General features: G+C 65.8%; 53 protein-coding genes and 1 pseudogene (2 of these 54 running past the window's edge). 33 read left to right on the top strand and 21 right to left on the bottom strand.

Annotated features, from left to right (window positions below; genetic code table 11):
• Positions 1–556: the 3' portion of a uracil-DNA glycosylase gene (locus tag CAL19_RS04505; RefSeq protein WP_094796126.1), read on the top strand. Its footprint begins 350 nt before the window's first position; only the last 556 of its 906 coding nucleotides appear in the window; its start codon lies off the left edge, out of view; its stop codon occupies positions 554–556.
• Between the two features lie 20 nt (positions 557–576).
• Here CAL19_RS04505 and lplT read toward each other — a convergent pair whose 3' ends face one another.
• Entirely contained in the window at positions 577–1,890 is a 1,314-nt protein-coding gene (gene lplT, locus CAL19_RS04510) for a lysophospholipid transporter LplT (RefSeq protein WP_094796127.1), read from the bottom strand.
• A 262-nt stretch (positions 1,891–2,152) separates the two neighbouring features.
• On the opposite strand from lplT, the gene smc reads away from it, so the two are divergent.
• Genes smc through ligA form a run of 3 tightly spaced genes read left to right on the top strand, consistent with a single transcriptional unit; the run spans position 2,153 to position 8,881 of the window.
• Positions 2,153–5,683, top strand: coding sequence for a chromosome segregation protein SMC (gene smc, locus CAL19_RS04515; RefSeq protein ID WP_026640307.1), 3,531 nt, complete (start codon positions 2,153–2,155; stop codon positions 5,681–5,683).
• Between the two features lie 46 nt (positions 5,684–5,729).
• Positions 5,730–6,782 carry a cell division protein ZipA C-terminal FtsZ-binding domain-containing protein gene (locus tag CAL19_RS04520; RefSeq protein ID WP_094796128.1) on the top strand — a complete coding sequence of 351 codons (1,053 nt, stop codon included), beginning with the start codon at positions 5,730–5,732 and terminating at the stop codon, positions 6,780–6,782.
• Positions 6,782–8,881, top strand: coding sequence for an NAD-dependent DNA ligase LigA (gene ligA / locus CAL19_RS04525; protein WP_094796129.1), 2,100 nt, complete (start codon positions 6,782–6,784; stop codon positions 8,879–8,881). Before CAL19_RS04520 ends, ligA begins: the two co-directional genes overlap by 1 nt.
• 107 nt (positions 8,882–8,988) lie before the next feature.
• On the opposite strand, the gene CAL19_RS04530 is transcribed toward ligA, so the two are convergent.
• Genes CAL19_RS04530 through msrB form a run of 4 tightly spaced genes read right to left on the bottom strand, consistent with a single transcriptional unit; the run spans position 8,989 to position 11,048 of the window.
• A complete protein-coding gene (locus tag CAL19_RS04530) occupies positions 8,989–9,765 on the bottom strand; it encodes a peptidylprolyl isomerase (protein ID WP_026640310.1) in 777 nt (258 codons plus the stop codon).
• Positions 9,766–9,774: 9 nt separating this feature from the next.
• Entirely contained in the window at positions 9,775–10,053 is a 279-nt protein-coding gene (locus tag CAL19_RS04535) for a BolA family protein (RefSeq protein WP_026640311.1), read from the bottom strand.
• Positions 10,054–10,074: 21 nt separating this feature from the next.
• The gene (locus CAL19_RS04540; protein ID WP_026640312.1) at positions 10,075–10,650 is read right to left on the bottom strand and encodes a septation protein A; all 576 of its coding nucleotides are present in this window, start codon (positions 10,648–10,650) and stop codon (positions 10,075–10,077) included.
• The gene (gene msrB / locus CAL19_RS04545; protein ID WP_026640313.1) at positions 10,647–11,048 is read right to left on the bottom strand and encodes a peptide-methionine (R)-S-oxide reductase MsrB; all 402 of its coding nucleotides are present in this window, start codon (positions 11,046–11,048) and stop codon (positions 10,647–10,649) included. The genes CAL19_RS04540 and msrB overlap by 4 nt, the downstream gene beginning before the upstream one ends.
• A 52-nt stretch (positions 11,049–11,100) precedes the next feature.
• On the opposite strand from msrB, the gene CAL19_RS04550 reads away from it, so the two are divergent.
• The 8 genes from CAL19_RS04550 (at position 11,101) to CAL19_RS04585 (ending at position 19,616) form a co-directional block, all read left to right on the top strand.
• Positions 11,101–11,778: an energy-coupling factor ABC transporter ATP-binding protein gene (locus CAL19_RS04550; RefSeq protein ID WP_094796130.1), complete on the top strand. Its 678-nt coding sequence runs from the start codon at positions 11,101–11,103 to the stop codon at positions 11,776–11,778.
• Positions 11,778–12,371, top strand: a complete 594-nt coding sequence (locus tag CAL19_RS04555; protein ID WP_094796398.1) for an energy-coupling factor transporter transmembrane component T — start codon at positions 11,778–11,780, stop codon at positions 12,369–12,371. The genes CAL19_RS04550 and CAL19_RS04555 overlap by 1 nt, the downstream gene beginning before the upstream one ends.
• 31 nt (positions 12,372–12,402) lie before the next feature.
• Complete coding sequence (locus CAL19_RS04560; RefSeq protein ID WP_026640316.1) at positions 12,403–12,963, top strand: biotin transporter BioY; 561 nt, start codon at positions 12,403–12,405, stop codon at positions 12,961–12,963.
• 205 nt (positions 12,964–13,168) lie between these two features.
• Positions 13,169–14,335, top strand: coding sequence for an ABC transporter substrate-binding protein (locus tag CAL19_RS04565; RefSeq protein ID WP_094796131.1), 1,167 nt, complete (start codon positions 13,169–13,171; stop codon positions 14,333–14,335).
• 132 nt (positions 14,336–14,467) lie between these two features.
• Positions 14,468–15,505: a branched-chain amino acid ABC transporter permease gene (locus CAL19_RS04570; RefSeq protein WP_026640318.1), complete on the top strand. Its 1,038-nt coding sequence runs from the start codon at positions 14,468–14,470 to the stop codon at positions 15,503–15,505.
• A 5-nt stretch (positions 15,506–15,510) separates the two neighbouring features.
• Entirely contained in the window at positions 15,511–17,343 is a 1,833-nt protein-coding gene (locus tag CAL19_RS04575) for a branched-chain amino acid ABC transporter ATP-binding protein/permease (RefSeq protein WP_094796132.1), read from the top strand.
• On the top strand, positions 17,340–18,086 hold the full coding sequence (locus tag CAL19_RS04580) for an ABC transporter ATP-binding protein (protein ID WP_026640319.1): 747 nt from the start codon (positions 17,340–17,342) through the stop codon (positions 18,084–18,086). The genes CAL19_RS04575 and CAL19_RS04580 overlap by 4 nt, the downstream gene beginning before the upstream one ends.
• Before the next feature lie 187 nt (positions 18,087–18,273).
• Positions 18,274–19,616 (top strand): IS3 family transposase gene (locus CAL19_RS04585; RefSeq protein ID WP_094795990.1). Its coding sequence is split into 2 segments (ribosomal slippage): positions 18,274–18,715 and positions 18,715–19,616, totalling 1,344 coding nucleotides; the frame shifts between segments, so codons are not numbered across the junction.
• Between the two features lie 64 nt (positions 19,617–19,680).
• Here CAL19_RS04585 and CAL19_RS04590 read toward each other — a convergent pair.
• A complete protein-coding gene (locus CAL19_RS04590; RefSeq protein WP_094796133.1) occupies positions 19,681–20,520 on the bottom strand; it encodes a branched-chain amino acid aminotransferase in 840 nt (279 codons plus the stop codon).
• A gap of 69 nt (positions 20,521–20,589) precedes the next feature.
• Positions 20,590–21,603, bottom strand: coding sequence for an ABC transporter substrate-binding protein (locus tag CAL19_RS04595; protein ID WP_094796134.1), 1,014 nt, complete (start codon positions 21,601–21,603; stop codon positions 20,590–20,592).
• Between the two features lie 86 nt (positions 21,604–21,689).
• Between CAL19_RS04595 and CAL19_RS04600 the strand changes: the two genes are divergently transcribed.
• Positions 21,690–22,850 carry an FUSC family protein gene (locus CAL19_RS04600; protein ID WP_094796135.1) on the top strand — a complete coding sequence of 387 codons (1,161 nt, stop codon included), beginning with the start codon at positions 21,690–21,692 and terminating at the stop codon, positions 22,848–22,850.
• On the opposite strand, the gene CAL19_RS04605 is transcribed toward CAL19_RS04600, so the two are convergent.
• The 10 genes and pseudogenes from CAL19_RS04605 to fdxA form a co-directional block, all read right to left on the bottom strand.
• Complete coding sequence (locus CAL19_RS04605; protein WP_026640323.1) at positions 22,847–23,842, bottom strand: branched-chain amino acid ABC transporter permease; 996 nt, start codon at positions 23,840–23,842, stop codon at positions 22,847–22,849. The genes CAL19_RS04600 and CAL19_RS04605 overlap by 4 nt on opposite strands.
• On the bottom strand, positions 23,839–24,726 hold the full coding sequence (locus CAL19_RS04610; protein ID WP_026640324.1) for a branched-chain amino acid ABC transporter permease: 888 nt from the start codon (positions 24,724–24,726) through the stop codon (positions 23,839–23,841). The genes CAL19_RS04605 and CAL19_RS04610 overlap by 4 nt, the downstream gene beginning before the upstream one ends.
• A 93-nt stretch (positions 24,727–24,819) precedes the next feature.
• On the bottom strand, positions 24,820–26,034 hold the full coding sequence (locus CAL19_RS04615; RefSeq protein WP_094796136.1) for an ABC transporter substrate-binding protein: 1,215 nt from the start codon (positions 26,032–26,034) through the stop codon (positions 24,820–24,822).
• A 59-nt stretch (positions 26,035–26,093) separates the two neighbouring features.
• Positions 26,094–26,807 carry an ABC transporter ATP-binding protein gene (locus tag CAL19_RS04620; protein ID WP_026640326.1) on the bottom strand — a complete coding sequence of 238 codons (714 nt, stop codon included), beginning with the start codon at positions 26,805–26,807 and terminating at the stop codon, positions 26,094–26,096.
• The gene (locus CAL19_RS04625; protein WP_026640327.1) at positions 26,804–27,577 is read right to left on the bottom strand and encodes an ABC transporter ATP-binding protein; all 774 of its coding nucleotides are present in this window, start codon (positions 27,575–27,577) and stop codon (positions 26,804–26,806) included. The genes CAL19_RS04620 and CAL19_RS04625 overlap by 4 nt, the downstream gene beginning before the upstream one ends.
• A gap of 143 nt (positions 27,578–27,720) precedes the next feature.
• Positions 27,721–28,359, bottom strand: coding sequence for an endonuclease III (gene nth / locus CAL19_RS04630; RefSeq protein ID WP_026640328.1), 639 nt, complete (start codon positions 28,357–28,359; stop codon positions 27,721–27,723).
• Positions 28,356–29,000, bottom strand: a pseudogene (rsxB, locus tag CAL19_RS04635) (electron transport complex subunit RsxB); the annotation flags it as partial. The gene nth and the pseudogene rsxB, both read right to left, overlap by 4 nt.
• Before the next feature lie 39 nt (positions 29,001–29,039).
• On the bottom strand, positions 29,040–30,254 hold the full coding sequence (locus tag CAL19_RS04640; protein WP_094796138.1) for a polyhydroxyalkanoate depolymerase: 1,215 nt from the start codon (positions 30,252–30,254) through the stop codon (positions 29,040–29,042).
• 136 nt (positions 30,255–30,390) lie between these two features.
• Entirely contained in the window at positions 30,391–31,188 is a 798-nt protein-coding gene (locus CAL19_RS04645; protein WP_026640331.1) for a ferredoxin--NADP reductase, read from the bottom strand.
• Positions 31,189–31,222: 34 nt separating this feature from the next.
• Positions 31,223–31,546 carry a ferredoxin FdxA gene (gene fdxA / locus CAL19_RS04650; protein WP_026640332.1) on the bottom strand — a complete coding sequence of 108 codons (324 nt, stop codon included), beginning with the start codon at positions 31,544–31,546 and terminating at the stop codon, positions 31,223–31,225.
• 175 nt (positions 31,547–31,721) lie between these two features.
• On the opposite strand from fdxA, the gene pncB reads away from it, so the two are divergent.
• From pncB to CAL19_RS04665, 3 genes are all read left to right on the top strand, one after another.
• On the top strand, positions 31,722–32,897 hold the full coding sequence (gene pncB / locus CAL19_RS04655; protein WP_038852463.1) for a nicotinate phosphoribosyltransferase: 1,176 nt from the start codon (positions 31,722–31,724) through the stop codon (positions 32,895–32,897).
• A 50-nt stretch (positions 32,898–32,947) separates the two neighbouring features.
• Positions 32,948–33,301, top strand: coding sequence for a RidA family protein (locus tag CAL19_RS04660; protein WP_094796139.1), 354 nt, complete (start codon positions 32,948–32,950; stop codon positions 33,299–33,301).
• A 143-nt stretch (positions 33,302–33,444) separates the two neighbouring features.
• On the top strand, positions 33,445–33,597 hold the full coding sequence (locus CAL19_RS04665) for a DUF3309 domain-containing protein (protein WP_038852464.1): 153 nt from the start codon (positions 33,445–33,447) through the stop codon (positions 33,595–33,597).
• An 18-nt stretch (positions 33,598–33,615) separates the two neighbouring features.
• On the opposite strand, the gene CAL19_RS04670 is transcribed toward CAL19_RS04665, so the two are convergent.
• Positions 33,616–34,128, bottom strand: coding sequence for a flavodoxin family protein (locus CAL19_RS04670; protein ID WP_094796140.1), 513 nt, complete (start codon positions 34,126–34,128; stop codon positions 33,616–33,618).
• The gene (locus tag CAL19_RS04675; protein WP_094796141.1) at positions 34,125–34,982 is read right to left on the bottom strand and encodes a zinc-dependent peptidase; all 858 of its coding nucleotides are present in this window, start codon (positions 34,980–34,982) and stop codon (positions 34,125–34,127) included. The genes CAL19_RS04670 and CAL19_RS04675 overlap by 4 nt, the downstream gene beginning before the upstream one ends.
• A gap of 102 nt (positions 34,983–35,084) precedes the next feature.
• Here CAL19_RS04675 and CAL19_RS04680 point away from each other — a divergent pair, with 102 nt between their 5' ends.
• From CAL19_RS04680 to CAL19_RS04755, 16 genes are all read left to right on the top strand, one after another.
• Entirely contained in the window at positions 35,085–37,310 is a 2,226-nt protein-coding gene (locus tag CAL19_RS04680) for a RelA/SpoT family protein (protein WP_094796142.1), read from the top strand.
• A 282-nt stretch (positions 37,311–37,592) separates the two neighbouring features.
• Positions 37,593–38,747 carry an acetylornithine deacetylase gene (gene argE, locus CAL19_RS04685; RefSeq protein WP_026640338.1) on the top strand — a complete coding sequence of 385 codons (1,155 nt, stop codon included), beginning with the start codon at positions 37,593–37,595 and terminating at the stop codon, positions 38,745–38,747.
• A 110-nt stretch (positions 38,748–38,857) separates the two neighbouring features.
• Positions 38,858–40,057, top strand: a complete 1,200-nt coding sequence (gene trpB, locus CAL19_RS04690) for a tryptophan synthase subunit beta (protein WP_026640339.1) — start codon at positions 38,858–38,860, stop codon at positions 40,055–40,057.
• A 4-nt stretch (positions 40,058–40,061) separates the two neighbouring features.
• Positions 40,062–40,922 carry a tryptophan synthase subunit alpha gene (trpA, locus tag CAL19_RS04695; RefSeq protein WP_094796143.1) on the top strand — a complete coding sequence of 287 codons (861 nt, stop codon included), beginning with the start codon at positions 40,062–40,064 and terminating at the stop codon, positions 40,920–40,922.
• A gap of 35 nt (positions 40,923–40,957) precedes the next feature.
• Positions 40,958–41,833 (top strand): acetyl-CoA carboxylase, carboxyltransferase subunit beta, encoded by an 876-nt coding sequence (gene accD / locus CAL19_RS04700; protein WP_026640341.1) that lies wholly within the window; start codon positions 40,958–40,960, stop codon positions 41,831–41,833.
• A 61-nt stretch (positions 41,834–41,894) separates the two neighbouring features.
• Positions 41,895–42,440 carry an acyloxyacyl hydrolase gene (locus CAL19_RS04705; protein ID WP_026640342.1) on the top strand — a complete coding sequence of 182 codons (546 nt, stop codon included), beginning with the start codon at positions 41,895–41,897 and terminating at the stop codon, positions 42,438–42,440.
• A gap of 1 nt (position 42,441) precedes the next feature.
• Complete coding sequence (locus CAL19_RS04710) at positions 42,442–43,323, top strand: LysR family transcriptional regulator (RefSeq protein ID WP_026640343.1); 882 nt, start codon at positions 42,442–42,444, stop codon at positions 43,321–43,323.
• A 340-nt stretch (positions 43,324–43,663) separates the two neighbouring features.
• Positions 43,664–44,668 carry a TRAP transporter substrate-binding protein gene (locus CAL19_RS04715; RefSeq protein ID WP_026640344.1) on the top strand — a complete coding sequence of 335 codons (1,005 nt, stop codon included), beginning with the start codon at positions 43,664–43,666 and terminating at the stop codon, positions 44,666–44,668.
• 67 nt (positions 44,669–44,735) lie between these two features.
• Positions 44,736–45,215 carry a TRAP transporter small permease gene (locus CAL19_RS04720; protein ID WP_026640345.1) on the top strand — a complete coding sequence of 160 codons (480 nt, stop codon included), beginning with the start codon at positions 44,736–44,738 and terminating at the stop codon, positions 45,213–45,215.
• Positions 45,208–46,485 (top strand): TRAP transporter large permease, encoded by a 1,278-nt coding sequence (locus CAL19_RS04725; RefSeq protein WP_094796144.1) that lies wholly within the window; start codon positions 45,208–45,210, stop codon positions 46,483–46,485. The genes CAL19_RS04720 and CAL19_RS04725 overlap by 8 nt, the downstream gene beginning before the upstream one ends.
• A gap of 10 nt (positions 46,486–46,495) precedes the next feature.
• Positions 46,496–47,338, top strand: coding sequence for an N-acyl homoserine lactonase family protein (locus tag CAL19_RS04730; RefSeq protein ID WP_432759159.1), 843 nt, complete (start codon positions 46,496–46,498; stop codon positions 47,336–47,338).
• A 65-nt stretch (positions 47,339–47,403) separates the two neighbouring features.
• Positions 47,404–47,823 carry a carboxymuconolactone decarboxylase family protein gene (locus CAL19_RS04735; protein ID WP_026640348.1) on the top strand — a complete coding sequence of 140 codons (420 nt, stop codon included), beginning with the start codon at positions 47,404–47,406 and terminating at the stop codon, positions 47,821–47,823.
• Positions 47,820–48,734 carry an NAD(P)-dependent oxidoreductase gene (locus CAL19_RS04740; protein WP_038852465.1) on the top strand — a complete coding sequence of 305 codons (915 nt, stop codon included), beginning with the start codon at positions 47,820–47,822 and terminating at the stop codon, positions 48,732–48,734. The genes CAL19_RS04735 and CAL19_RS04740 overlap by 4 nt, the downstream gene beginning before the upstream one ends.
• Complete coding sequence (locus CAL19_RS04745) at positions 48,727–49,479, top strand: cyclase family protein (protein WP_094796145.1); 753 nt, start codon at positions 48,727–48,729, stop codon at positions 49,477–49,479. The genes CAL19_RS04740 and CAL19_RS04745 overlap by 8 nt, the downstream gene beginning before the upstream one ends.
• 32 nt (positions 49,480–49,511) lie before the next feature.
• Positions 49,512–50,396, top strand: a complete 885-nt coding sequence (locus tag CAL19_RS04750) for an NAD(P)-dependent oxidoreductase (RefSeq protein WP_094796146.1) — start codon at positions 49,512–49,514, stop codon at positions 50,394–50,396.
• A 35-nt stretch (positions 50,397–50,431) separates the two neighbouring features.
• Positions 50,432–51,397, top strand: coding sequence for a Bug family tripartite tricarboxylate transporter substrate binding protein (locus CAL19_RS04755; protein ID WP_051423824.1), 966 nt, complete (start codon positions 50,432–50,434; stop codon positions 51,395–51,397).
• Positions 51,398–51,438: 41 nt separating this feature from the next.
• Here the strand turns inward: CAL19_RS04755 and CAL19_RS04760 are convergent, their stop codons facing one another.
• Positions 51,439–51,882, bottom strand: a complete 444-nt coding sequence (locus CAL19_RS04760; protein ID WP_026640352.1) for an acyl-CoA thioesterase — start codon at positions 51,880–51,882, stop codon at positions 51,439–51,441.
• A 143-nt stretch (positions 51,883–52,025) separates the two neighbouring features.
• Positions 52,026–55,208 carry an Rne/Rng family ribonuclease gene (locus tag CAL19_RS04765; protein WP_094796147.1) on the bottom strand — a complete coding sequence of 1,061 codons (3,183 nt, stop codon included), beginning with the start codon at positions 55,206–55,208 and terminating at the stop codon, positions 52,026–52,028.
• 520 nt (positions 55,209–55,728) lie between these two features.
• Here CAL19_RS04765 and CAL19_RS04770 point away from each other — a divergent pair.
• On the top strand, positions 55,729–56,184 hold the start of the coding sequence (locus tag CAL19_RS04770; protein ID WP_094796148.1) for an RluA family pseudouridine synthase. 513 nt of this gene lie beyond the right edge of the window; 456 of the gene's 969 nt are visible here — the first part of the coding sequence; it begins with the start codon at positions 55,729–55,731; the stop codon falls past the right edge of the window.

Consider the following 56,184-nt stretch of genomic DNA (forward strand, 5'->3'; position numbering starts at 1 on the left):
GGATTTCGAGGCGCTGCGAGGGCAGGTCATCCAGTGCACGGCCTGCGGCCTGTGCAGCGGCCGGCGCCATGCCGTGTTCGGCATGGGCGCGCGCCCGGCGCGCTGGATGGTGGTGGGCGAGGCGCCCGGCGAGCAGGAAGACCGCCAGGGCCTGCCGTTTGTGGGCCGTTCCGGGCAACTGCTCGACGCCATGCTGGCTTCGGTGGGGCTGAGCCGCGAGAAAGACGTTTTTATCGCCAACGTGATCAAGTGCCGCCCGCCGGGCAACCGCAATCCCAGGCCGGAAGAGGTCGCCGCCTGCAGCCCGTACCTGATGCGGCAGATCGAATTGCTCAAGCCCGAGCGCATCCTGGTGCTGGGTCGCTTCGCCGCGCAAACCCTGCTTGGCACTGATGCCACCATAGGCAACCTGCGCGGCCGCGGCCATGTATTCAAGACAGACGACGGGCGCAGCATCCCGATGGTGGTGAGCTACCACCCTGCCTACCTGTTGCGCAGCCCCGCCGAGAAAGCGCGCGCCTGGCAGGATCTGCGGCTGGCCGCGGCGCTGGCCTGAGGCGCCGCGCCGGCGCCGGGCTAGTGCGGGGTTTTCAGGGCCTGGCCATGGCCTTCCTGGCCGATCAGGTCATGCAGCGCGGGGTCGGCGGCCAGGTTACGCCGGCTCCAGCGAATGAAGATCAGCATCAGCACGGTGACCAGCAGGCCGAACAGCACGATGATCATGTTGATGGGCATATCCAGCCATAGCAGGATCGTGTAGATGGCCACCATCAACAGGATATTGAACTGTTCATTGAAGTTCTGCACCGCGATCGAATGCCCGGCCGACAACAGCACGTGGCCGCGGTGCTGCAGCAGGGCATTCATGGGCACCACGAAAAATCCGGCCAGCGCGCCCGTAAGCAACAACAGGGCATAGACGCTCCAGGTGGAGTGCACCAGCGGCATGAGCAGCACCACGAGCCCCATTGCCGCCCCGACCGGCAGCACTGACAGGGCCTTGCGCAGCGGAATGCGGCCAGCCAGGATGGAGCCGACCACGGTGCCCAGGGCGGCCACGCCCATCAGTATCGATGCTTCGTCGAGCCGGTAGCCCAGATGGCGGCGGCCCCATTCGATGACGATGAGCTGCAGCACGGCGCCCGCGCCCCAGAACAGGGTGGTGACGGCCAGCGAGATCTGCCCGAGCTTGTCGCGCCACAGCACCCGCACGTAGCTCGCGAAAGTGATGGTCAGGCGCACGGGGTTCTTCTGCTGGGGCGGGTAGCGCACGTTGGTACCGGGAATCAGCAGGTTGCACAGCGCGGCAAGCAGGTAGACAAAGGCGATGACCAGAATCGCGGCCTCGGCGGGCGTGTGCACCAGGCGGCCCACGACGGGATGCTTGAGCAGCAATTCGGAAGCGGTGGGGGAAATCAGTACGCCGCCCAGAACGGTGCCCAGGATGATGGAAATGACGGTCAGGCCCTCGATCCAGCTGTTGCCCTTGACCAGCATTTCGGGGGGCAGCATTTCGGTGACGATGCCATACTTGGCCGGCGAATACGCGGCCGCGCCTATCCCCACCAGGCCATAGGCCACGCAAACCAGGTAGGTCTGGTGGGCGTGGGGCAGGCCCACGTTGGCATACATGAACATCAACAGACAGCCGCACACTTTCAGCGCATTGGTGGCGAACATGACCCGCCCTTTGGGGAACGAGTCGGCCAGCGCGCCCACGAACGCCGCCAATACGACATAGGCCAGCGCGAACGACCACTTCATGACCGGAGCCATCCAGTCGGGGCCTTGCAGTTCGAGTATCAAGGCTATGGCCGCGATAAATAGCGCATTGTCCGCCAGGGAAGAAAAGCCCTGCGCTGCCATGACCAGATAGAACCCGCGTTTCAAAAGTGCATCCTCGGTGGCGGCCGACCAGAGTCGGCGAGGTGGAAAACGTGTTTCGTATGGAAAAAAGTGTCAGCGAGTATAGCGTCCGACACTCCAGGCGCGGGTTATTAAATACGCTGCCCCGCGCCGCCCGCCCAAGGGGCAGGGGCCTGCCTGGGGTATCATACGATCCGCATCCATGGCCCCGCGGGGCCGTCTGAAGAACCGTGCGGCAGGTCCGTTCAACGCCTTTCGTTCAACCCCACCAGTCCGTCATCGTACTGTGCGCCTCACTCAACTAAAACTCGCCGGCTTCAAATCGTTCGTCGATCCCACCGTGATTCCCGTTCCCAGCCAGCTGGTGGGCGTGGTGGGGCCGAACGGCTGCGGCAAGTCGAATATTATCGACGCCGTACGGTGGGTGCTGGGCGAGGCCAAGGCGTCCGAATTGCGCGGCGAGTCCATGCAGGACGTCATTTTCAACGGCTCCGGAAACCGCAAGCCTGCGGCGCGCGCGTCGGTCGAAATGGTTTTCGACAACAGCGAAGGCCGGGCGGCCGGCCAATGGAGCGCCTATTCCGAAGTCTCGGTGCGCCGCGTACTGACGCGCGACGGCACCAGCAGCTATTACATCAACAATCAGCAGGTGCGGCGCCGGGATATCCACGATATTTTCCTGGGCACCGGCCTGGGCGCCAGGGGTTACGCCATTATCGGGCAGGGCATGATCAACCGCCTGATCGAGGCGCGCCCCGAAGAACTGCGCGTGTTCCTGGAAGAGGCCGCCGGCGTGTCGCGATATAAAGAGCGCCGCCGCGAAACCGAGAACCGCCTGGCCGACACGCGCGAGAACCTCACCCGCGTCGAGGACATCCTGCGCGAGCTGGGCAGCCAGCTGGAAAAGCTCGAGGCGCAGGCCGAAGTGGCGCGGCAGTACCGCGAACTGCAGGCCGATGGCGAGAAAAAGCAATTTGCCCTGTGGCTGCTGAAAGAAACCGGCGCGCGCGAAGAGCGCCAGCGTAAAAACCAGGAAATCGCCCAGGCCCAGAACAATCTGGAAGCCGCGATCGCCAGCCTGCGTTCCGGCGAGGCCGAGCTCGAATCGCGCAGGCAGGCGCACTACGCCGCCAGCGATGCCGTGCACGCCGCGCAGGGCAAGCTGTACGAGGCCAATGCCCAGGTCAGCCGCCTGGAAGCCGAGATCCGCCACGTCGTCGAATCGCGCAACCGCCTGCAGGCGCGCCGCGACCAGCTGCAGCAGCAGATCGCCGAATGGGATTCCCAGCAGACCCATTGCGTGGAACAAATCGCCCAGGCCGAAGACGACCTGGCCGCCGGCGCCGCCCGCACCGAAGAAGCGCGCGCCATGGCCGAAGAGGCGCAGGCCGCCTTGCCCGCCATCGAGGCCCGGGTGCGGGATGCCGCCGCGGGCCGCGACGACATGCGCAGCGCATTGGCGCGTGTCGAACAGAACCTGGCGCTGGTGGCGCAGTCCCAGCGCGATGCCGACCGCCAGTTGCAGAACCTGGAACAGCGTCGCGAGCGTCTGCAGCAAGAGCTGCGCGAATTGCAGGCCCCCGATCCGGCGCGGCTGGAACAGCTGGCGGGCGACCGCGCCCAGGGCGAAGACCAGCTCGAGCAAGCGCAGCGCGAACTCGCCACCCTGGAAGCGCGGGTGCCCGAGGCCGACGCCGAGCGCAGCCGCGCCCAGGCCGCCGCCCACCAGGAAGCGCAGAACCTGGCGCGCCTGGAAGCCCGGCTGGCCGCGCTGGTCAAGCTGCAGGAAGATGTGCAGAAACAGGGGGCGCTGGAGCCTTGGCTGGCCAAGCACGAACTCGCCGGACTCGGCCGCCTGTGGCAGAAGCTGCATATCGAGCCCGGCTGGGAAAACGCCCTGGAGTCCGCGCTGCGCGAACGCATGGCGGCGCTCGAAGTCCGCAGCCTCGACTGGGCGCGCGCCTTCGCGGACGACGCGCCGCCCGCGCGCCTGGCCTTCTACCAGATGCCGGCGGCAGCGCCGGCGCCGGCCGCGCCGCCCGGGCTGACACCGCTGGCCAGCCTGCTGCGCATCACCGATCCCGACCTGCGTACGCTGCTCAACAACTGGCTGGGCAACATCTATACCGCCGCCGACGTGGGCCAGGCCCTGGCGGCGCGCGACACCTTGCCGCCCGGGGCGTCGTATGTGGTCAAGGCCGGCCATCTGGTCGACGCGCACAGCGTGCGCTTCTATGCGCCCGATTCAGAGCAGGCCGGCATGCTGGCCCGCCAACAGGAAATCGAGAACCTTCAGCGCGAGGTCAAGGCGCAGCAACTGATCGCCGACCAGGCCCGCGCCGCAGTGGCGCGTGCCGAGGCAGCCTGGCAGCAGATATCGCAGGCGGTGGCGCCCGCCCGCCAGCGGGTGGCCGAAGTAACCCGCCGGGTGCACGACATCCAGCTCGACTATTCGCGCCTGCAGCAGCAGGCCGAGCAGTCCGGCGAGCGCGCTTCCCGCCTGCGCCAGGATCTTGACGAAATCGCCGCGCACGAAGAAGACCTGCGGGCAACCCGTGAAGAGGCCGAAGCGCGTTTCGAGGCCCTGGACGCCGAACTCGCCGAGCACCAGTCGCGCTTTGCCGACGCCGAGATCGCCGGCGAAGACCTGGCGGCCCAGGCCGAGGGCGCGCGGGCGCGGCTGCGCGAACTCGAGCGCGCCGCCCAGGAAGCCGAGTTTGCCGAGCGCGCCACGCAGTCGCGCATCGCCGATCTGCAGCGCAACCGCCAATTGGCCGCCGACCAGAGCCAGCGCGCCGCGGCCGAGCTTGAGCAACTGCAGGCAGACCTGGCCGAACTCGACGCATCGGCGTCGCAGGCAGGCCTGCAGGACGCCCTGGAGGCGCGCGCCGAGCGCGAAGAAGACCTGTCGCGGGCGCGCCAGGAACTCGACAACCTGTCGGCGCTGCTGCGCGGCGCCGACGAAGAGCGCATGCAGCAAGAGCGGGCGCTCGAGCCGCTGCGCGCGCGCATCACCGAATTGCAACTGCAAGAGCAGGCGGCGCGCCTGGCCGAAGAGCAGTTTACCGAGCAGCTCAATGCGCGCGAGGTCGACCGCCAGGCGCTGGCCCAGGAGCTCGCGTCGATGCCGGACGAATGGCGTCGCGCCAATTGGCTGCAGTCTGAAGTCAGCCGCATTTCGCGCCAGATCGATTCGCTGGGCTCTGTGAACCTGGCCGCGCTCGACGAGCTCAATGCCTCGCGCGAGCGCAAGGAATTCCTTGATTCGCAGCAGCAAGACCTGCTCACGGCGATCGATACGCTGGAAGACGCCATACGCAAGATCGACCGTGAAACGCGCGAGCTCCTGCAGGCCACCTTCGATACGGTAAACCAGCATTTCGGCGAGCTGTTCCCCAAGCTTTTCGGGGGCGGGGAAGCCAAGCTGATGATGACCGGCGACGAAATCCTCGATGCGGGCGTGCAGGTCATGGCGCAGCCGCCGGGCAAGCGCAACAGCACCATCCACCTGCTGTCCGGCGGAGAAAAAGCCCTGACGGCCACTGCGCTGGTGTTCGCGCTGTTCAAGTTGAACCCCGCGCCGTTCTGCCTGCTCGACGAAGTGGATGCGCCGCTCGACGACGCCAATACCGAGCGCTACGCCAATCTGGTAAGCAGCATGAGCGAGCAGACCCAATTCCTGTTCATCTCGCATAACAAGATCGCTATGCAGATGGCAAAGCAATTGATCGGCGTTACGATGCAAGAGCAGGGGGTGTCGCGTATCGTCGCCGTAGATATTGATTCGGCCGTGCAGATGGCCGCCGAAGCCGCATAAACCAACTATGAGATGGCGCTGCCTTGCCAGCGTACAGGGTTAACACATGAGCGACTTGCAGATCGGGCTGATTGCCCTGGGTGTGCTGCTGATTTTGCTGGTACTGGGTTTCAACTGGTGGCAGGACCGCCGGGCGCGCAACCGGATGCAGGTGCATTTCCCCGCCACCGAGCAGGATCCGCTGCTTGGCGTGCAGGACGCGCGCGCGGGCGGCCCCGATACGTCGCGCCGCGAGCCGGGCATCAACCTGACTGCGACGGCGGCGCCCCCGGTCGAGCCGGGCACGGATGCCGACGACGCCGACGAGCCCGATGCCGGGTGTGAGATCGTTATTGAAGTCAGCTTTGGCGAGCCGGTGCGCGGCGCCGACCTGCTGCCGCACGTGCAAGGGTTGCGCCAGGCCGGTCGCAAGCCGGTGCGCGTGTTTGCCACCACCGAGGCCGGACGTCACCGCGCGCGCGTGCATCCGGGCGAATCGTATGCATCCCTGCAGCTGGCCGTGCTGCTGGCCAACCGCAGCGGCCCGCTGACCGCCATCGAATGGTCGCAAGCCTGGGCGCGAGCCCAGGACCTGGCCGACCGTTTCGACGCCACGATCGAAGGGCCCGACCAGCAGCTGGTGCTGGAGCGGGCGGCCAAGCTGGACGACATGTGCGCTGCGCTCGATACCCAGGTGGGCCTGACTCTGCTGCTGGGTGCGCCGCGTTCGGCCGCCGAAGTGGTGGGCGTGGCGCGCGAACTCGGCTTTGCGCCGCATGGCCCCCGCCTTGCCTGGCTGGCCGATAACGGCGTGCCGCGCTTTACGCTTTCGCGCGGCGATGGCGCGGCTTTCGATGACGGCATGGCGCCGGTCGAGCAGCTGTTGATGCTGCTGGATGTGCCATGTTCGCCCGCCGATCCGCGCGCGTTCGGCCGCATGGTCGATGTGGGCCGCGATCTGGCCGCCCGGCTGCAGGCCGAACTGGTGGACGACCAGGGCAAGCCGCTGGTCGATGGCGCCGAGACGGTCATCGATGAGCGTCTGCAGGTCTTGTTCGGGCAGCTTGACCAGGCCGGCCTGCCTGCGGGCAGCCCCCGCGCGCAGAAGGTGTTTGCCTGATGGCGGCAAGGATCGATGCCGAACAGGCAGCAAGGCGCGCCGCCGAGCTGCGTGCCGAGATCGAGCAGCACAACGAGCGGTATTATGTCCACGACGCGCCGACGATTTCCGATGCCGAGTACGACGCGCTGATGCGCGAACTGGCGCAGCTGGAAGCTGATTTTCCCGAACTGGTCACGCCCGAGTCGCCCACCCAGCGGGTGGGCGCGGCGCCCCTGTCGGCCTTCGGCAGCGTCAGCCACGCAGTGCCCATGCTGTCGCTGGGCAATGCGTTCGACGCAGAAGAGGTCCAGGCCTTTGACCGCCGCGTGGCCGACACCTTGCGCGGCGCCGGCCTGCTCGGGCCCGACGAATCGCCCGAATACTTCTGCGAACAGAAGCTGGACGGGCTGGCCATCAGCCTGCGCTACGAAGCGGGAAAGCTGGTGCAGGCCGCCACGCGCGGCGATGGGCAGACCGGCGAGGACGTAACGTCGAACGTACGCACGATTCGCGCCGTGCCGCTGCACCTGAAGGGCGAACCGCCGCGCGTGCTCGAGGTGCGCGGCGAGGTCCTGATGAACCGGGCCGACTTCGAAAGCCTGAACCGCAGCCAGGCGGCCCGCGGCGAAAAAGTGTTTGTGAACCCCCGCAACGCTGCCGCGGGCAGCCTGCGGCAGCTCGATCCGCGCATCACCGCCAAGCGGCCGCTGCGTTTCTTTGCCTACAGCTGGGGCGAAGTGCATGGCTTGCCGGGGCGCCAGGCCGAATTATTTTCCGAGCCCGCGCCGGGCGCCCGCCAGCAGTCCACCCTGCCGCATGAGCGCCACAGTGCGATGCTGGACTGGTTGGCCGAGCTGGGCCTGCCCGTGAACAAGCGGCATAACCGTCGCGCCAGCGGGGCGGCGGGTCTGCTGGAATATTACGAACAGGTAGGCGGCGAGCGTGCGAACCTGCCCTACGACATCGACGGCGTGGTCTACAAGGTGGACTCGCTGCCGGCCCAGAAGGTGCTGGGGTTCGTGGCGCGGGCCCCGCGCTTTGCGCTGGCCCACAAGTTTCCCGCCGAAGAGGCCAGCACGCGCCTGGTAGACATCGAGGTGCAGGTGGGCCGTACCGGCGCCATTACGCCGGTCGCGCGCTTGCAGCCGGTTTTCGTGGGCGGGGTGACGGTGACGAACGCCACCCTGCACAATGAAGATGAAATCCGCCGCAAGGATGTGCGCATCGGCGACACCGTTATTGTGCGCCGCGCGGGCGACGTGATTCCGGAAGTCGTCGGGCCCGTGCCCGACAAGCGCCCGGCCGATGCGCGCGAATTCGTCATGCCCAAGTCATGTCCCGTGTGCGGCTCGGCCATCGAGCGCACCGAGGATGAAGCCATTGCCCGCTGCACGGGCGGCTTGTTCTGCGCGGCGCAGCGCAAGCAGACGCTGCTGCACGCGGCCGGCCGCAAGGCGCTCGACATAGACGGCCTGGGCGAAAAACTGGTCGACCAGCTGGTTGAAAGCGGGCGGGTCAAATCGCTGGCAGACCTTTACAGCCTGACCGCGTTCGAACTGGCGGCGCTGGACCGCATGGGCAAGAAGTCGGCCGAGAACCTGGTGGCGGCCATCGACAAGGCCCGCACACCCACTTTGGGGCGGCTGCTGTTCGCCCTGGGCATCCGGCACGTGGGCGAAACGACCGCCCGCGACGTGGCGCGCCACTTCGGCAGTATCGAGAGCATCATGCAGGCCGACGAAGAGGCGCTGGCCAGCGCGCCGGACGTCGGGCCGGTGGTGGCGGGCTCGATCAGGCGCTTCTTCGCCGAGCCGCACAATCGCGAAATCATCGAGCTGCTCAAGGCCCAAGGCGTGCATCCGGTGGCCGAGGCCGGTCCGCAGGGCGACACCCTGTCGGGCAAGACCTTCGTGCTGACGGGCACCATGCCGAATTGGACGCGCGATGACGCCACGCGCCACATCCTGGCTGCCGGAGGCAAGGTCAGCGGATCGGTATCCAAGAAAACGGCCTATGTGGTGGCCGGCGAAGATGCAGGCAGCAAGCTGCTAAAAGCGCAGGAGCTGGGCGTGCCCGTACTGGACGAAGACGGCTTGAAGGCACTGCTGGGCATGTAGTCGCCGGTGTGCGCAGGCGCTGCTGGACGGTGGCGCGACGCGTATCGACACCCCGAAAACAAAACACCCCCGCGCAAGCGGGGGTGTTTTGCCTGGCGCGGCGCGCCTTACTTGATGGTGGCTTTTTCGCGCAGTTCTTTCTGGTAGTCGGCCAGCTTTTGCTGGCGCAGCATTTCTTCGAGCTGCGGGCGCACCTGGTCCAGCGGCGGGAATTCCACCGGGCGGGTGTCTTCGACGTCGATGATGTGCCAGCCGAACTGGGTCTGTACCGGCTTGTCGGCCAATTGGCCTTTCTTCAGGCTGTTTACCGTATCGGCGAACGGCTTGACATAGTTGGTGGGCGAGGCCCAGCCCAGATCGCCACCGTTGGCGGCGCTGCCCGGGTCTTTCGAGTTTTTCTTGGCCAGGTCGGCGAACTTGGATTTGTCGCGCTTGATCTGGGCGAGCAGGTCGTTGGCGGCCTTTTCGTCTTCAACCAGGATGTGGCGGACCTTGTATTCCATCTGGCTGGATTGCTGTTGCTTGATCTTGTCGTATTCGGCCTGCACTTGCTGGTCGGTGACGGGGTGCTTCTGCAGGTATTCGGCCATCAGGGCGCGCACCAGGATGCCCTGGCGGGCCAGCTCGATTTCGGTCTGCACATCGGGCTGCTTGGCAATGCCGTCTTTTTCGGCGGCCTGCACGAAGATCTGGCGGTTGATCATTTCTTGCTTGACCTGCTCGCGCAGCTGCGGCGTGTCGGTGGCGCCCTGGCTGACCAACAGTTTCACGAATTGATCCAGGCTTTGCTGCGTAATGGCCTTGCCATTGACGGTGGCGGCGTTCTGCGCAAAGGCCGGTACGGCGACCGCGCAAGCCGCGGCCAGCATCACGATGCGTTTCATGGGTTTCCTTTAGGGGTTGGACTTGGGGGCTTGGGCATCGAGCGCAAGCGCATGGATGGGGTGGGGGATCAGATCGCGCAAAAGATCATACACCAGGCGATGGCGCGCAACGGGTGACAAACCGGCGAACCTGGCCGACACAATATGCACGTGGTAATGGCCCGCGCCGCCTTGCGCGCCGGCGTGTCCGGCATGCAGGTGCGAGTCGTCGCGGATGTCGAGCGCGAGGGGGTCGAGCCCGGCGAGACGGCTGCGTATGAGGTCGATGCGTTCGGTGGATGCAGACATGGAAAAACGCCCGGGTGAGGGTCAGTCTTGGCCGGCGTCGGAGCCGCTGCCGGGCTGGCGCGGCTGTTGCATGTGGCGGCCCAGCCAGAGCGACTGGCCGATGACGAAGACCAGCAGCAGCCCCATCAGTCCGAAGACCTTGAAGTTGACCCATTGGGATTCGGTGAAGTGGCCGGAAAACGCGACGTATAGATTGATGGCGCCGGCCGCCAGGAAAAACAGCGCCCAGCTGAGGTTGAGTTTTTCCCATGCGGGCGCGGGCAGTTCGATTTGCTTGCCCAGCAGCCGCTGCATCAGGTTGCGCCCGAACAGCAGGCGCGCGCCCAGCAAGGCGCCGCCGAACAGCCAGTACAGCACCGTGGGCTTCCATTTGATGAAGACGTCGCTTTGCAGCCACAGCGTGGCCCCGCCGAAAATGACGATGACCGACAGGTTGATCCAGTGCGTGGCTTCGATTTGCTTGCCGGTGGCGCGCAGCCAGATGAACTGCGCCACGGATGCGGCGATGGCCACCGCGGTGGCGGCATAGATGTCGGCGAACCGGTACGCGATGAAGAACAGGATCAGCGGAAACAGGTCGAACAGGAATTTCTTCATTCAGTCTCGAGCGGTTCGAATTTGAGCGACAGCGAATTGATGCAGTAGCGCAGGCCGGTGGGCGGGGGGCCGTCCGGGAAAACGTGACCCAGGTGGGCGTCGCAGATGTTGCACAGCACTTCGGTGCGGACCATGCCGTGCGACGTGTCGGTTTCTTCGCGCACGCGCGCTGGGTCCAGCGGCTCGAAGTAGCTGGGCCAGCCACAGCCTGCGTCGAATTTGGTGTCGGAGGCGAACAGCGCGGTGCCGCAGCCCACGCAGCGATAAATGCCGTGGTCGGTGGTGTTCCAGTAGCGGCCCGTGAATGGCCTTTCGGTGCCCTTGCGGCGCACCACGGCGTATTCTTCGGGCGTAAGCTGGGCCTGCCATTCGGCTTCGGATTTTCGTACTTTGTCCATATGCGTTCTTGGAGTCCCGTTCCGCGAAATGGTTCGGGCATAATCCCGCTCCATGTTAATCGAGTTTGACCGGGCTGTTGTGGCCACGCCGCAGTCGCAGGCGCTGAAGGGGGTCACCCTGACCCTGCAGCAGCGCCGCATCGGCGTGGTCGGCCCCAACGGGGCGGGCAAGAGCACCCTGGCCAAACTGCTGAACGGGCTGGTGCTGCCCACCTCCGGGCGCGTGCTGGTCGATGGCCTGGATACCCGGCGCGAGGTGAAAGCCGTGCGCCGCAAGGTGGGGTTTGTATTCCAGAACCCCGAAAACCAGATCGTCTATCCCATCGTGCGCGAAGACCTGGCCTTCGGCCTGAAGACGCTGCGCCTGGATGCCGCCGAATGCGGGCGCCGCATCGAAGCCTGCCTGCACGCACTGGGCATCGCACATCTGGCCGACCGCGCCAGCCACACCCTGTCCGGTGGAGAATGCCAGCTTGTGGCGCTGGCGTCTGTGCTGGTCATGGAGCCGTCATTGGTGGTGTTCGATGAGCCCACCACTCAGCTCGACCTGCGCAATCGCAACCGCGTGGCGCAGGCCATCGGCGCGCTGGATCGTCCGGCACTGGTGGTCAGCCACGACCTGGACCTGCTGCGCGATTTCGACCGTGTGCTGGTGGTGGTGGACGGCCAGGTCGCCGCCGACGATGCGCCCGGCCCGGCGCTGCACTGGTATCGCGAGCACTGCGCATGATGCTCGAACCCTTGTACGTCAATCGCGTCAGCCTGCTGCACCGGCTGCCGGCGGCGCTGAAGCTCGCCGTGCTGCTGGCGGCCGGGCTGGCATTGTTCGCTGTGCACGACCTGCGCTGGCTGGGCGGCGCGGCGGGGCTGGCGGCGCTGCTGGCCGCGTCTACCGGGGTGCGCGTCGCGGCGCTGTGGCGCCAGGTGCGCGCACTGGTATGGATATTGGCAGCCATCGGCGCGTTCGCCGCCTGGTTCCAGGGCTGGCTGGCCGCCGCCGAGATCCTGTTGCGCCTGTGCGCGCTGGTGGGGCTGGCGCTGGCGGTGACGTTCTCGACCCGCACGTCCGAGCTGGTGGCGGTATGCGAGAAAGCGCTGCTGCCCCTGGAACGCCGCGGGCTGCTCGACGCCGGCAAAGTGGCCCTGGCGCTCGCGCTGGCCCTGCGCTTTGTGCCCGAGATCTGGCGGCATTATCTGGAAATTCGCGAAGCCCAGGCGGCGCGCGGCCTGGACCGGCATCCGCTGGCCTTGCTCGTGCCGCTGATCGTGCGTACGCTCAAGCGCGCCGACCAGGTGGCGCAGGCCATTGACGCGCGCGGCTAGCCGCGCTTTTTTTATCTTGCCAGGGATTCCCATGAAAACCCGAGACCTCGTGCTGATCGCCCTGTTTGCGGCGCTGATCGTGGTGCTGAGCCTGATGCCGCCTATTCCGCTGCCGGCGATTCCGGTGCCCGTCACGCTGCAGACACTGGGCACCATGCTGGCCGGCGCCATGCTCGGGCCGGTGCGCGGCGGCCTGGCCTGCCTGCTGTATCTGGCGCTTGCCGCCATCGGCCTGCCTGTGCTGCCCGGCGGCCGGGGCGGGCTGGGCGTCTTCCTGGGGCCCACGGGCGGCTTTCTGGTCGGCATGGCGGCGGGAGCCTGCGTGACCGGCTGGCTGGCCAGTCATGCCGTGCGGGCGGGGCGCCCCGCGGCCGCGGTGGCGGGCTACTTTCTTGCCTGCGTGGCGGGCGGTATTGCGGTGGTCTACGCGGTGGGCGTGCCATGGCTGGCGGCCGTGACACAGATGCCATTGAACAAGGCGGCGCTGGCCGTGGTTGCGTTCGTGCCGGGCGACCTGCTCAAGGCGGCCGTCGCTTCCTGGGTGGCGTGGCGGGTGGAAAGGGTGTGGCCGGTGCTTCGGGAATCCCCTTAATGACGCTCCTGATCAAGTTCGGCAAGATTTGTTATTGTCGAATGCATTTGATTTTTGCGCGACAAACTAGGGAAGTTACGGGGTTTTATTTAGGGTGTATTTGATACACTTCAACGCCTAATATCCGATTTTCTGTATGACGTTCAACCGGGCTCGACCCTCCCGCCGGGGGGGCACAACAAGAGTCCACACAGGAGACAACACTATGACGCGCAAGCATTTCGGCTTGTCCATGGCCGCTGCGGCCGTTGCCCTGAGCCTGCCGCTGCTGGCCAGCGCGCAAGTAAAGGTGGGGATCACCATTGCCAGCACCGGCCCCGCCGCTTCGCTGGGCATTCCCGAGCGCAACACCGTCGCCCTGCTTCCTTCCGAAGCGGCCAGCCAGAAAATCGAATGGATCGTGCTCGATGACGCCACGGATACCACCCAGGCGGTGAAGAACTCGCGCAAGCTGGTCACCGAAGACAAGGTCGACGTGCTGGTAGGCACCTCTATCACGCCCGGGTCTCTTGCCATGGTGGACGTCGCGGCCGAAGCCAAAGTGCCGATGATCAGCGTGGCGGCCAGCGCCAAGATCGTGGAGCCCGTCGACGACAAGCGCCGCTGGGTGTTCAAGACCCCGCAGAATGATGCGCTGATGGCCAGCGCGCTGGCCGACGCCATGGCCAAGGCCAAGGTCAAGACGCTGGGTTTCATCGGGTTTGCCGACGCGTACGGCGACAGCTGGCTGGCCGTCATGCGCGATGCCGTCAAGGGCAAGGGCATCGAGATCACCGCGGTGGAAAAATACGGCCGCACGGACACCAGCGTGACCGGGCAAGTGCTCAAGCTGGTAAGCGCCAAGCCCGACGCGATTCTGATCGCCGGCGCCGGCACGCCGTCGGCCCTGCCGCAGAAAGAACTGCGGGCCCGCAATTACCAGGGCACCATCTACCAGACCCACGGTGCGGCCAATAACGACGTGCTGCGTGTTTGCGGCAAGGACTGCGAAGGTATGCTGCTGCCGGCCGGGCCGCTGCTGGTTGCCGCCCAGCTGCCCGACAGCAACCCGGTGAAGCAGTCCGCGCTGCAATACACCAAGGCCTACGAGGCCAAGCACGGAGACGGCTCCACCAACACCTTCGGCGGCCACATGTGGGATGCCGGCCAGTTGATCGTTGCCGCCGTGCCCGTGGCGCTCAAGACGGGCGCCAAGCCCGGCACGCCGGAATTCCGCGCGGCCATGCGCGACGCGATCGAAGGCGTCAAGGACCTGGCCGCATCGCAAGGCGTATTCAACATGAGCGCCACCGACCACGCCGGCCTGGACGAACGTTCGCGCGTCATGGTCAAGGTCGAAAATGGCAAGTGGGTGTATCAGCCCGAGCTGTAATTCAAACTGCCGGCGCGGCTGTGCAGCCCGCCGGTTTCTCCACGCACCGGCCGCCTGGCCGGTGTGTCGCATTCGCAGGACAGCCGGCCGCGCCCACCGGCGATGCCCAGGCCTCCTTAAGGTAGTGGTTCGATGGATTTCACGATAGCGCTCATCCTGCTGCAGGACGGCATCGTCAACGGCGCCATCTATGCCCTGTTGGGCATGGCCCTGGTGTTGGTATTTACCGTTACCCGCGTCATCTTCATTCCGCAGGGCGAATTTGTCGCGTTCGGAGCGCTGACGCTTGCCATGCTGGTCAATGGCCGCATGCCGGGCACTGCGTACTTGCTGCCCCTGATGGGCGGCATCGTGTTGCTGCTGGAGCTGGTGCGTGCGGTGCGCACGGGGTCGTGGGCCGCGCTGCCCAAGGTGCTGCTCAGTTGCGTGGCCCTGCCGCTGGCGCTGTTGTGGCTGACTTCGGCTTACGTTGCCGAGGGCAATTCGTTGTGGCTGAACATGCTGCTGACCCTGGCGCTCATTATCCCGATGGGGCCGATGGTGTATCGCATTGTGTACCAGCCCCTGGCCGAGGCGACGGTGCTGGTGCTGCTGATCGTTTCGGTGGCCGTGCACTTCGCGCTGACCGGCCTTGCGCTGGTGTTCTTCGGCGCGGAGGGCTGGCGCACGCCGGCCTTCGTCAGCGGCCAGTTCAACCTGGGGCCCGCAACCTGGTCGGCGCAGAGCCTGTTCGTGGTGGGCACCTGCGTGCTGCTGATCCTGGCGCTGTGGCTGTTTTTCGACAAGACGCTGTACGGACGGGCGTTGCGCGCCACCGCCGTCAACCGGCGCGGCGCGCGCCTGATGGGCATCAGCACCAGCATGTCCGGCAGCCTGACCTTTACCCTGGCCGTCGGCATAGGCGCGATGTCGGGCATGTTGATCGCGCCCATTACCACCGTTTATTACGACACCGGCTTTCTCATCGGCCTGAAGGGGTTCGTGGGCGCCATCATCGGTGGGCTGGCGAGCTACCCGGTGGCCGCGCTGGGAGCCGTGCTGGTTGGCGTGCTGGAAGCCTTTTCGTCTTTCTGGGCCAGCGCCTACAAGGAAGTGATCGTGTTTACGCTGATCATCCCGGTTCTCGTGTGGCGTTCATTCGGCAGCCATCATTCGGATGACGAGGAATAAGCGTCATGAACCGTATTCTGCTTGTTGCATTCGTCGTCCTGCTGGCCGCGCTGCCGATGTTTCCGGCCACGCCCGAGTTCTGGATCACGCAGCTCAACTACATCGGCCTGGCCGCGCTCGTGGCGCTGGGCCTGGTATTGCTGACCGGCGTGGGCGGCCTGACTTCGTTCGGCCAGGCGGCGTTCGTGGGCCTGGGCGCCTACACCACCGCGGTGCTCACCAGCCACTACGACACATCGCCCTGGCTGGCGCTGCCGGTGGGGCTGCTGCTGACGGCCGTCGTGGCCTACCTGCTGGGCGTCATCACGCTGCGCCTGTCGGGGCACTATCTGCCGCTGGGCACCATTGCCTGGGGGCTGTCGCTGTATTTCCTGTTCGGCAACCTGGACTGGCTGGGCAAGCACGACGGCATTGCCGGCCTGGAGCCGATCAGCGTGTTCGGTTATTCGCTGGCCAGCGGGCGCAACATCTATTACCTGATCTGGATATGCCTGCTCCTGGCGCTCTGGGCCACCAGCAACCTGCTCAATTCGCGTCCGGGCCGCGCCATCCGCGCGCTCAAGAGCGGGGCCGGCATGGCCGAGTCGATGGGCGTGAACACTGCCACCTATAAAGTCGTGATCTTCGTATGGGCGGCGCTGCTGGCATGCCTGTCGGGCTGGATCTATGCGCACATGCAGCGCGCCGTCAGCCCCAGCCCGTTCGGCCTGAACTACGGCATCGAGTACCTGTTCATGGCAGTGGTGGGCGGCGCCGGCCACGTGTGGGGCGCCGTGGTGGGGGCGGCCGTGATCCTGGGCCTGAAAGACCAATTGCAGAGTCTGCTGCCCGCGTTGCTGAACACCAATGCGAACTTCGAGCTGATCGTGTTCGGCGTGCTGCTTATTTTGATGTTGCAGTACGCCGCCAATGGCCTGTGGCCCATGCTGTCGGCCGGCTGGGCCCGCCTGACCGGAGGCGCGGCCTCGCGTCGCAACCTGGCGCCGCCCCCGGCCGCGCCCGTGCTGCCGCAGCGCGAACGACCGCAAGCAGGCGCGTTAGTGCTGGAGGTCGACAGCATCCGCAAAGAGTTTGGCGGACTGGTGGCGGTGAACGATATTTCGTTCAAGGTGCGCGCGGGCGAGATAGTCGGCCTGATCGGCCCCAACGGCGCCGGCAAGAGCACCACGTTCAACCTGATCAGCGGCGTGCTGCCGGCCACGCGCGGCCAGGTGCGCTTTCTGGGCGAACGCATCGACGGCCTGGCTGCGCGCGAGATCGCCCGTCGCGGGGTGGGCCGCACCTTCCAGCACGTGCAGCTGCTGCCCGGCATGTCGGTGCTGGAAAACGTAGCGCTGGGGGCGCACATGCGCGCGGAAGTGGGCGTGATGGCCGGCGCCCTGCACAGCGAACGCGCCCACGAGGCCCGGCTGCTGCACGAGGCCGCGACGCAGCTCAAGCGCGTGGGCCTGGGTGATTATCTGTACGAGCAGGCGGGCAACCTGGCCCTGGGCCAGCAGCGCATTCTGGAAATCGCGCGCGCGCTGGCCAGCGATCCGGTGTTGCTGCTGCTGGACGAACCGGCGGCAGGCTTGCGGTACAAAGAAAAGCAGGAGCTCGGGCAGGTGCTGCAGCAGTTGCGCGACGAGGGCATGAGCATTCTGCTGGTGGAGCACGATATGGACTTTGTAATGCGGCTTACCAACCATCTGGTGGTGATGGATTTCGGCACCAAGCTCGCCGAGGGCGTGCCGGCCGAGGTACAGCAGAACCCGGCCGTGCTGGAGGCCTACCTGGGCGGCATCGACGACGACCTGCCCGAAGTCGCCGCGGCCTCGACCAGCGAGGGGGCGCAATGACAGCAGACCCCATTCTCGATGTGCGCGGCCTGTGCGCCCGTTATGGCAAAGTCGGTGCGTTGAGCGAGGCCACGCTTGCCGTGGCCCCCGGCAGTATCGTGACCGTGATCGGCGCCAATGGCGCGGGCAAGTCCACCATGTTGAACGCGGTAATGGGTTCGTTGCCGAGCAGCGGGCATACCACCGGCGCTGTACAGTACGCGGGCACTGATGTGTCGGGCTGGAGCGTAGAGCGGCGCGTGGCCGCCGGCATGTCGCTGGTGCCGGAACGGCGCGAGTTGTTCGGCAGTATGTCGGTGGAAGACAACCTGCTGCTGGGCGGTTTTCGCCGCTACCGAGCCCGCGAAGCCGGCTGGCGCGATACGCTGGATGAAGTGTTCGAGCTGTTTCCGCGCCTGCGCGAGCGACGCCGCCAGGAGGCCGGTACGCTGTCTGGCGGCGAGCGGCAGATGCTGGCGGTGGGGCGGGCCCTGATGGCCAAGCCGCGCCTGTTGATGCTGGACGAACCCAGCCTGGGGCTGGCGCCGCGCATCGTGCGCGAGATCTTCCATATCATCGCGCGGTTGCGTGAAACAGGCGTCGCGATCCTGCTCGTGGAGCAGAACGCCCGCGCCGCGCTGCAGGTGGCCGATTACGGGTACGTACTGGAAACCGGCGAAGTCATCCTGCACGGCTCCGCCCGCGATCTCGCCGGCAACCCGCGCGTGATCGAAAGCTATTTGGGGCTGGGGAAGGGGGCGTAGCGGTATGCGGCCAGGGTGTCTGGTGCGCCGGGGGGCCTTGTCGCAAGCTGTAGGGGTGTCTGACACCTCCGGAGTCAGACACCTGGCGGCTGGTGCGTCGGGGGGGCTTGTCAGGCAAGGTGCAGCGGTGTCTGACTCCGAAGTGAAGTGACCCCCAAAAGTTGGATATCAACTTTGGGGTTATTTCATGGAGAAGTACAGTGAATCGGTCAAACTGGCGTCGGCTCAGGAGTATTGCGAGGGCAATGCCGGGATTGCGGCGGTAGCGCAACGTCATGGTGTGAGTCGACATGCGCTGCGCCGCTGGGTGGCGGCCTATCGGATCCATGGTGTGGCCGGCCTCCGTACCAAGCGTGTCCGCTATGACGAGGCGTTCAAATGGAAGGTTCTGCTGCACATGAAGCAGCATGAGCTGTCGTACCGCCAGACGGCGGCGTGGTTCGACATCCGTAACTTCAATATCATCGCTCGCTGGGAGCGCCAGTATGATGTACAGGGTTCAGCCCGAACATATACAGGAGGGCCTCCCAGGATGGTTTTACCCAAGAAGCCGGCGCTGCCTGACGCCGCACGCACCCGCGAAGACCTGCTCAAGGAGCTGCAGTTCTTGCGCACGGAGAACGCGTACCTAAAAAAGCTCGATGCCTTGGTTCAAGCCAAACAGAAATCGGCGCAGCAGAAAAAGCGCAAATAGTGCTTGAACTAAGGCAACACTTTCCCCTGGCCGACCTGTTGTCGGTGGCAGGCCTGCCGCGCAGCACCTTTTATTACCAGTGGCGGGCCGGGCAAGCCGGTGACAAGTATGCGTCGTTGAAGGCCCGGATTTGCGCCATTTTTGAACAGCACCAAGGACGCTATGGCTATCGGCGCATCACCGAAGTCGTGCGCCAGCAAGGCTGGCCGGTTAATCACAAGACCGTGCAGCGCTTGATGGGCTTGCTGCGGTTGAAGTCTTGCGTGCGGGTCAAGAAATATCGCTCTTATCGTGGCGCACTCAACCAGCTTGCCCCCAATGTGCTGCAACGCCAATTCCAGGCCGCGCAGCCGAACAAGAAGTGGGCCACCGATGTGACCGAGTTCAAAGTCGGCGCGCAGAAGCTGTATCTCTCGCCGGTGATGGACCTTTGTAACGGCGAGATCCTTGCCTACGAAATGGCCACCCGGCCAAGCTTTGCCATGGTTGCCAACATGCTCAAACAGGCTTGCACGCGGCTGGGCCCGTCCGAGCGTCCCATCCTGCACTCGGATCAGGGCTGGCAGTACCAGATGCCCGCCTACCGCGAACTGTTGGCGCAACACGGCGTGACCCCTAGCATGTCACGACGAGGCAACTGCCTGGACAATGCGGCCATCGAGAGCTTCTTCGGCACTCTCAAGGCCGAGTTCTACCACCTGAGCACCTTCCAGACCATTGAGCAGCTAAAGGACGGAATCGCCCGATATATCCATTACTACAATCACGAGCGCATCAAGCTTAAACTCAACGGGCTGAGCCCCGTGCAATACAGAACTCAGCTCCTGGCCACATAACGGTCAAAACCGTCCAACTTTGTGGGGTCACTTCACGAAGGTGTCAGACACCTGGGCGGTGCGCCTACTTTCCTCCGCGCGCGAATTCCATGTACAGCCGGTGCGCCCGCCGGGCCATCGGGCCATACCGCAATTCGCGGTCTTCCACGCGGTTTACGTGCACTACCTTGCCATAGTTGCCGGTCGAAAAGACTTCGTCGGCTTGTTCGACGTCGGCGCGCGTCAGCGCACGTTCTTGCACGTTCACTCCGTCTGCGCGCAGCAGTTGCAGCACGCGCTGGCGGGTAATGCCGTTCAGGAAGGTGCCGTTGTCGGCAGGAGTGGACACGACGCCGTCCCTGGCGATCCAGAGATTGGCGGTGGCGAACTCGGCGATATGTCCGTCGCCGTCCAGCATGATGGCGTTGTCGTACCCCTTGGCTGCGGCCTCGCGGATGGCGCGCTGACCGTTGGGGTACAGGCACGACGCCTTGGCGTCGGTGGGGGCCATGTTCGACCAGGCGCGGGCAAAGCTGGAGAAGCACGCCGAGAACCCCTGGTCGCCGGGCATGGGTACCTTGAACACGTGCAGCACGAATTGCGTTTTCTCGGCATCGGGCAGCAGGAAGCCGTCGGCGCAGAAGAACATCGGCTTGATGTACAGCGCCTCGCCAGCCGGAAAGCGCGCCACCGCCTGCAGGCACAGGTCGTAGATCGTTTCCCAGCCCAGTTGCGGCTGCATCAGCATCTTCTGCGCCGAGCGCACGACGCGCTGGCAGTGCAGATCGAGGTCGGGGGTCAGGCCGTCGAAGGCGCGCGCACCATCGAACACCATGTTGGCCATCCAGAACGCGTGGTCGGCCGGCCCCAGCAGCTTGGGGTTTTCCGTGGTCCAGTGGCCGTCGTACCAGTAGAGTGCATCCATGTAGAAATTCCTTGAGTCTGTACGGGCGCCGGCGGGCGCGCTTGCCGCCCGAGCATACACCCGGCCGGCTTACAACTTGGCCTGCACCCGCTCGGCGACATCGGTGGGCACCCATTTCTGCCACACATCGGGATACTTGCGCAGAAAGTACAGGGCCGCGTCCTCGGGCTCGGCGCCCTGGTTTTCCAGCCATCCCAGTGTGTCGTCGATGGCGGCGTCCGGCACGCTGAGTTTTTCGAAGAAGGCGTGCAGCCGCGGGGCCCGTTTGGCGAAATCGGCGTTCAGGCCCGTGACCACCTTATTGGACTTGAATTCGGTAGGCACCGGGTTCGCGCATTGCGGGTCGGTCATGCACCGGTACGCCGCCGCGTCGTAGGGCGGCAGTTCGAGCTTGACCAGATCCAGCGAGCCCACCAGCGCGGTGGGGGTCCAGTAATAAAAAACGATGTCGCGCTTGCGTTTGTAGGCCGACACGATGGCAGCCTTCTGCGCGGCGCCCGAGCCGGGGGCGAACATGGTGTATTCGCCTTCCAGCTGCAGCGCTTTCAGCAGGTTGGCATTGAGGGTGCCGCACGCCCATCCGGCCGGACACCCATAGATGCGACCGCGCGCGGGATCTTCAGGGTCGGCGAATGTTCTCGCGTAGCGCTTCAGGTCGGCGGCGGTTTTCAGGTCGGGGTGGCGCTCGGCCGTGTAGCGGGGGATATACCAGCCTTCTCCCGCGTCGAATACATGCCCGGCCGCGAGGACCTTGCCCGATTTCAAGGCTTTTTCCCAGGCCACTTCGATCTGCCCCGGCCAGACCTCGGGCGTGACTTCCATGTCGCCCCGTTGCAGCGCCGCCAGCATGGCGAGCGTTTCGCCGATTTCGACGGAGGTGTCGCAGCCGTACCCATGCTCGACGATGAAGCGCTCGATGCCGGCCAGTACCAGGTTGGATTCCCAGTTCAGGCCGCTGAAGCGTACCGGGGTGTCGACTTCGCATTGCGCGGCGGCGGCCGCGCCGGCGGGCGACATGCACCACAGCGCAGTGGCGGCGACCAGGGCCGACAGGACTCGCAAGAGGGGTTGCTTCTTATGCATCGGCAGTCTCCGTAACAGTGGAAGGGGCGGGCCAGGGCGCCGCGAGCCATCCAGTATCATAAAGACAAAGCCCCCATTTTTTTCCCATGCCCCGCAGATTGTTTCCACAGGCGAGCAGGACGCGGCCGCGTCGCCGCGCCGGGCGAAGCGCCGCGCGGCTGACCTCGCGCCGCGCGTCAGCGCGCCACCTGCTGCATGCCGGCCAGCTGCGCGACAGCCTGGCGCTGACCGCGCCGCCATCGCCGCGCACGGCCGTCATTGCCGGCATGCAGGCCGCCGTGGCCGTGCTGCTGGCGCTCGCCACCACGCACCTGTCGCCCTGGCCGCATCTGGTGGGCTTTCCGGCGCTGGGCGCGCTGGCGGCGCTGTTCGGGCGCTACGCCACACTGCATCGCCGCCGCCGGATTGTGCTGGTGTGCGGAACGTTGCTGACGGCGTGCGTGCTGCTGCCCTCGCTGGCCTCGCTGGCCGGCGCGACGCCTGAGCAGTTGATCCTGGTGCTTGCCATAATGGCCGGAGCCGTATCGCTGGCCGTGTCGCGCTGGGCGCTCGGCGGCCCGGGCGCCGTCATCTTCGTATTCGCCATCGGCGCTGTGCTGGCGCCGGCAGGCAGCTGGCAGGAGGTGGGGGCGCGCACGCTGGGCGCCGCCTGGGGCGCGTTGCTGGCCTGGATGGTGTGCGCGCTGACCGACAGGTTGCGGCCCGGCGACGCAGACGGCGCGCCGCCTACCGCCGCCGCGCCGCTGGCATACGAGCTGGCCGCGGCGGGGCGCATCACCATCGGGGCGGGCGCCGCGGCGTTTGTTGCCCATGCGGCCGGGTGGAACTACCCCGCGTGGGCTGCCATAGGCGCCGTCGCAGTCATGCAGGGCGGCCACCTGCACATCACCATGAACCGCGCGCTGCAGCGCATGGCCGGCACGGTGGTGGGCGCCTGCATCGTATGGGCGATTCTGGCGCAGCAGCCGCCGTTCTGGGCGGTGGTGCTGGCCATTGTGGTGTTCCAGTTCGTCACCGAGGTCATCATCGGCTTCAACTATGCGCTGGGGCAGATCACGGTGACGCCGATGGCATTGTTGATGACTCACCTGGCCTCGCCGGTGGCGCATGCCGACATGCCTGTGGAGCGCGTGCTGGACACGATGGTGGGCGCCGTGCTGGGCATCGCTCTGGCGCTGGTGTTTTCGTCGCTGGATGAACGCCGCCAACTTGCGCGTTGGCGGCGTCGGCGAGCGCGGCGCCGCTAGGCCGCGCCGGCCTGCGGCCTGGCGCGGCGCCGCGCCAGATATGCCTGCCACTCGCCCACGATGCCGCGGCGGAAAGCCAGCACGCAGATGATGAAGATCAGGCCGATGACGATGGTGACCGATTCTCCCAGGCGCAGGAACCAGCTGTTGCCGGTAAGTTCGGCCATGAAGCGGCCGAAATCGCCCACTTTGTTTTCAAGCAGCACCACAATGAACGCGCCGAGTATCGGGCCCACCAGCGTTCCCATGCCGCCGATCAGGGTCATCAGGATCACCAGGCCGGACATCTGCCAGGTGGCGTCCGACAGCGTGGCCGACACGAACACCAGCGTCTTGGCCGAGCCCGCCAGCCCCGCGATGGCAGCCGACAGCACGAAAGCCATCAGCTTGAAGCGGTCGACGTCGTAACCCAGCGACAGGGCGCGGGGTTCGTTCTCGCGCAACGCCTTCAATACCTGGCCGAACGGCGAATTCACCGTGCGCCAGATAATGAAGAAGCCGATGGCAAACAGCGCCATGACCAGGTAGTACAGATTCAGGTCGTCGCGCAGATCGATGACGCCGAACAGGGTGCCGCGCGGCACGCGCTGCAGGCCATCTTCGCCGCCGGTGAAGGGCGCCTGCAGGAAAAAGAAAAACACCATCTGCGCCAGCGCCAGCGTGATCATGGCGAAGTAGATGCCGCTGCGGCGTATGGCCAGCAGCCCCATCACGAAGCCCAGCGCGGCGGCGACCGCGGCGCCGAACAGCAGGCCCAGCTCGGTGGGAAACCCCCATATCTTGAGCGCGTGGCCGGTGGCGTAGGCGGCGCTGCCCAGGAACGCCGCGTGCCCGAACGACAGCAGGCCGGTAAAGCCCAGCAGCAGGTTGAAGGCGCACGCAAAAAGGGCGTAGCACATGACCTTCATGGCGAAGATGGGGTACACGCCCAAGTACGGCAGCAGGGCCACGATAATGGCCGCCGCCGTGTAGCCGAGCAGTTGTCGATTCATTTCACTTTCCCGAAGAGTCCGGCGGGGCGCAGCAACAGCACGATGGCCATGATGATGAAGACGACGGTGCTGGACGCCTCTGGCCAGAACACCTTGGTCAGCCCTTCAATGACGCCCAAGCCCAGGCCGGTCAGGATGGCCCCCAGGATCGACCCCATGCCGCCGATCACCACCACGGCAAACACCACGATGATCAGGTTCGAGCCCATCAGCGGCGAAATCTGCAGAACGGGCGCGGCAAGCACGCCGGCAAAGCCGGCCAGCGCCACCCCGAAGCCATAGGTCAGGGTCACCATGCGAGGAACGTTCACGCCGAAGGCTTCGACCAGCCGCGGGTTTTCGGTGCCCGCCCGCAGCAGGGCGCCCAGGCGCGTGCGCTCGATGATGAACCAGGTGGCCAGGCACACGGTGATGGAAGCCACCACCACCCAGGCGCGGTAGTTGGGCAGGATCATGAAGCCCAGGTTGGTTGCGCCGCGCAGTGCGTCGGGGGTGGGATACGGTTGCCCCGATACGCCATACACGCTGCGGAACAGGCCCTCGATCAGCAGCGTCAGCCCGAAGGTCAGCAGCAGGCCGTATAAATGGTCGAGCTTGTACAGGTGCCGCAGCAGCAGCTTCTCGATGATGATGCCGAACAGGCCCACCACCAGTGGAGCCAGGATCAGCATCACCCAATAGTTCAGTCCCAGGTACGACAGCCCCATCCAGGCCACGAACGCGCCCAGCATGTACAACGAGCCATGGGCGAAATTGATGACGTTCAGCAGTCCGAAGATAACCGCCAGACCCAGCGAAAGCATGGCGTAGAACGACCCATTGACCAGCCCGAGCAGCAGCTGCCCGAGCAAGGCCTGTATGGGTATGCCAAATAAGAGAGTCATGTTGAAAGAATCCTGCGCGTTCGGGTAGAGGCGTGTCTCTCGCGGCGGCGCCCGGCCTGATGGGCCCGGGCGCGCCGCAGGTCGTGAAGCGGATTACTTCTTGATGAGCTTGCAGGTGGACTCTTCCGGCTGGGTGAACACGTCTTCGCCCGGCAGCTTGGCCACGACCTTGTAGTAGTCCCAGGGGCCCTTGGACTCCTGCGGAGTCTTCACCTGCATCAGGTACATTTCATGCACCATGCGGCCATCGGGGCGGATGTAGCCGTCTTTGGCGTAGAAGTCGTTGATCTTGTTCGACTTCATCCATTTCATGAGCGCATCGCCATCGTCGGTGCCGGTAGCCTTCACGCCGTTCAGGTAGAACGCCACGGCAGAATAGTCGGCAGCCTGCAGGCTGGACGGCTTGCGCTTGACTTTGGCTTCGAATTTTTCGCTCCAGGCGCGCGCTTCCGGGCTCTGGTTCCAGTACCAGCTGTCGGTCAGGTACATGTTCTGCGTAGCCTGCAGGCCCAGCGAATGGATGTCGTTGATGAAGATGAGCAGCCCGGCCATCTTCATGGTCTGCGTGACGCCGAATTCGTTGGCGGCCTTGATGGAGTTGATCGTGTCGCCGCCGGCGTTGGCCAGGCCCAGGATCTGCGCGCCGGAGGCCTGCGCCTGCAGCAGGAACGACGAAAAATCGGACGTCGCCAGCGGCGCGCGCACCGTACCCTTGACTTCCCCGCCGGCTTTCTTGACCACGGCGATGGTGTCCCGCTCCAGCGCGTGGCCGAAGGCGTAGTCGGCCGTCAGGAAGAACCAGGTCTTGCCGCCGTCTTTCACCACCGCCGAGCCGGTGCCGCGCGCCAGCGCCACGGTGTCATAGGCATAGTGCACCGTGTAGGGCGTGCATTGGGCATTGGTCAGGTCCGACGCGCCCGCGCCGATGGAGATGAAGGGTCTTTTCTTTTCGGCCGCGACCGCCGCCATGGCGAGGTTGGTGGCCGAGTTGGTGCCGCCCACCAGCAGGTCCAGGCCTTCCTGGTCGAACCATTCGCGGGCACGGCTGGAAGCAATGTCGGCCTTGTTCTGGTGGTCGGCGGTGACAAGCTCGATCTTCTTGCCATTGATTTCGCCGCCCGCATCGGCTATTGCCATGCGGATCGCTTCCACTCCGGCAGGCCCGTCGATATCGGAATACACGCCGGACATGTCTGTAATGAAACCGATGCGGATGACATCGCCGGAGATGCCTTGCGCCTGGGCGGGTAGCCCTGCAAATCCCAGGCCGGCCAGGGCCAGTGCGGCAGGAATGTGATGCAGCTTCATGGGATGACTCCTTTGCTTCTCTCTTTGGGGGGCCGCGAAGGCGGCGGATGACAGGCTTTCTAGACGCCCAACAGTTCGTTGAGCGTGTCCTGTTTCTGTTGAAGCTCGTCGGCCTTGAAGTGCTCGACGATCTGGCCGTGTTCCATGACGTAGAAGCGGTCAGACAATGGCGCGGCGAAGCGGAAGTTCTGCTCGACCATGACGATGGTATAGCCGCGCTGTTTCAGTGTTGTGATCATGCGCGCCAGCGCCTGCACGATGACTGGCGCCAGGCCTTCGGATATTTCGTCCAGCAGCAACAGGTTGGCGCCGGTGCGCAGGATGCGCGCCACCGCCAGCATCTGCTGTTCGCCGCCCGACAGGCGTGTGCCGGGCGAGTTGCGGCGTTCGTGCAGGTTGGGGAACATGTCGTAGATTTCGGCCAGCGACATGCCGCCACCCAGTGCTCCGCCCACGGCCGGCGGCAGCAGCAGGTTTTCTTCGCACGACAGGCTCGCGAAAATGCCGCGTTCTTCGGGGCAATAGCCCACGCCCAGATGCGCGATTCTGAAGGTGGGCAGGCCGATCGCCTCGGTGCCATGGATGCGCACCGAGCCCTTGCGCGTGCCGGTCAGGCCCAGCACGGCGCGCAACGTGGTGGTGCGCCCCGCGCCGTTACGGCCGAGCAGCGTGACGACCTCGCCCTGGCTGACGGTCATGTCCACGCCGTGCAGGATATGCGATTCTCCGTACCAGGCCTGCAGGCCCGAAATTTCGAGGGCGGGAGTGCTCATGCGTGCGCTCCTTCCAGTTCCCCTTCAGTCGTGCCCATGTAGGCCTGCATGACGGCAGGATGGCGCGACACTTCGGCATAAGTGCCTTCCGCCAGCACCGCGCCGCGCGCCAGCACGGTGATGGTATCGGCGATAGACGACACGACATTCATATTGTGTTCAACCATCAGGATGGTGCGGCCCTGGCTGACGCGCTTGATCAACTGCGTGACGCGATCGACGTCTTCGTGGCCCATGCCCTGCGTGGGTTCGTCGAGCAGCATCAGCTCGGGTTCCATGGCCAGCGTCGTGGCGATTTCAAGGGCGCGCTTGCGCCCGTACGGAAGGTTGATGGTGACCTCGTCGGCAAAGCCGCCCAGGTCGACCAGTTCCAGCAGTTCCAGCGCTTTGGGGTTGAGCCTGGACAGGCCTTTTTCGCTGCGCCAGAAGTGGAACGACTGGCCTGTCTTGCGCTGCAGGCCGATGCGTACATTTTCCAGTACGGTCAGGTGCGGGAACACCGCCGAGATCTGGAACGAGCGGATGATGCCGCGCCGCGCGATCTGCGCAGGACGTTCGCGGGTGATGTCGTGGCCGTTGAAGAAGATCTGGCCCGACGTGGGCGCCAGGAACTTCGTGAGCAAGTTGAAACACGTGGTCTTGCCGGCGCCGTTGGGGCCGATCAGCGCGTGAATCTGGCCGCGCCTGACGCGTAGATTGACATCATTGACGGCGACAAAGCCGAGAAATTCCTTGGTAAGGCCTTTTGTCTCCAGGATAACGTCATCCATTTTCACGGCACCGGCGCTGGTTTTTTATAGGGTTGCCGGCGAGTATGAGGAGGTATCCCCCAAAATTCCATGAGGGTTTCTCATAAGTCATTCGCACTATGTGCCCAGATTGTCGGTCAGCCGACATTGTGGGCCATGAACCCTTATGCCGACAGGGTTTTCGCCTTGTACTCGCACAAGTCGGCAATGCCGCACTGCGGGCATTTGGGCTTGCGCGCCACGCAGATGTAGCGGCCGTGCAGGATCAGCCAGTGGTGCGCGTCCTGGCGGTATTCGGGCGGCACGAGTTTCTCGAGCCTGAGCTCGACTTCGAGCACATTCTTGCCGGGCGCGATGCCCGTGCGGTTGGACACGCGGAAGATGTGCGTATCGACTGCCATCGTGGGTTGTCCGAAGGCGGTGTTGAGCACGACGTTCGCCGTCTTGCGTCCCACGCCGGGCAGGGCTTCGAGTTCTTCGCGCGTCTGCGGCACCTGGCCGCCGTGGCGCTCGATAAGCAGCCGGCAGGTCGCAATGGCGTTCTTGGCCTTGGTGCGATACAGGCCGATGGTCTTGATGTATTCGGCCAGCCCTTCTTCGCCCAGCGCCAGCATGCCTTCAGGCGTGCCGTGGGCGGGAAAGAACTTGCGCGTCGCCAGGTTCACTGACTTGTCGGTGGCCTGCGCCGACAACAGCACCGCAATCAACAGTTGAAAGGGGGTGTCGTATTCGAGTTCGGTGGTGGGGCTGGGGTTGGCCGCCTGCAGGCGGGCGAAGATGGCGCGTCGTTTGGCGGCGTTCATGGACTCGATGCGTTGCGTCGGGCCCGGGCGCGTGCCAGGGCGGATTCAATGGCGGCCCGCTTGCGGGCGTCATCTTGCGTGGACGCCGATGGCCGGGGCTCGACAGGCGTGTCGGCGCTGGCGGCCATCAGGCGGGCGTTGTCTGCAGTTTCGCGCGCCAGCCGCGCCTGACGCGCCTCGTGCCGCTGGCGGCTGGCCGCGGCGTCGGCCGGCGTCCACTCGCGCCGGGCAGGCACCATCTCGATACAGTCGACCGGGCAGGGTGCAACGCACAGATCGCAACCGGTGCACCAGTCGGCCAGCACGGTATGCATGCGCTTGTTCGCGCCGACGATGGCGTCTACCGGACAGGCGCGGATGCAAAGCGTGCAGCCGATGCAGTGCGCCTCGTCGATGCGCGCAACCATGAGCGGACCGGGCGCGCCGCGTGCGGTGTCCAGCGGCAGCGCGGCGGTATCGAGCAGCGCCGCCAGCGCGGCGATGCCGGCGTCACCGCCGGGCGGGCAGCGGTTGATCGGGGCGGAGCCATCGGCGATGGCGTGCGCGTAAGGCCGGCAGCCGTCGTATCCGCACTTGGTGCACTGGGTCTGGGGCAGCAGTGCATCGATGCGGTCGGCTAGGGAAGAACAGGACATGGCGGAAAAGACAGCAGCGGGGCCGCAAGGGCCCGCGCGCCAGCACTAGCACTGGCGAATGAATTCCGCGATTTTAGGACAGATCATCTCGCGCCAGCGCCGGCCCGCAAAAATGCCGTAGTGGCCGCAGCCGGGCGCCGTGTAGTGCTGCTTGCGCGCCGCGGGAATGCCGCGGCACAGATCGATGGCCGCGCGCGTCTGGCCCTGACCGGAGATATCGTCGAGCTCGCCTTCGATGGTGAACAAGGCCACCTTCTTGATGTCGGCCGGTCGCACGGGCCGGCCATCTACGCGCCAGGTGCCGTTGGGCAGCTGGAATTCCTGGAACACCACGCGGATGGTGTCCAGGTAGAACTCGGCGGGCATGTCCAGCACCGCGTTGTATTCATCGTAGAACCGCCGGTGCGCTTGCGCGTCGCTGTCGTCGCCGCGCAGCAGGTCCAGGTAGAAGTCGTAATGCGAGCGCAGGTGGCGGTCGGGGTTCATGGCGACGAACCCCGCGTGCTGCAGGAACCCCGGATACACGCGCCGGCCCGCGCCCGGGTAGCGCGCCGGCACCGTGTCGATCAGCTGCGACTCGAACCACGAGTGCGGCTTGGTGGTGGCCAGGCGGTTGACCTGCGTGGGCGACTGGCGGGGATCGATAGGGCCGCCCATCATCACCATGCTGCGGGGCTGGTGCGGATCGTTTTCCGACGCCATCAGCGCGATGGCCGCCAGAACGGGCACGGTGGGCTGGCAGACCGAGATCACATGCACGTCGGGCCCCAGGTAGCGGATGAACTCCTGGATGTAGCGCACGTAGTCGTCCAGGTGGAACCGGCCTTGCGATACAGGCACCATGCGCGCATCGAGCCAGTCGGTCACGTAGACGTCGTGCGCCGGCAGCAGGGCCCGCACCGTATCGCGCAACAGGGTGGCGTGGTGGCCCGACAGGGGCGCCACCAGCAGCACGCGCGGGTCGGTGCGGCGTGCGGCGCGTTCGAAGTGCAGCAGGCGGCAGAAAGGCTTTTCGATGGCCGCCGTTTCCGTCACACGTACCGTGCGGTTATCGATGCGGGTAGTGGGAAGGTTCCAGGCCGGCTTCTGGTATTCCTTTCCCAACCGGTGCATCAGCTCACAGCTGGCAGCCAGTTGCCGCGACAGCGGCGTGTACGCCAGTGGGCTGAACGGGCTCGAAAACAACTGCGAGCTGGCGTCGGTGAAAGCCGCCAGCGGGGTCAGGAAGGCGCGCTGTAGTTCGTGCAGGTGATACAGCATAGGGGCAGGATCCCGGACTGGAAGGGTCGGTTTATTACGGACGCGTGTAAGGATATATCCAAACTGTCTTGGAAACCGGTGCCAATCGGGCCGATTGTGTTGCGAAAATGCGACCCGCCGGCCGATGCCGGCAGGCCTACCAGTAGTTTTCGACGGCCAGATTGCCGGGGATGCCGCGGCGGCCGGGCTTGAAACCGCGCTCGCCCAGCAGCTTGCGTGCGTCGGCCAGCATCGCGGGGTTGCCGCAGAGCATGACCTTGGCGCGCTCGGGGTCGAGCGCGGCGCCCGCCGCTTGTTCGAGCCGGCCATCGGCAATGAGCGTGGTCAGGCGCGCCTGCGGCGCGCCAGGCAATGCCTCGCGCGTGGCGATGGGCAGGTACACCAGTTTGCGGGGATCCTGCTGGAAAAAAGGGGCGAAACCGGGCCGGCCCTGCCATGCCAGGATCTCGTCGCGGTAGGCCAGTTCGGCCGCCGTGCGCACCCCGTGGACCAGAATGATGCGCTCGAACGAATGCCAGGTAGCCGGGTCGCGCAGAATGGACAGGTAGGCCGACAGGCCGGTGCCCGTGGCCAGCAGCCAGAGGTCGCCGCCGGGGGGAAAGCGGTCGATGGTCAGGAACCCGAACGGGTTCTTTTCGATATAGAGCGGGTCGCCCACCTGCAGGCGCGCCATGCGCGGGCTGAACAGGCCTTCGGGCACGACGATGGAATAGAACTCCAGTCCCGGTTCGTGCGGAGCCGACACCATGGAATAGGCGCGCCACAGGGTGGGCGCGGCATCGGGCGTGTCGGCTTCGGGCAGGCCCACGCGGGCGAATTGCCCGGCCTTGAAGTCGAAGGACGGATCGCGCGTGACACGCACCGAGAACAGCTTGTCCGGAACCCAGGTGTGGACGTGGGTGACGGTTTGGCGCGTGTATTTGGTATCGGTCATCAAGGGCAGGGCGGTCGCGCTGCAGCCGCAGCCGCTAGCGCTCCAGGTGTTGCAGTTTGTCCGGCACGCCGTTCCAGTCGTCGGCTTCGGGCAGCGGTTTCTTGGCGCGGCTGATGGGCGCGAATTCCGGGGTCAGTTCGGCGTTGAGCGCGATGAACTGCACCTGGTCGGCCGGCACGTCTTCTTCGGCGTAAATGGCGTTGGCCGGGCATTCGGGGATGCACACGGCGCAATCGATGCATTCGTCAGGGTCGATGACCAGGAAGTTCGGACCTTCGCGGAAACAGTCCACGGGGCACACGTCGACACAATCGGTGTACTTGCATTTGATACAGTTTTCGGTAACGACGTGGGTCATTCAGGACTCCGGCAAGCGACAGCTTTGACTTTTTCAGGATTTTACCCAATGCGGGGGGCTGGGGCGACCATAACCCTGGGAACGGTAGTGGCGGCAGCGGCACGGACTGACGCGCTGCTTGTGCTATGGTGTGACGAAACGTGTGGCGCCGGAGCGGCGCCCGTATCGCGCCATCATGATAATCACTTCGCTGCTCGACACTGACCTGTACAAGTTCTCAATGATGCAAGTGGTATTGCATCATTTTCCCGCTGCCCAGGTCGAGTACCGGTACAAGTGCCGTACCCCAGGCATCAACTTGCGACCCTATCTCGACGAGATCCGGGACGAAGTGCACGCATTGTGCCAGTTGCGCTTCACAGACGAAGAATTGCAGTACCTGGGAAATTTGCGCTTTATCAAAAGCGACTTCGTTGATTTCCTGCGCCTGTTCCATCTGCCCGAACGATGCATACACATCGGCGAGGGCGAGTCGCCCGGCGAAATCTCCATCACCGTCCAGGGGCCGTGGCTGCATACGATCCTGTTCGAGATCCCGGTGCTGGCCATCGTCAATGAGGTCTATTTCCGCAACACGCGCCGCGATCCGAACTGGGCAGAAGGGCGCCATCGCCTGCAGTCCAAGATGAACCTGGTGCTCGACGATCCGGCCCTGGCGGATTTCCGCGTTGCCGAGTACGGCACCCGCCGCCGGTTCTCGAAGATATGGCACGAAGAAATCGTGTCCACCATGAAGGCCCGCATGGGCCAGCACTTTGCCGGCACCAGCAATGTGCTGCTGGCCATGAAGCACAACGTGCTGCCCCTGGGCACCATGGGACACGAATACCTGCAGGCCTGCCAGGCGCTCGGCCCGCGGCTGCGCGATTCGCAGGTGTTCGCGCTGGAAGTGTGGGCCAAGGAATATCGCGGCGACCTGGGCATTGCACTGTCCGACGTGTACGGCATGGACGCCTTCCTGCGCGATTTCGATATGTACTTCTGCAAGCTGTTCGACGGCGCGCGGCACGATTCGGGCGACCCCTTCGTGTGGGGCGAACGGCTGCTGGACCACTACCGCAAAAACCGCGTCGACCCGCGCGCCAAGACGCTGGTGTTTTCGGATTCGCTGACCTTTCCGCGCGCGATCGAACTGGCCAGGCAGTTTGCCGGCCGCTGCAAAGTGTCGTTCGGCATAGGCACCAACCTGACCAACGACCTGGGCCACGAGCCGCTGCAGATCGTGATGAAGATGGTGCGGTGCAACGGCCAGCCCGTGGCCAAGGTGTCCGACGCACCCGAGAAAACCATGTGCGACGATCCCGCCTATCTGGCCTACCTGCGACAGGTCTTCCAGCTGCCGCCGGCCTGATGCGGCCCGGCGGCGCAATTTTCAACAACGTCTCTATTCAGGGGATTTCAATGAGCAGTATCCGACGCGTCAACGTGGAAAAACGGTTGTCCGACATGGCTGTGTATAACGGTGTGGCGTACCTGGCCGGCCAGGTGCCCGACGACGCCACGCTGGACATGGCGGGCCAGACCCGCCAGGTGCTGGCGACCATCGATCGCCTGCTGGCCGAGGCCGGCACCGACAAGACCAAGATCCTGATGGCGCAGATTTTCGTGGCCAATATGAAAGAGTTCGACGCCATGAACCAGGCCTGGGACGAGTGGGTGGCGGCGGGCAATTCGCCTCCGCGCGCGACGGTGGAAGCCCGGCTGGCCAACCCCGACTACAAAGTCGAGATCGTGGTGACCGCGGCGGTGAACTGACGTCCCGCCCACCAGCGCTGCGAAAACCCCGGCACGGCCGGGGTTTTTTATGGGCGGTCGGGCCAGGCAAAGGTCGGGCACGGCGCTTGCAGAGGGGCGGCGGGCGGCGACCGGGCCGCTATGACAACCACAAGGAGCACGCTATGGGCACTATTTTGCTGATCCTCCTGATCCTGCTGCTGATCGGCGCCTTTCCTGCCTGGCCGTACAGCCGGGGCTGGGGCTACTATCCCAGCGGCCTGCTGGGCATCGTCGTGATCGTGTTGATCGTCATGCTGCTTACCGGCCGGCTATAGCATCGGGTTGCTATAGCATCAGGTTTCGCCCGCAAGCAGGGTGGCGGCCAGCAGCCCGCCCAGCTCTGCGCTGCGGGCGAGCGCCGCTTCCGGCACGACCTTGGGGGCCAGGATGGCTTGCGGCGTCTGCGCACCGTTACGTTCGATGAGCGGGGGACAGGCTGCACGCAGCCTCCAGCCGGTGCAGATGCGATCGGTTTGCCGGGCCGCTGCGGCGCCATCGGTGCCGGCGCTGATGGCCAGCCCGTACGGGCGTCCGGCTATCCGGTCGATCACGGGGTAGTAGCAGCGGTCGAAGAATTCTTTCATTTCGCCGCTGAGCCCGCCCAGGTTTTCGGGTGCGCAGAACAGCAAGCCGTCGGCCTGCAGCACATGGGTGGGCTCCACATTGCGAGCGCGCCGCAAACTGACCTGCAGGCGGTCGCGCAATCCCAGCTCGCGGGCCGCCGCGCGTGCGCCGCTGGCCATGCTTGCCGCCATCTGCCGCGCCGCGCCGGTGCGCGAGTGCCAGACGATCAGCAGCCGTTTCATGGCAGCCCCGCCGGGGCAACGTGCGCCAGGCGCGCCAGGGGGTCCTGGCGATAGTAGGCGCGCAGCAGCTCGAACCATTCGGGCAAGGCGCGGGCCAGCGGCTCGGGGTCCACAAAAAAATGTTCCGAACTGACCGCAAAAAACTCGGCTTCGTCCGTGGCCGCGTACGGGTCCAGCGGCAACTGGCCATACCAGGGGTCGGCGTCGGGGCTCTCGGGGTCGATATGGCCGGGAATCGCGGACTCGATGGCATCCAGCGCCTCGGTGAAGCGGTCCAGCGATGTTTCCAGAATGTGCTGCCAGGTGCGCGGCGACAGGTCCGGGTGGGCCGCAAGCGACGGCATGCCGTCGGCCTGCCCCGACGCCAGGTCGAGCTTGTGCGCGAACTCGTGGATGACGACATTAAAGGCGCCTTCGCGAGGCAGGGCGTCGGCCCACGAAAGAATCACCGGCCCGCCGTCCCAGGCTTCGCCCGCCGCGGCTTCATCGTATTCGTGCACCACCCCCGCATCGTCCTGGTGTACGCGCCGTATGGAAAAACCTTCGGGATATACGATGATCTCGTCCCATCCTTCGTACAGGGTGGGCGACAGATTCAGGATGGGCAGCGCGGCCTGGGCGCCGATCGACAGGCGCATGAAGTCGTCGGGCTCCAGCCCCCGCGCGCCGTTGAGGTTCTTGCTTGCCAGCAGCCAGGCGGCGCGCGCCAGCAGCTGTTCGCGCTCGTCCGCGTCCAGCGCGGCCAGGAAAGGATGCGCCTGCAATACCCGGCTCCACAGCCCGGGCTCAATGCGGTCGCGCACCTGCGCAACCTCCGAGGCAGAGGCGCCGCGGCCCTTCAGCCATCGCAACATAACTATGGGTTCCTTCATCATGCCGGCCGCGCGCGTCGCGGCCTTTGCGCTTAGTGTAGAGTGTAGGAAAATCCCGCTATTTTCCGGCCAGCTTCGTGCGCGATGTCCGTAACTACTCATACCGATACGTTCTCGCCGTTCGACGATTCCTGGCGTGAGATGGCCGGCGCCGGGCTCGAGCCCGATGCGCTGCAGCAGATCGACAGCGCGGTAGCCTGGGCCACGCCGCAGTTCGCAGGCCAGTTCACCCCCACCGGCGAGCCCGTGGCATGCCACGCGGCCGGCGCGGTGCGCATCCTGGCGGGCCTGCAGACCGACGCGGCCACGCGCGTGGCCGCGTTGCTGGCCACCTTGCCGGTCGACCTCGCGCAGCCGGCCCCGCCGTTGCGCAACGACCCCATCGCCGCCGAATTCGGTAGCGAGATCGCACGCCTGGTGCAGGGCGCACGCGCGCTGCTGCGCCTGGGCATGGTGGCGCGGCATGCCAGCGACAGCGAGGCCGACAGCGTCGACCAGAAAGAAATGCAGCGCAAGATGCTGCTGGCCATGGCGGCCGACCTGCGCATTGTGCTGATGCGCCTGGCCTCGCGCCTGCAGACGCTGCGCTGGCATGCCGAGTCCAGAAAACCCTGCGCGCCGGCCTTCGCCCAGGAAACCCTCGACCTGTATACCCCACTGGCCAACCGCCTGGGCATCTGGCAGATCAAGTGGGAAATGGAAGACCTGGCGTTCCGCTTCCTGGAGCCCGACCGGTATAAGCAGATTGCGCGGCTGCTCGAAGAAAAGCGGGTGGAACGCGAAGCCTTTATCGCCAACGCCATCGAGCAGGTGCAGGCGGCGCTGGCCAAAGCGGGCATCGCCGCCGAGGTCAGCGGGCGGCCCAAGCACATCTACAGCATCTGGAACAAGATGCGCCTGAAGGGCCTGGAATTCGCGCAGCTTTATGACCTGCGCGCGCTGCGCATCATCGTCGACGATGTGCGGGCCTGCTATACAGCGCTGGGCCTGGTGCACGATATGTGGACGCCACTGGCCGACGAATTCGACGACTATATATCCCGCCCCAAGCCCAACGGCTACCGGTCGCTGCATACGGTGGTGACCGATGCGGACGGCCGGCCTTTCGAAGTGCAGATCCGCACGCGCGGCATGCACGAGTTTGCCGAGTACGGCATGGCGGCGCACTGGCGCTACAAAGAAGCGGGCGCCAAGGGCGGGCAGGTGGCCGCATCCAGCGACTACGATCGCCAGCTGTCCTGGATGCGCCAGCTGCTGGCCTGGAATGCCGACGTGGAAACGGGGGGCAAACAGCCCGTGCCCAGCCGTGCGCCGCGCGACGAGCGCATCTACGTCCTGACGCCGCAGGCGCGTGTCATCGAGCTGCCTGCCGGCGCCACGCCGGTGGACTTCGCCTATCACCTGCACACCGACCTGGGCCACCGCTGCCGCGGCGCACGCGTAGATGGCCAGATGGTCCCGCTGCAGACACAGCTGGCTACGGGCCAGACCGTCGAAATCATTGCCGCCAAGTCCGGCGGGCCGTCGCGCGACTGGCTCAACCCCCAGCTCGGCTTTCTGGCCAGCCCCCGGGCGCGCGCCAAAGTCCGCATGTGGTTCAACGCCATCGAGCTGCAGCAGCGGATCACCGCCGGGCAGGCGCTGGTTGAAAAAGAACTGCAGCGGCTGGGCAAGACGGCGGTCAACCTCGAACAATTGGCCCAGAGCCTGGGCTTTGCGCGCGCGGATGACCTGTACGTGGCTGCCGCCAAAGACGAGTTCAGCCTGCGGCAGATCGACGCCGTGTTCCAGCAGCCGGCGCCCGCACCCGAACCCGACGCGGCCGACCTGGCCAATGCGCACAGCGCCGACAGCGCGGCCCGCAGCGGCAAGAGCGGCGTGCTGGTGGTGGGCGTGGATTCGCTGTTGACGCAGCTGGCGCGCTGCTGCCGCCCGGCGCCGCCGGACGAAATCGCCGGCTTCGTGACGCGTGGCAGGGGGGTTTCCATTCATCGCACAGGCTGCCGCAGCTACCAGGCGCTGGCGGCGCGCGAACCGGAACGGGTCATCGACGTAGCGTGGGGCGAAACCTCCGAAACCTTTTATCCGGTCGACATCAGTGTGCGGGCGCATGACCGCTCGGGGCTGCTGCGCGACCTGTCGGAAGTGTTCGCCCGGCTCAGGCTGAATGTCGTCGGCGTCAACACCCAGAGCCGCCAGTCGCTGGCGCACATGATCTTCACGGTGGAAGTGCGCGGCGGCGAGTCGCTGGGCAAAGCCATGGCGGCGCTGTCGGAAGTGCAGGGCGTGATCTCGGCGGCCCGGAACTAGGCTATCGGGTTTGTCTCGATGGACGGTGTCTGACACCCTGCGGGAGTCAGACACCACGGCGAGCCACCTTGTATCTTGATCAGACCTCGCCGGCGCCAGGCACATTCCGCTGGTGTCTGACTCCCGTAGGGTGTCAGACACCTTGTATCTTTGTCAGACCTCGCCGACGCCAGGCACATTCCGCTGGTGTCTGACTCCCGCAGGGTGTCAGACACCTTCACCCCTGGAGGGCGGGCGACATTCTGTCCTACACTCAGCGTTTTACCCGTGGGGATTCATGACATGGATACGCGTACGTGGCTGCAAACCCTGGTCGGTATTGACACCACCAGCCGGAATTCCAACCTGGGCCTGATCGAGACCGTGCGCGACAGCTTGAAATCCCAGGGGGTGACAGCGTGGCTGGCCCACAATCCCGATGGCAGCAAGGCCAACCTGTTTGCCACCCTGCCGGCCAGCGACGGCGGCGAACAGGGCGGCATCGTCCTGTCGGGCCATACCGACGTGGTGCCCGTCGACGGGCAGGACTGGTCCACCGACCCGTTCAGCCTGGCCGAGGCAGATGGTCGCCTGTACGGGCGCGGCGCGTGCGACATGAAGGGGTTCATCGCCGCATCCCTGGCGCTGGTGCCCGAATTCCTGGCCATGCCGCGCAAAAAGCCCATCCACCTGGCGTTTTCCTATGACGAAGAGGTGGGCTGCGTGGGCGCGCCGGTCATGCTGGCAGAGCTGCGCGACCGGGGCATCCGGCCCGACGGCTGCGTGGTGGGCGAGCCCACCGGCATGCAGGTGGTGGTGGCGCACAAGGGTATCAACCTGTTCAATTGCTGCGTCCAGGGCAGGGCGGCGCATTCGTCGCTGACCCCCCGCGGCTGCAACGCCATCGAGTATGCGGCCCGCCTGATCTGCCGCATCCGCGAACTGGCCGACGCTTTCAAGGCGCAAGGGCCCTACGACGAGTTCTACGACGTGCCGTATTCCACCCTGACCACCAACCTGATCCAGGGCGGCATCGCGGTCAATACCATTCCCGAGCATTGCGAATTCACCTACGAGTTCCGCAACCTGCCGGGCATGCCCGCCGACTCCATACAGGCCGAAGTCGAGCGCTATGTGCAGGAAACGCTGTTGCCGGCCATGCGCGCCGAGTACGAAGGCGCACGCATAGATATCACGACCGGCGCCATGGCGCCCGGCATGGACGCCTCGGAAGAGGCTGCCATTACCCAATTGGTGCGCGCCCTGACCAACGACCGCGCCACCCGCAAAGTGGCGTACGGAACCGAGGCCGGCCTGTTCCACAACCTGGGCGTGCCCACGGTGGTGTGCGGCCCGGGCCATATCGAGCAGGCGCACAAGGCCGACGAATATGTCGCCCTGGACCAGCTGGCCGACTGCGAGAAGTTCCTGCGCCGCCTGGGCCAGTCGCTGGCGTAGCGGCATTCTCCGCCGGCGCGGGGGCGCAGGCCATGCGCTCGGGTAAAATGTCGGGTTGCGAAGCGGGCTTCGCGGCAAACGGCCGTTTGCCGCCGGCCCAGGAGAAACTGGTGAATTCTTACGACCTTCCGGATGCCCAGGGCCATTTCGGCCAGTATGGCGGCGTGTTCGTCGCCGAAACGCTGATGCACGCGCTTGCCGAACTGCGTACCGCTTACGACCGGTGCCGGCTCGACCCCAAGTTCATCGAGGCCTTCAACTACGAACTCAAGCACTTCGTCGGGCGGCCCAGCCCCGTGTACCATGCCGAGCGCTGGTCGCGCGAACTGGGCGGCGCGCAGATCTGGTTCAAGCGCGAAGACCTCAACCATACGGGCGCGCACAAGGTCAATAACTGCATTGGCCAGGCGCTGCTGGCCCGCCACATGGGCAAGCCGCGCGTCATCGCCGAGACCGGCGCGGGCCAGCATGGCGTTGCCACGGCCACGGTCGCGGCCCGCTATGGCATGGAATGCGTGGTGTACATGGGCAGTGAAGACGTGCGGCGCCAGGCGTCCAATGTCTATCGGATGAAGCTGCTGGGCGCCACCGTGGTGCCGGTGGAGTCCGGGTCGCGCACCCTGAAAGACGCGCTCAACGAAGCCATGCGCGACTGGGTCACCAACATCGAAAACACGTTCTATATCATCGGCACGGTGGCCGGGCCGGACCCGTACCCCCGCATGGTGCGCGATTTCCAGACCGTCATCGGCAACGAATGCCTTGAGCAAATGCCGCAAGACGCGGGTCGCCAGCCCGACTACGTGGTGGCGTCGGTGGGCGGCGGTTCGAATGCCATGGGCATTTTCTACCCCTATATTCCCTATGAGCAGGTGCAGCTGGTGGGCGTCGAGGCCGCCGGCGAAGGGCTGTCCAGCGGCCGCCATGCGGCGTCGCTGGCTGCGGGCCAGGTGGGCGTGCTGCACGGCAACCGCACGTACGTCATCCAGGACGCCGACGGCCAGGTGCAGGAAACCCATTCGGTGTCGGCCGGGCTCGACTATCCCGGCGTGGGCCCCGAACACGCTTGGCTGAAAGACAGCGGCCGCGCCCAGTACGTGGGCATTACCGACGAAGAAGCCCTGGCCGCTTTCCACGATTGCTGCCGCATCGAAGGCATCATGCCCGCGCTGGAATCGTCGCATGCCATTGCCCAGGCCGTGAAAATGGCGCCCACGTTGCCGCGCGACAAGATCATCCTGGTCAATCTGTCCGGCCGCGGCGACAAAGACATGCATACCGTCGCCGAGCGCGCGGGCATCCAGTTCTGACACCATGACAACCCCCAACGATCGCATTGCCGCGGCGTTTTCCAGGGTGGCCGAATCCGGCCGCTCAGCCGCGCTCATCCCTTATATCGCCGCCGGCGACCCATCCCCCGAGACCACCGTGCCCCTGATGCACGCGCTGGTGCAGGCCGGCGCCGATATCGTCGAGCTGGGTGTGCCGTTTTCCGACCCGATGGCCGACGGGCCGGTCATCCAGCGAGCCGCCGAGCGCGCCATCGCACAGGGCGTGGGCCTGCGTCGGGTGCTCGACCTGGTGGCCCAGTTCCGCCTTGATGACAGCGACACCCCCGTGGTGCTGATGGGCTACGCCAACCCCATCGAACGCATGGGCCAGCAAGAATTCGCGAACGCCGCCCAGGCGGCCGGCGTGGATGGCGTGCTGGTGGTCGACTATCCGCCCGAAGAAGTCGACGAATTCGCCGCGCAACTCAACGCCCGCGGCATTGCGCCCATTTTCCTGCTGGCGCCCACTTCGACCGAAGCGCGCATCCGGGCCATTGCCGGCATCGCGCGGGGCTACGTGTATTACGTGTCGCTCAAGGGCGTCACGGGCGCGGGCAGCCTCGACACGGCCGACGTCGCCGCCCGCCTGGCCCAGATCCGCCGCCATGTCAGCATTCCGGTGGGCGTGGGCTTCGGCATCCGGGACGCCGCCAGTGCGCAGAACATCGCGCGCGCCGCCGATGCGGTGGTCATCGGCAGCAAGCTTATCGAAACCATGGAGCAGGCGACCGCCGCCGCGCCCGCAGGCAAGCAAACCGAGGCCGCCGTGGCCGCCGCCAGCCAGTGGCTGGCCGGCATCCGGCAGGCGCTCGATCAAATCAAACGAGGCAATCCGCCGGCCTGAAGCCGCCGCGCGATGCCCACAACGGAAGAACGACCATGAGCTGGATCGAAAAACTCCTGCCGCCCCGCATCAACAAAACCAACGACAGCGGCGCACGCCGCGTACCCGAGGGCCTGTGGGTCAAGTGTCCTTCTTGCGAGTCGGTGCTGTACAGCGAAGATCTCGCCGCCAATCTGCATGTGTGCCCCAAGTGCGACCATCACATGCGCATCGGCTCGCGCGCCCGCCTGGACTCGCTGCTGGACGTAGAAGGGCGCATCGAGATCGGCCAGAACACCCGGTCGGTCGACTCGCTCAAGTTCAAGGACACCCGCAAGTACCCCGAGCGCGTCCAGGAAGCCATGAAGCAAACCGGCGAAACCGACGCGCTGGTGGTCATGAGCGGCTCGATCCGCGGCGTGCCGGCGGTGGTGGCATGTTTCGAGTTCGAGTTCATGGGCGGCTCCATGGGTTCGGTCGTCGGCGAGCGATTCGCGCGCGGCGCGCAGGCGGCCCTGGACAACAAGACGCCTTTCATCTGCGTGGCGGCGTCCGGCGGCGCCCGCATGCAGGAAAGCCTGCTGTCGCTGATGCAAATGGCCAAGACCAACGCCATGCTGACGCGCCTGTCGGCCGCGGGGCTGCCTTTCATCAGCGTGCTGACCGATCCCACCATGGGCGGGGTGTCGGCCAGCTTTGCGTTCATGGGCGACGTGGTCATTGCCGAACCCAAGGCCCTGATCGGTTTTGCCGGCCCTCGCGTCATCGAGCAGACCGTGCGCGAAAAGCTGCCCGAAGGCTTCCAGCGCGCCGAGTTCCTGTTGCAGAAAGGCGCCATCGACATGGTGGTCGACCGGCGTCAACTGCGTGAAGAAATTGCCCGCCTGCTGGCGTTGCTGACCGACCAACCGGCCGATGTGGTCGCTGCCTGAGGCGCGGCGACAGGAAAAATTCTGCTATGTTTACTGGTGCGTCGAAAACACAGGAGCATTCATGCTGAATTGCAATAATAAAAAGCTGCGGGCGGCTCTGGCCGCGCTCTCGTTCGCCGGCCTGGCAGGCGCGGCGCAGGCCCAGGAAACCACGCAAGGCGGCATCGGCCTGCATTACGGCGTGGGCGAGCATTACCAGCGCGCCGAACTCGTGTACGAGACGCCGGGCCTGCAGCTCTACAAGTTTGGCGGCAACTGGGGGCGGATCGATCTTACCGGCGAATTCGGCGCGGCCTATTGGTGGGCCAGCGGATCGCGTTCGCCCAGCAGCGTCTGGCAGTTCAACGCCATCCCCATGTTCCGCTGGTGGATGACCGACCGCTTCTACGTCGAAGCCGGCATCGGCGCCACGGCGTTCACCAGCACCAAGTTCGCCGACGAAAAAATCAGTACCGCATTCCAGTTCGGCGACCACCTGGGCCTGGGCTTCATGATCACCCCCAACAACCGGCTCGGGCTGCGCTATTCCCACTTTTCGAATGCCAGCATCAAGCGCCCCAACCCGGGCCTGGACGTGGTGCAGCTGACGTATACGTACCAGTTCTGATGTGCTGCCTGATCTCACCTCGCTTGCCTTGCTGCGACACGCGGTAGAAAGCCGCAGCCTGTCCAAAGCCGCCGACCGCATGCACATCACGCTGTCGGCGGCCAGCCGGCGCATTTCGCTGCTGGAACACCAGTTTGGCATCGAGTTTTTTGGGCGCCCCCCTGGCGGCGGCATCGAGCCCACGCCCGCAGGCATCATCGTGGCGCGGGGCATCGACAAGGTGCTGCAGGAAGTCGAGCGCATGCAGCAGGAACTGGCCGAATACGTGGGCGGCATCCGCGGCAGCGTGCGGCTGTTCGTCAACACCACTGCCATGGCGCAAGGCCTGCCGCAAGAGCTCGCGCGCTTCAGCACGTCGCGCCCGCACATCAAGATCGAAGTGCGCGAACGGCGCAGCGCCGACATCCCCACCTTCATCCGCGAGGGCGCGGGCGACATCGGCATCGTAATGGAAGGCGCGGCCGTCGAAGGCCTGCAGGTATACGACTACAAGGTCGACCGGCTTTGCATCATAGTGCCGTACGACCACCCCCTGCGCGCCGAACGCGTGGCGTTCCAGGATCTGCTGGACTACGACTTCATCGGCTTGGACACCAATGCCCTGCAGACCGAGCGCATGCTGTCGGCGGCCACGGTGCACGGCAAGAACCTGAAACTGCGCGCGCAGACGCAGAGCTTCGAGGCGCTGTGCCGCATGGTAGAGGCGGGCATGGGTGTCGGCATGCTGTCCGGCGCCGCGGCAAGCAGCTATGTGCCCAGCCTGCGCATCCGCATGATCCACGTGACCGACCCGTGGGCCGAACGCAAGATCCTGCTCTGCGCGCGGCGCGCCGAACTGGATGCGCCGGCGCAGGAACTGCTGTCTTTCCTGGTCCAGCAATAAGGGTTTGCCCGCCACTGGCGCGCCAAGCGCGCACGCCGCTGCACGCGCCCGTTGCACGCGCCCGCTGCGCCCCTTCGAATATCGCTAAGCGCGATTGACCAAATGGCACTTGTCGGCCGTTTTGCCGTCGATATACTGCTTGCAACGGCAACGATCCGGCAGGCGCCGCGATAGCCCCTTAAAGCCGCGCCCGTGGCACCGTGCGGCGGGGCCGGCTGCGGCGAATCGGCAGTTGCACCCCTCGGCCGGGCGTGCGCTTTCTCACGACATAGGTTTTCAGGCAAGGCTTGATCCCTGCCGGCCGCTTGTCGTGCCTACAAAACGAAAACAAGGAGGAGTCATGAAGTTCTTTTCTGTTCTGGCATTGTCCGCCGCGGCTGCGCTGGCCAGCCATGCTGCCCATGCGCAGGAATACCGGTTCCGCTTTTCGGCCGATTCGGCCACGACCAACATCAAGGTGCAGGCGTACCAGAAGTGGGCCGACCTGGCCAAGGAAAAATCGGGCGGACGCATTGCCATCCGCGTGTATCCGAGCGCCCAGCTCTATAACGACGTGAACGTCATTCCCGCCGTGTCGTCCGGTACGGTGGACATGGGCGCGCCGCCCAGCGGCTTGCTGACCGCCGTCGTGCCCGAGGCCGCGGTGTTCGAGCTGCCGTCTATGTGGGGCATTACGTATGACCAGTACCGCCGCATGCTCGGCGGCGACTTCGGACGCGAGCTCGGCAAGAAGTTCGAAGACAAGCTGGGCGTGAAGATCCTGGGCTACTACAACATGGGCGCCTGGGTGTGGGGCACCACGCGCAAGTCCTCGCTGATCCAGGCCCCGGCCGATTTTGCCGACAAGAAAATCCGCGTGGTGGGCAACCCCCTCGTGGAGCAGACGTTCAAGGCCATGGGCGCGCAGCCGGTGCAGATGGCCTGGCCCGAAGTGCCCACGGCGCTGTTGCAGGGCGTCATCGACGGGCTGGAAACCACCATGTCCGGGCTCGATTCCGTCAAGGGCTGGGAACTGGTGGGCAACCTGACGTACGCCAACCACAAGTACACCCCCTACGTGGTGATCATGAACCAGCGCGCCTGGAACAAGCTTCCGCCCGACCTGCAGCAGGTGATGCTCGACACGCTGGAAGAATCGGTGCGCTGGCAGGACACGGAACTGGAGCGTATCAATGCGGCCGCCATCGAGCGGTTCCGCGAGAAGGGCGTGCAGGTGAAGGTTCTGCAGCCGGCCGATGTTCGCGCGTTTGCGCAGTCGGCGGGCAAGGCCGAGCCGGCCTTTGTGCAGTCTGCCAAGCTCGAGCAGGCGGCCGCGCTGGCGCGCGCCAGCGCCGGCCTGCAATAAGCCTAACGACGGCGCGGCGCCCCGGCGGGCGCCGCTTACCTGCTTGTCGCCCATTCGGGGGAGCGAGATGACTGCTGGCAGTTTGCGGGACAAAGGGCTGGTGCTGCTCGGCGCGGTGGCGCTGGTCACGACGCTGATTGGCGTGGTGGCCGTGATGACGCGCTACGCGTTCACGATGGCAATCAGCTTTTCGGACGAATTGATTACGTACCTGATCGTATGGGCCACGCTCATTGCGTTCGGGCTGGGCGAATTCTCTAACGAACATCTGCGCGCCACGGTCTTGGTGGAAAGGCTGTCGCCGCGCTGGCAGTCCGCGCTGTCGTGGCTGTCGCTGGTATTGACGCTGCTGTTCGCGGCCATGCTGGTGTATTACGGCATCGAGATCGCCTGGCAGCGCCACCTGCTCAATGAAGTGTCGCCGACCGCGCTGCAGTTTCCGCAATGGATAGCGCGCGCGGCCGTGCCGGTGGGATTCGGCATTGCGTGCATCGCGCTCGTGGCCCGTATCTTGCGCCGCCAGCCGCAGGGGGCTTCTCATGATTGACTACCTGCCCATCCTGTTGCTGGTCGCACTGCTGGCCATAGGCGCGCCCATCTACCTTGCGCTGGGCCTGAGCGCGCTGCTGGGCTTCTACATCGCCGACCTGCCCCTGCTGGCTTCGGCCGAGATCGTCTACAACAGCCTGACGCCCTTTACGCTGATGGCCGTGCCCTTTTTCGTCATCACGGCCAATCTGATGACCGCGGGCGGCATATCCGACGCGCTGGTCAAGTTCGCGCGGGTATGGGTGGGGCATTTGTGGGGCGGCCTGGGAGTGGCCACCATTCTGGCCTGCGCGATTTTTTCGGCGATATCCGGCTCCAGCGTGGCCACTGCGCTGGCCATAGGGGCGATCTCCATCCCCGCCATGGTGGCCGCCGGCTATGACCGCGGCTACGCCATGGGCGTGACGGCGGCCGGCGGAACGCTGGGTATTCTGATTCCGCCGAGCATCCCGCTGATCCTGTACGGCTTCATTACCGATCAATCTGTGGTGGCGCTGTTTTCCGCGGCGTTGATTCCCGGCTTGCTGGCGGTGTTGTCGCTGCTGGTATGTGCCATGTTGATCGCGCGCATCAAGAATTACCCGCGTTGCCCGCGCGCCAGCATGGCCGAACGGCTGGCCGCGCTGAAGCAGGCGGCGCCCAGCCTGTTCCTGCCCGTCATGATCCTGGGCGGCATCTACGGCGGCATTTATACGCCTACCGAGGCCGCCATCGTATCGGTGGTGTATTCGCTGGTGATCAGCCAGCTGTTCTACCGCCGGATGCGCCTGGTGGAAATTCTGCGTGTCATGGGCAAGTCGATGATCGACACCAGCGCGATCATGATCATCCTGGCCGCTGCCATGTTGCTGGGCCACTATCTGAGCATTGTCGACCTGGGTTTCAGGGTGGCGGCCGCCGTCGAGGCCATGGGACTGGAGCCCATGCAGTTCAACCTGCTGATCATGGCCATTCTGCTGGTGCTGGGCATGTTCATGGAGGCCACCTCGATGCTGCTCATCCTGGTGCCCATGCTTTTGCCCGCCATGGTGGCGCTGGGCGTGAACCCCGTGCATTTCGCCGTGCTGTTCGTCATCGCGATGGAAATCGGCCTGATCACGCCGCCGATCGGCATGAACCTTTATGTGGTGACGCGCGCAGGGCAGGGCGCCCTGCAGGACGCCATACGCGGCAGTCTTCCGTATGTGGGCATGCTGGTGCTGCTGGCGCTGGTGGTGCTGGCGGTGCCGCACACGGCGCTGTGGTTGCCGCAATGGCTGGGCCGCTAGGAAGACGCTGATGAAAACCTCGTCAACCGGAATCGACGCCATCATGCCGTCCGAAACTCAGCCCTTTGAACTGTACGCCCTGCGATATGCGCGCCATCGCGGAAGACTGGCCGAGCACAACTACCTGGGCGGCGCCGATTTTCACGATGCCGGGTCGGACCTGGACTACTACATCTGGGTCGCCCGGCGCGGCGCCGAAACGTATGTCATCGACACGGGTTTCGGCGAAGCGGCGGCGCGCGAACGCGGGCGGGAACTGCTGGTGACGATTCCGCAGGCGCTGGCCCAGCTGCAGCTGGACGCCGCGCGCATCGAGCAAGTCATCATTACCCACCTGCATTACGACCATGCCGGTTCGCTGGCCTCGTTTCCGGCCGCCACCTTCCACCTGCAAGAAGCCGAGGCGGCGTACGCCACGGGGCCATGCATGTGCCACGGCGCGTTGCGCCACCCCTACGACGTCGAGAACGTGGTGGATTACGTGCGCACGCTGTACCAGGGCCGCGTGCGTTTCCACCAGGGCAGCGCCCAGATTTCCCCTGGGCTGTCCGTCCATCGTGTCGGCGGGCACACCGCCGGGCTGCAGGTGGTACGAGTGTGGACGAAGCGCGGGTGGGTGGTGCTGGCCTCCGACGCGACGCATCTGTACGGCAACCTGTCGCGCCAGCATCCGTTTCCCGTGGTCTATCACGTCGGAGAAATGCTGGAGGGCTACCGGATCGTGCGCGAGCTCGCCGATTCGGAAGCCCACATCGTGCCGGGCCACGATCCGCTGGTCATGCGCCGCTATCCGGCCGCCAGCGCGGCGTTGGCCGGCAAGGTCGCGCGGCTCGACGCCGAGCCCGTCGAATGAGACTTTCCGGGGCCGCCGCTATGCGCGGCTCGCCCATCGTCCGTTGTCATCAATCGAGATCACTCATGGCAAAACATGCACCGCAATACCGCAGGAACGAGAACTTCGAGAAAGGCCTGCAGATCCGCCAGGCGCTGCTCGGCAAAGAAAAGATCGATACCGCGCTGTGGGGCGCCGATGCGTTCAACCAGCCCATGCAGCAGCTGGCCACGGAGTTCTGCTGGGGCGAGATCTGGAGCCGGCCGGGCCTGCCGCGCAAGGTGCGCAGTCTGCTGAATATCGCCATGCTCAGTGCGCTGAACCGGTCCAAGGAACTGGAGCTGCATGTGCGCGGCGCGCTGGTCAACGATTGCACGCCCGAAGAAATCCAGGAAGCGCTGCTGCAAGCGGCGGTGTATGCGGGCGTGCCGGCCGGCGTGGAAGGGTTCCGCGTCGCCACGCCCGTTATCCAGCAGTATCTGGAGCAACAGGAGAAGCAGTCGTGAGTGCCCGAGCCCCCGTAGGATTCATCGGCCTGGGCAGCATGGGCGCCGAACTCGCGCACAACCTGGCCCAAGGCGGCGTGCCGCTGGTCGTGCACGACGCGCGTCCGCAGGCCGGGTCGCGCTTTGCCGGCATGGACGTGGACGTTGCGGCATCGCCCGCCGAAGTGGCGTCGCGCTGCGAGATCGTCTGCGTGTGCCTGCCCACGCCAGACGTGGTCCGCCAGGTGGCGCTCGGGCCGGGCGGCCTGGCGGAAGGCGATCGCATGCGCGTGTATGTCGACATGTCGACCACGGGCCCGGCTACGGCGCGATCGGTTGCCAATGAACTGGCGCGGCGCGGCGTGCAGGCCGTGGACGCGCCCGTGAGCGGCGGCGTCGCCGGGGCGCGGGCTCGCACGCTGGCCCTGATGGTATCGGGCGCGGCGGACGTGGTCGCGGGGCTCGAGCCGCTCTTCGCCTTGATGGGCAAGCCGCGCATCATCGGCCACGAGGTAGGCCAGGGCCAGAGCATGAAGCTCATCAATAACCTGATGGCGGCCGCGCATCTTGCTTTGGCCGCCGAGGCCACCGTGCTGGGCGTCAAGGCCGGCCTGGCGCCGGAAACCGTGCTGGATACGCTCAATGCGGGGTCGGGCAAGAACTCCGCCACCGAAGACCGTTTCCCCAAGTACGTGCTGCCGCGCACGTTCGACAATGGCTTTGCCAATGCGCTGATGCGCAAGGACGTGCGCCTGTGCATGGAGATGGCCGAAGAACTCCAGGTTCCGCTCTGGGTGGGCACGGCGGTAGACCGCCTGTGGATGCAGACGGTGCTGCAGGTGGGGCCGCACGAGAGTTCGACTTCTATCGTCAAGACGCTGGAACAATGGGTGGGCGTACAGGTGGGCGCGCAGGAGCCCCGCCATGTGTGACAGCGATCATCGCGCCGGCACGGGCTGGAAGGGCTGGCGCGCCCTGCCGCCACAGCAGCCGTGGATGCCCAAGGGCCCCTGGCGCGACCTGACCTATCCGCTGGGGCCCGACGTCCCGCGCGCCACGGTATTTCCTCAACCCGCGTTCCGGCGCCTGAAAAGCCTGCCGGCCGACCCGCTGAATGTCACCGAGATGCAGATGGTGGTGCACATCGGCACCCACGTCGATGCGCCGCGCCACTTCTTTGCCGATGGCCCGGCTTTTCACGACATCGCGCTGGAAAGGCTGTGCGGGCCCGGCGTCGTGCTGCGGGTGGCGCGCGGCGCGGGCGAGGCCATAGGCGTTGCCGACCTGCAGGCGCAGCAGGCGCTGGTGCAGCCCGGCGACATCGTCGCCATCGACACCGGCTGGAGCCGGTATGCGGGCACGCCGCAATATCACGACCATCCGTACCTGGATGTGGAGGCGGCGCGCTGGCTGGTCGAGCGCGGCGTCAAGCTGGCCGCCTTCGATGTGCCTACCCCCGACCTGCCGCTGGCGCGGCGGCCGGCCGGATACGACTGGCCGGCCCACCATGTGTTGCTGGGCCATGGCGTGCTGGTGTCCGAGAACGTCTACGGGCTGGGCGAACTGGCCGGCCAACGTGTGGAGTTCGCCTTCATGGCGCTGAACATCGTGGACTCGGACGGCGCGCCCGCGCGCGTGATGGCGCGGCCCGTGCAGGCCGGCGGCATGGCGGCCTAGAACTTATTGATCATCAAAACAAGCGAGGAGATATGGACAGCGACGTAATTGGATTTGTCGGTATCGGCAAGATGGGCCAGCCCATGGCCCGCCGGCTGGTCGACGCGGGCATGCGCCTGGTGGTCTACGACGTAGATGCGGGCGCCACGGCGCCGCTTGTTGCCCTGGGCGCAAAGGCGGCCGGATCGGTATCAGAGGTGGCCGATGCGGCCGGCACGGTGTTGCTGAGCCTGCCGGCGCCCCGCGTGGTGCAGGATGTCGTGGCACAGCTGGCCGGGGGCGCCAAGGTCAAGCGCGTGGTGGACTTTTCGACCATCGGTCCGGCCGCCGCCGCCAGCGCCGCGGCCACCCTGGATGCGCGAGGCATCGCGTATATCGACGCGCCGGTCAGCGGCGGCGTGCCGGGCGCGCAAGCGGGCACGCTGGCCGTGATGGTGTCCTGCCCGAAGGCGCTCTTCGAGACGTTGCAGGAACTGCTGGGCACGTTCGGCAAGACGTTCCATGTCGGCGAGCAGGCGGGCCAGGCCCAGACCATGAAACTGGCCAACAATCTGCTTTCGGCCACGGCGATTGCGATCTCGTCCGAGGCCATGGCCATGGGAGTCAAGGCCGGCCTGGACCCGCGCGTGATGCTGGACATCATCAACGCCGGCTCGGGCCGCAACAGCGCCACGCAGGACAAGTTTCCCCGCGCCGTGCTGACCGGCACATTCGATTATGGGTTCGGCACCGGCCTGGCCTATAAAGACGTGCGCCTGTGCATCGACGAAGCTGAACAGCTTGGGGTGCCCATGGTCATCGGCGCCGCCGTGCGGCAGATGCTGGCCATCACGAATTCGCTGTATGGCCCGGGATCGGATTACACGTCGGTATGCCGGGTGGTCGAGTCCTGGGCTGGCGTGGAAGTGCGCGGCTGAGCCGCGTAATGGCATCAACAAAGGAGACACATTAAATGCATAAGTTCATGGTGCGCTTTGCCGCAGTGGCCGCAGTCTGCAGCATTGCGTGCGCCCCGGCATGGTCGGCAAACTATCCCGAGCGTCCTGTAAAGCTGGTCGTGCCGCAATCGCCAGGCGGGGCGTCCGACGTGCTTGCCCGCTTGCTGGCCAAGGGGCTGTCGCAGGCGTGGGGGCAGAGCGTCGTCGTGGAGAACAAGGCCGGGGCCGGCGGCAACATCGGCCTGGAAGCCGTGGCCAAGTCGCCGGGCGATGGCTATACGCTGCTTTTCACGTACGAGGGCACGCAGGCGATCAACGTCAGCCTGCGCCAGTTGCCGTTCGATCCGGTCAAGGACTTCACCCCGATCGCGGCCGTGGCGACCGTGCCGTTCATCGTTACCGTCAACAAAGACATTCCCGTCGCCAGTTTCCAGGAATTTGTCTCACTGGCCCGTTCCAAGCCCATGACGTTCGGTTCTGCCGGCAGCGGCACCGTCAATCATCTGTTGGGCGAAATGGTCAACCATGTGGCGGACACGGGCCTGACCCACGTGCCGTACAAGGGAGCGGCGCCCGCGCTCACCGACTTGATTGGCGGGCGTATCGACGCGGTATTCACCAGCGTGCCGTCGATTGCCGCGCATGTCGAAAGCGGGTCGGTGCGCGCACTGGCGATTTCCAGCAAGTCGCGTTCGACGCGCTTTCCCGACCTGCCCACCATTGCCGAGTCCGGTTATCCCGGTTTTGACGTTTCTCCGTGGTTTGCCGTGTTCGGGCCCGCGGGCATCCCGGGCGACGTTGTGCAGAAGATCAATCGCGACGTGGGGCAGGTGCTGGCCGACCCGGAATTCCGCCGCAATCTGGCCGAGCAGGCCGCCGAGCCCTTGCAGACGACGCCCGAGCAACTGGCGTCGATGCTGCAAGACGACATCAGGAAATGGGCGGCGGTTGTGCAGAAGTCGGGTGCGCGGGCGGACTGATACGCGCGGTGCAAGCCCCCGGGCCGCCTGCCCCGGGGGCGTTATTGCACTGGCGCGTAGCGCGCCAGCGTTTCGCGATGGCCCGCCGGCACCGGCACCGGCCGGCGCGAATCCCGGTCCACATATACGTGGGTAAATAAGCCGCTGGCATGGCTGAGCTCGCGTTGGGCGGTAAACACGCCCAGGCGGTAGGTCACGCTGCTGCCGCCGATGCGGTGCACGCGCAGCCCGATCTCTACGGGCACGGGAAACGACACGGGCGCGAAGTACTGGCACTGCGTGCCCACCACCAGGCCGATGGGGCCGCCTGCGGCGGGGCCCGCCAGCCGTTCGGCGATCAGCATGCCGTTGACCGCCGTGTCGAACCAAGAGTAATACACGACATTGTTGACGTGGCCGTACACGTCATTGTCCATCCAGCGTGTTGCAATAACGGTGAAGTGCCGGTAAGCCTCGCGGGGCTCGGCAATCAGGCGGTCGGTCATGCGGGCTCCATGAAACGGTGTCGTGCCAGCGCGCGGCGCATCGTCAGGCGGCAGTCTACCGCGAGCGCCGCACGGCGGCGCATCTGCAGCGAGGATAAAAAACGCCGGCGCTAGGCCGGCGTTTTTTTGCATTGCCCCGGGCGTCAGGCCTGGGAGCGCTGCGTTTCTACCTGTACCAGCGGAGAGTTCGATACCGCGGGCACGGGCTTGCGCTCGCGTCCCAACCGTACGGGAGCCTGGCTGGCGGCCATGCGCTGTTGCGCCTGGGCCAGGCGCGCAGGGTCGGTTTCGACCCATTTCAGCCCAGTGGCGCTGACCACCTCGTGCAAGGCCTGGCTGGACGCTGCCGCAGCGGCAGGCACCACGATGGGCGCGGCTACCGGTGCGGCCGTCGTCGCAGGAGCATCGGCAGCCGCGGTAGCGACCGGCGCGGTGCCGACCGCCGCGGTGTCGACCGGCGCGGTGTCGACCGCCGCGGTATCGACCGCCGCGGTGTCGACCGCCGCGGTGTCCGATTGCTCGGCCTGGGGAGTGATGTCGGCGGCCGTCGCTACGGCGGCCGTCGCTACGGCGGCCGTCGTCACGGCGGCCGTGGGTTCGGCGGCCGTGGGTTCGGCGCCAGGCGTCTGGTCGGCTGCAACGGCAGGTTCGGTCGGGGCCGGGGCGTCGGCTTCCTGCGCGGCAACGGGTTCAGCCGCCGGCAAGGGCTGCGCAAGCGCCGGAACAGGCTCGACGGCGTCGGGCTGTGCGGCCGGTACCGGCACGGCAGGCACCGCGACTTCCGGCATGCCCTGCGCTACGGCTGCAGCGTTGGATATGTCGGACAGGTCCACCCGTGCCGGCGTCTGGCCGGGCGCAGCGGCGTCTGCCAGCGGACGCGCAACCTCTGTCGCGGCAGTGGCTGCCGCAGCACTGGCTGCCACAGCACCGGCTGGGGTCGTATCGGCTGCATCCGGGGCGAACTCGGCCGCGTTGTCGGCTTGCGTATCGACGTCCTGCGTAGTCTGTTCGTCCTGGCTACGGCGGCCGCGGCGGCTGCGACGGCGGCGGCGCTTGCGTTCCGGATCGGCGCCGGCCTCGGCTTGCTCGGCATCGGCAGCCTGGGCTTCGGACGACGCGTCGGCGGAAACGGTGGCGGCCGCTTCGGCCTGCTCGGTCAGGGCCGCGGCGATCGCGGGGCCTTGCGGGGCAGGCACGGCTGCGGCAACGGTTTCGGCCAGCGCGGCTACCGTGGTTTCCTCGGTAGCCTGCACGTCCTGTTGGGCCGTGTCATCGCGACGATTGCGGCCACGGCCACGGCGGCCACGGTTGCCGCGCGGGGCGGCTTCGTCGGCGGCGCCGGCTTCGGGGGCCAGGGCGCGTTCGGGACGGGCCGTGTCGCGCTCGGCGCGGGCCGGGCGTTCGGCGCGGTCTTCGTGGCGACGGCCGTTGCGGCCGGCGTGGCGGGGGGAGCCGTCGGATTCCGTAGCGTCGGTGCGGGCTTCTCCGCGGCGATGGCGGTTACGGTCGGAGGCGTGGCGTTCGCCACGGCGTTCCTGGCCATCGTGGCCGCGCTTGCCGCGCGGACCGCCGCGCTTGGGTTCTTCCGAGGCGGCGGGCGCGGCCGGCGCGGCGCTGCCGCCCAGCCAGTTGACCAGGCGCTTGAACAGGCCGCCCAAGCCGCCGCCTGCCGTCTGGGCGGGGGCGGGCGCGGATTCGGCCGCGGGCGCCGAGACGGGCGCCGGCTGCGAAGGCGTAATGCCCTTGACCAGGGCTTCGGGGCGCGCCTTGACCTCCGGGTCGCGCGGCGCCCAGGCCATGTCGGTGGACGGGGCGTCGACGAGCTCGAAGCTGGTCTTGACGTCTTCCAGGCGGGGGTCGTCGTGGCGCAGGCGTTCGATATGGTGATGCGGGGTTTCCAGGTGCTTGTTGGGAATCAGCACCAGGTTGACCTTCAGGCGGGCTTCCATCTTGGCGATGTCGGCGCGCTTTTCGTTGAGCAGGAAGGTGGCCACGTCGACCGGCACCTGGGCATGCACCGCCGCCGTGTTTTCTTTCATGGCTTCTTCTTGCAGCAGGCGCAGCACATGCAGCGCGCTGGATTCTGCGTCGCGGATCACGCCCGTGCCGTTGCAGCGCGGGCAGGTGATGTGCGAGCCTTCATTCAGGGCGGGGCGCAGGCGCTGGCGCGACAATTCCATCAGGCCGAAGCGCGAAATCTTGCCCATCTGCACGCGGGCGCGGTCGAAATGCAAGGCATCGCGCAGCCGCTGTTCGACGGCGCGCTGGTTCTTGCTGTCTTCCATATCGATGAAATCGATGACGATCAGGCCGCCCAGGTCACGCAGGCGCAGCTGGCGGGCCACTTCGTCGGCCGCTTCCAGGTTGGTGCGCAATGCGGTTTCTTCGATGTCGGACCCGCGCGTGGAGCGCGCCGAGTTGACGTCGACGGCCACCAGGGCTTCGGTGTGGTCGATGACCACGGCGCCGCCCGAGGGCAGTTGTACGGTGCGCGCGTACGCGGTTTCGATCTGGTGTTCGATCTGGAAGCGCGAGAACAGGGGGATGTCGTCACGGTAGCGCTTGACGCGCTGCACGTTGTCGGGCATCACCACGCTCATGAAGGCCGTGGCCTGGTCGGCGATTTCGTCGGTATCGATCAGGATTTCGCCGATTTCAGGCGAGAAGTAATCGCGGATGGCCCGGATGACCAGGCTGGATTCCAGGTAGATCAGAATGGGCGCGGCGTTGTCGCGCGCGGCGGCGTCGATGGCCGTCCAGAGCTGCATCAGGTACGACAGGTCCCATTGCAGTTCTTCGACGCTGCGGCCGATGCCGGCGGTGCGGGCGATGATGCTCATGCCCTGCGGGACTTCCAGCTGCTCCATCGTGTCGCGCAGTTCCTGGCGGTCTTCGCCTTCCACCCGGCGCGACACGCCGCCGCCGCGCGGGTTGTTGGGCATCAGCACCAGATAGCGGCCGGCCAGCGAAATGAACGTGGTCAGGGCCGCGCCCTTGTTGCCGCGCTCTTCTTTTTCGACCTGGACGATCAGTTCCTGGCCTTCGCGCAGCGCGTCCTGGATGCGGGCCGAGCGGACGTCGACGCCTTCTTTGAAATAGCTGCGGGCCACTTCCTTGAAGGGAAGAAAGCCATGGCGGTCTTCGCCGTAGTTGACGAAGCAGGCCTCGAGGCCCGGTTCGATGCGGGTGATGACCCCTTTGTAAATGTTGCCTTTGCGTTGTTCGCGTCCGGCGGTTTCGATGTCGAGATCGATGAGCTTCTGCCCATCGACAATGGCAACGCGCAGTTCTTCCTGGTGCGTCGCGTTAAACAGCATGCGCTTCATGAGTGGTGTTCTCCGTTGTCATGACGCGCCGATATCGGCGCGTGACCTTGGGCCACTCGGGCTGCGGACTGAAGCGGGGCAAGAAGAGGAATCAAACGGCAGCCTGGCGCAGCGCGCAGGCGTAGCCGCCGCCGGTCAGGCGGGCACGTCGTGCCCGGGGGCACGTGGTTCTGGCAGCAGGGGAGTCAGGGTCACGAAGTGTGGTTGACGGAAAGGATTGCTGTGAACGGCAGGTGCGGCCAGCGATCGGCCCGCGCGCACCTGGGTGCTTTAATTACGCGACAATTCTTGCAGTGCTTCAGAGCCGCTTGCGGCATGCAACGGACCTGCCAGGACAGCGGGCAAATGTCGTGCCACACCACCGTCCGGCAGGGCGCGGTTGCGCCGGCGACCGAGAGGCCCCGAAGCTGAACGGTCAGGCAGCAGTACAATGGCGACCCGCGCGCGCTCGACGGAGACGCGTACCGTTGCATCTCTACGCCAGGCGGCTTGTTCAGCCCCTTAAGGCTGTGCCGATTATATGTCGCTTTCCGCAATGCGCAAAGAATCTGCGTTTTCCCCTCTATCCACCCCCGCCGTCCGGCTGGTTGAAGTCGGCCCCGAGCATGACGGCCAGCGGCTGGACAACTTCCTGCTGCGGCTGTGCAAGGGCGTGCCCAAGAGTCACATTTACAAGGCGATACGCGGCGGCGAGGTGCGGGTAAATAAGGGACGCACCCAGGCCGATTACCGCGTGGCTGCCGGCGACGTCGTGCGCGTGCCGCCGCTGCGCCTGCCGGCGCCCGATGCCGTGCGGCCCGTGCCGGGCGCCGAATTTCCCGTTGTCTACGAAGACGACGCCCTGCTGGTCATCGACAAGCCGGCCGGCGTGGCGGTGCATGGCGGCAGCGGCGTGTCGTTCGGCGTCATCGAGCAATTGCGGGCGGCGCGGCCGCAGGCGCGCTTCCTGGAACTGGTGCACCGGCTCGACCGCGAG

It is taken from the genome of Bordetella genomosp. 7 (assembly GCF_002261265.1).
GTDB lineage: Bacteria > Pseudomonadota > Gammaproteobacteria > Burkholderiales > Burkholderiaceae_B > Bordetella_A.

Bases quoted from the DNA above. Each gene is read 5' to 3' on its own strand.
- pncB (WP_038852463.1), top strand. From the start codon at position 31,722: ATGATAATCACTTCGCTGCTCGACACTGACCTGTACAAGTTCTCAATG.
- CAL19_RS04765 (WP_094796147.1), bottom strand. From the start codon at position 55,208: ATGAAGCGCATGCTGTTTAACGCGACGCACCAGGAAGAACTGCGCGTT.
- CAL19_RS04555 (WP_094796398.1), top strand. From the start codon at position 11,778: ATGCTCGAACCCTTGTACGTCAATCGCGTCAGCCTGCTGCACCGGCTG.
- CAL19_RS04520 (WP_094796128.1), top strand. From the start codon at position 5,730: ATGAGCGACTTGCAGATCGGGCTGATTGCCCTGGGTGTGCTGCTGATT.
- CAL19_RS04615 (WP_094796136.1), bottom strand. From the start codon at position 26,034: ATGAAGCTGCATCACATTCCTGCCGCACTGGCCCTGGCCGGCCTGGGA.
- CAL19_RS04565 (WP_094796131.1), top strand. From the start codon at position 13,169: ATGACGCGCAAGCATTTCGGCTTGTCCATGGCCGCTGCGGCCGTTGCC.
- argE (WP_026640338.1), top strand. From the start codon at position 37,593: ATGGATACGCGTACGTGGCTGCAAACCCTGGTCGGTATTGACACCACC.
- CAL19_RS04745 (WP_094796145.1), top strand. From the start codon at position 48,727: ATGTGTGACAGCGATCATCGCGCCGGCACGGGCTGGAAGGGCTGGCGC.
- CAL19_RS04610 (WP_026640324.1), bottom strand. From the start codon at position 24,726: ATGACTCTCTTATTTGGCATACCCATACAGGCCTTGCTCGGGCAGCTG.
- fdxA (WP_026640332.1), bottom strand. From the start codon at position 31,546: ATGACCCACGTCGTTACCGAAAACTGTATCAAATGCAAGTACACCGAT.
- CAL19_RS04540 (WP_026640312.1), bottom strand. From the start codon at position 10,650: ATGAAGAAATTCCTGTTCGACCTGTTTCCGCTGATCCTGTTCTTCATC.
- CAL19_RS04535 (WP_026640311.1), bottom strand. From the start codon at position 10,053: ATGTCTGCATCCACCGAACGCATCGACCTCATACGCAGCCGTCTCGCC.
- CAL19_RS04550 (WP_094796130.1), top strand. From the start codon at position 11,101: ATGTTAATCGAGTTTGACCGGGCTGTTGTGGCCACGCCGCAGTCGCAG.
- CAL19_RS04580 (WP_026640319.1), top strand. From the start codon at position 17,340: ATGACAGCAGACCCCATTCTCGATGTGCGCGGCCTGTGCGCCCGTTAT.
- CAL19_RS04705 (WP_026640342.1), top strand. From the start codon at position 41,895: ATGCTGAATTGCAATAATAAAAAGCTGCGGGCGGCTCTGGCCGCGCTC.
- CAL19_RS04670 (WP_094796140.1), bottom strand. From the start codon at position 34,128: ATGAAACGGCTGCTGATCGTCTGGCACTCGCGCACCGGCGCGGCGCGG.
- CAL19_RS04625 (WP_026640327.1), bottom strand. From the start codon at position 27,577: ATGGATGACGTTATCCTGGAGACAAAAGGCCTTACCAAGGAATTTCTC.
- CAL19_RS04530 (WP_026640310.1), bottom strand. From the start codon at position 9,765: ATGAAACGCATCGTGATGCTGGCCGCGGCTTGCGCGGTCGCCGTACCG.
- CAL19_RS04755 (WP_051423824.1), top strand. From the start codon at position 50,432: ATGCATAAGTTCATGGTGCGCTTTGCCGCAGTGGCCGCAGTCTGCAGC.
- nth (WP_026640328.1), bottom strand. From the start codon at position 28,359: ATGAACGCCGCCAAACGACGCGCCATCTTCGCCCGCCTGCAGGCGGCC.
- CAL19_RS04570 (WP_026640318.1), top strand. From the start codon at position 14,468: ATGGATTTCACGATAGCGCTCATCCTGCTGCAGGACGGCATCGTCAAC.
- CAL19_RS04590 (WP_094796133.1), bottom strand. From the start codon at position 20,520: ATGGATGCACTCTACTGGTACGACGGCCACTGGACCACGGAAAACCCC.
- CAL19_RS04680 (WP_094796142.1), top strand. From the start codon at position 35,085: ATGTCCGTAACTACTCATACCGATACGTTCTCGCCGTTCGACGATTCC.
- CAL19_RS04605 (WP_026640323.1), bottom strand. From the start codon at position 23,842: ATGAATCGACAACTGCTCGGCTACACGGCGGCGGCCATTATCGTGGCC.
- CAL19_RS04720 (WP_026640345.1), top strand. From the start codon at position 44,736: ATGACTGCTGGCAGTTTGCGGGACAAAGGGCTGGTGCTGCTCGGCGCG.
- CAL19_RS04560 (WP_026640316.1), top strand. From the start codon at position 12,403: ATGAAAACCCGAGACCTCGTGCTGATCGCCCTGTTTGCGGCGCTGATC.
- accD (WP_026640341.1), top strand. From the start codon at position 40,958: ATGAGCTGGATCGAAAAACTCCTGCCGCCCCGCATCAACAAAACCAAC.
- CAL19_RS04640 (WP_094796138.1), bottom strand. From the start codon at position 30,254: ATGCTGTATCACCTGCACGAACTACAGCGCGCCTTCCTGACCCCGCTG.
- CAL19_RS04715 (WP_026640344.1), top strand. From the start codon at position 43,664: ATGAAGTTCTTTTCTGTTCTGGCATTGTCCGCCGCGGCTGCGCTGGCC.
- CAL19_RS04750 (WP_094796146.1), top strand. From the start codon at position 49,512: ATGGACAGCGACGTAATTGGATTTGTCGGTATCGGCAAGATGGGCCAG.
- CAL19_RS04735 (WP_026640348.1), top strand. From the start codon at position 47,404: ATGGCAAAACATGCACCGCAATACCGCAGGAACGAGAACTTCGAGAAA.
- CAL19_RS04665 (WP_038852464.1), top strand. From the start codon at position 33,445: ATGGGCACTATTTTGCTGATCCTCCTGATCCTGCTGCTGATCGGCGCC.
- CAL19_RS04730 (WP_432759159.1), top strand. From the start codon at position 46,496: ATGAAAACCTCGTCAACCGGAATCGACGCCATCATGCCGTCCGAAACT.
- CAL19_RS04600 (WP_094796135.1), top strand. From the start codon at position 21,690: ATGCCCCGCAGATTGTTTCCACAGGCGAGCAGGACGCGGCCGCGTCGC.
- ligA (WP_094796129.1), top strand. From the start codon at position 6,782: ATGGCGGCAAGGATCGATGCCGAACAGGCAGCAAGGCGCGCCGCCGAG.
- CAL19_RS04620 (WP_026640326.1), bottom strand. From the start codon at position 26,807: ATGAGCACTCCCGCCCTCGAAATTTCGGGCCTGCAGGCCTGGTACGGA.
- trpA (WP_094796143.1), top strand. From the start codon at position 40,062: ATGACAACCCCCAACGATCGCATTGCCGCGGCGTTTTCCAGGGTGGCC.
- msrB (WP_026640313.1), bottom strand. From the start codon at position 11,048: ATGGACAAAGTACGAAAATCCGAAGCCGAATGGCAGGCCCAGCTTACG.
- CAL19_RS04725 (WP_094796144.1), top strand. From the start codon at position 45,208: ATGATTGACTACCTGCCCATCCTGTTGCTGGTCGCACTGCTGGCCATA.
- CAL19_RS04760 (WP_026640352.1), bottom strand. From the start codon at position 51,882: ATGACCGACCGCCTGATTGCCGAGCCCCGCGAGGCTTACCGGCACTTC.
- CAL19_RS04660 (WP_094796139.1), top strand. From the start codon at position 32,948: ATGAGCAGTATCCGACGCGTCAACGTGGAAAAACGGTTGTCCGACATG.
- CAL19_RS04575 (WP_094796132.1), top strand. From the start codon at position 15,511: ATGAACCGTATTCTGCTTGTTGCATTCGTCGTCCTGCTGGCCGCGCTG.
- CAL19_RS04675 (WP_094796141.1), bottom strand. From the start codon at position 34,982: ATGTTGCGATGGCTGAAGGGCCGCGGCGCCTCTGCCTCGGAGGTTGCG.
- CAL19_RS04595 (WP_094796134.1), bottom strand. From the start codon at position 21,603: ATGCATAAGAAGCAACCCCTCTTGCGAGTCCTGTCGGCCCTGGTCGCC.
- CAL19_RS04645 (WP_026640331.1), bottom strand. From the start codon at position 31,188: ATGACCGATACCAAATACACGCGCCAAACCGTCACCCACGTCCACACC.